The organism is Microbacterium sp. (genome assembly GCF_051953575.1).
Taxonomy (GTDB): Bacteria; Actinomycetota; Actinomycetes; order Actinomycetales; family Microbacteriaceae; genus Microbacterium.
In genome coordinates this window covers 1-44,400 of record NZ_JBQCIP010000178.1, presented here as the reverse complement: position 1 = coordinate 44,400, position 44,400 = coordinate 1, and the positions used below count along the sequence as shown (strand labels likewise).

The window sequence follows — 44,400 nt, the reverse complement described above, 5'->3', positions numbered from 1 at the left end:
CCGACGTACTGGATGCTCGTGAGCGCGTTCGACGAGAACCCGTCGGGCGGCGCGGAGCTCGTGCCCCGCCAGTTCACGCTCGACCACTTCGTCTTCGTGCTGACCGACGGCGGCTTCGCGACCTACCTGCGCAACTCGCTCGTGGTGGCGCTGGTCGTGGTCGTGTTCTCAGGCCTGCTGGGGCTGCTGGCATCCGTCGCCGTCGCCCGCTTCCGGTTCACCCTGCGCACCCAGATCGTCATGATGATCCTCGTCGTGCAGATGGTGCCGCTGGAGGCCCTCGTCATCCCGCTGTTCGTGCAGGTGCGCGATCTGCAGCTGCTGGGGACCCTGCTCGGCCTGATGATCGTCTACACGGCGCTGGCGCTGCCGTTCGGGATCTGGATGCTGCGCGGCTTCGTGGCCGCCGTGCCCGTGGAGCTCGAAGAGGCCGCCTACATCGACGGCGCCTCGTGGTGGCGCATGTTCCGGTCGGTGCTGCTGCCGCTCGTGGCGCCCGGGCTCGTCGCGACGAGCGTCTTCGCGTTCATCACGGCGTGGAACGAGTTCATCTTCGCGATGACGCTGCTCGGCGGCGCGACCGAGAACTACACGGTGTCGATCGGCCTGCGCCAGTTCTTCGGCGTGCACTCGAATGACTGGGGCTCGGTGATGGCGGCGTCGACGATCATCACGATCCCCGTCATGATCTTCTTCATCATCGTGCAGCGGCGCCTGTCGAGCGGCATCGTCGCCGGGGCTGTGAAGGGCTGACATGGATCTCGAACAACTCGTTTCCGGCGTGCTGCTGCCCGGGTTCGCCGGCCCCACCATGCCGGAATGGCTGCGCGCCGAGCTGCAGCGCGGTCTCGCCGGCGTCTGCCTGTTCGCGGGCAACGTGTCGGCGGACGATCCGGACGGGACGGCGCGCCTGGCCGCGGACATCCGCGCCGTGCGCCCCGACACGATCGTCGCCGCCGATGAGGAGGGCGGCGTCGTGACGCGGCTCGAAGGTCGCCTCGGATCGACGCTGCCGTCGCCGGCGCAGCTCGGGCTCGTGGCGCCCGAGGTCGCCGAGAGGGTCGGGGCGGTGCTCGCCGAGCGCGTGCGCCGGGCCGGCATCGACCTCGTGCTCGCGCCCAGCGCCGATGTGAACGACAACCCCGACAACCCCGTCATCGGTGCGCGCTCGTTCGGCGCCGACCCGCACGAGGTCGCGACGCGCGTCGCGGCCACCGTCCGCGGCATCCGCTCCCGCCGCGGTGTCGCGGCCTGCGTCAAGCACTGGCCGGGCCACGGCGACACGAACATCGACTCCCACCGCGGGGTGCCGACGGTCCCGGCGGCGACGGCCGCGCGTCACGCGGCGCCGTTCGAGGCCGCCATCGCGGCCGGGGTGCCCGCCGTCATGACGGCGCACATCGTGGTGCCGGAGTGGGGGACCGAGCCGGTGACCGTCAACCCCGACGCCATCGCCCGGCTGCGCGCCGCGGGCTTCGACGGCGTCGTGGTGACGGATGCGGTCGACATGGCCGCCATCGCCGCGACCTACGGCATCGGCGGCGGGGCCGCCCGGGCGCTCGCGGCGGGCGTCGACCTGGTGTGTCTCGGCAACCCCGAGCTCGGCGGCATCGACGCCGCGGCCCAGTACGCCGAGGTGGTCGGCGCGATCGTCGAGGCCGTGCACGACGGACGCCTCGCGCCCGAGCGCCTGCGCGAGGCCCACGGCCGTGTCGCGCGCCTGGCGGCCGAGACCTCGGCCTCGCGCGCGTCCTCGATCGCGGACGCGACGGTCGACGTCGCCGCCGAGGACGCCCGGGCGATCGAGCACGCGCTGGCCGCGGCATCCGATCCCTCCGCACTCGCCGGGCTCGCCCGCATCGCGCGCGTCGTCGACGCCCGCGGCGGGGCCACGCAGGCCGCGGCGACCCGGGCCGTTCCGGTGGCCGACACGCTGCGCGCGCTGGCCGAATCGGCGGATGCCGCAGGCGCGGGCCTCACCGCGGTCGTGGCCGACCGGCCCAGCGCGGTGCAGCTCGGCGTGCTCGCCGACGCGCAGGCCGCCGGCGAGTGCATCGTGGTCAACGTCGGCGCGATCCCCGGTGGGTTCGACGCCGCCGTCGTGCAGCTGGGTGCCGACTCGGTGTTCTCGGCGGGCATCGTGCGCGCGTGGGCGGCGAAGGGTGGGCGATGAGGATCCTCGCGCTGCAGTCGGGCACCAGCGCCGACGGCATCGACGCCGTGCTCGTCTCGATCGAGGCCGGGCAGGACGCGCTCGAGCTCGTCGTCGAACGGTGGGGCACCGCGCCGTGGCTGCCCGACGAGCGCGCGCTCGTCATGCGCGCCGTCGACGGCGCTGCGCTGGAGCCGGCGGACTGGTGCCGGCTCGAGACCGTCGTCGGGCAGGCGTTCGCACGCGCTGCCGTGTCGTTCACCGCGGGCGAGGCGCCGCCCGACCTGGTCTGCGCGCACGGGCAGACCGTCTTCCACGGTGTCGAGGGCGGCACGGTGTGGGGCACGCTGCAGGTCGGCGAGCCCGCCTGGATCGCCCGCGCCACCGGCTGCCCCGTGCTGTTCAACGTGCGCGTCGCCGATGTCGCGGCAGGCGGCCAGGGCGCGCCGCTCATCGCGGCCTTCGACGCCCGGTGGCTGCGCGAGGCCGCAGAGCAGGCGGCGGCGCCCATCGCGTCACTCAACCTCGGCGGCATCGCGAACCTGCAGGTCGTGCGGCCCGACGGCACGGTCGCCGGGTTCGACACCGGACCCGCGAACGCGCTGCTCGACGCCTACCTGACCCGCGAGACGCACGGTGCCGAGACCTTCGACCGCGACGGCCGCCGCGCCGCCGCGGGGACGGTCGACGCCGCGCTGCTCAAGCGCCTGCTCGCTCATCGGTACTTCGCGCTCGACGCCCCCAAGACCACGGGGCGCGAGACCTTCACGCTCGCCACCGTCGACGAGGCACTCTCGGCCGTTGGCCGAGACGACACGCCGGGATCGCCCGGGCAGCCGCGGCCGCCGGCATCCCGCACTCTCGACGACGTCTGCGCGACGCTCGCCGAACTGACCGCGGCGTCCGTGGCCGACGCGCTGCACCGCTCGGCCCCGGACGCCGCCCGCCTCATCGTCTCGGGCGGCGGCGCCCGCAACCCCGTGCTGCTCGACCGCATCGCGGCGCTCGCAGGCGTGCCCGTCGAGCCGAGCGACGCCTGGGGCATCCCGGCCGACGCCCGCGAGGCGGTCATGTTCGCCGCGCTCGCGTACCTCTCGGTGCTGCGGGTGCCGCTGGAGCTGCCGGGAACGCCCGAGGGCCGAGCCGCCGTCGCCGGGCAATGGGACCTGTCGGTCGCGCCCTTGCCTACCCCGCCCGCCGTCACCGAGGGCGCATGGCAGCGCCTCCGCGTGCGCACTCGAGAGGAGCGGCCATGAGCATCGTCGCCGTCGACCTGGGAAAGACCGGATGCCGCATCCGCGCCACGTCCGGAGCCACGACCGTCTCGGCGCAGGGAGCCGGGGTGCCGGGGCTCGCCGACAGCGACGGCGACACCCGCGCGTTCGACGCCATCGTCGCGACTCTCGGCGAGCTCGACCTGCCGACGCCGGTCGCATCGATCGGCGTCGGCGCCGCGGGAGCCGAAGCGGCGCCGGCCGCCGCGCGGGCCCTCGCCGACCGCGTCTCCGAGCGTCTGGAGGCGCCGACCGCCGTCACCACCGATGCGGTGACGGCCCACGCGGGGGCGTTCGAGGGGATGCCCGGAACGATGGTGATCGTCGGCACCGGCACGGTGCTGCTGACCCTCGACGGTGCCGGCATCCTGAGCCAGACCGACGGCTGGGGCCCCTGGCTCGGCGACGAGGGCAGCGGCCGCGCGATCGGGCAGGAAGGGCTGCGGGCCGTGCTGGCCGCCCACGACGGCCGCGGTCCTGCGACCGCGCTCACGGCCGCCGCCCTGGAGCTGCACACGCCGCTCAGCACGCTGCCCCGGTGGGTCGCCGACACCGCCGCGCCCGCGCGGCAGCTGGCACGATTCGCCCCGCGCGTGCTGCAGGCCGCCGCGGCCGGTGACGCCGTCGCACGCGACATCGTCGAGCGCGCCGTCGACGCCGTGCTGCAGGCCTGTGTCGCCGCGGGGGCATCGCGATCGGGGAGTGCGTCGGCGGACGGCGCGCTCGCGGGAGCAGGCCCCTACTGCCTGCTCGGCGGCATCGCCGGGTCTGAGGTGTTCGGGGGCGCGCTGCGCGCGCGGCTGCGAGAACGAGGGCTCGCCGTCGTCGAGCCCCGGGGCGACGCGCTCGACGGGGCGGAGTACATCGCCCGAACCCCGGCCAGTCCGTACGAGGGGAGTGTGGTGCGCCGTGGTTGACCTCGACGATCTGCGCCGTCAGCTGGCCGAGCTCACGACCGAGGCCGTCGACCCCGAGTTCGGCGAGCTCGACCTCATGACGACGCCCGAGCTCGTCGCGGCCATGATCGACAGCAACCGCCAGGTCAGCGACGCGCTGGTGGCGGCATCCGCCGATCTCGCCCGCGCCGTCGACGCCGCCGCCGAACGGATGCAGCGGGGCGGGCGACTCCTGTACGTCGGGGCGGGAACGCCCGGGCGCCTCGGCATCCTCGACGCGAGCGAGATCCCGCCGACCTTCGGAGAGCCGCCCGAGCGCGTCGTCGGCATCATCGCCGGGGGAGAGACGGCGATCCGCTCGGCGGTCGAGAACGCCGAGGACGACGGCGCCGCCGGACGCGCCGACATCGCACGCGCCGGTGTCGGGCCCGACGACTGCGTCGTGGGACTCACCGCGTCGGGGCGCACGCCTTACGTGCTGGGCGCGATCGCCGAGGCGCACGAGCGGGGAGCGGCGACCATCGGGGTCAGCTGCAATCCGCGCTCCGAACTCACCGCGGCCGCCGACGTTGGTGTCGAGGTCATCGTCGGGCCCGAGCTCGTGGCCGGTTCCACGCGGCTGAAGGCCGGCACGGCCCAGAAGATCGTGCTCAACACCATCTCGACCCTCGCGATGGTGCGCATCGGCAAGACCTACGGCAACCGCATGGTCGACGTGCGCGCCACGAACGAGAAGCTGCGTGCCCGCGGGGTGCGCATGGTGATGGGGATCGCCGATGTCGACCCCGCGATGGCGCGTCGCGCGCTCGCCGACACCGGTTGGGAGGTGAAGCCCGCGATACTGATGTGCATGAGGGGACTGACCGCGGATGCCGCGGCTCGTGCGCTCGCCGACGCCGGGGGTCGGCTGCGCGAAGCACTGGACCGCACCCGCGAGGCGGTGTGATGGACGTCCTGATCCGCGCCCGCCAGTCGCTCGACCGGCTGAGCGCCTCGGAGCGACGCGTCGCCGACACCGTGCTCGCTGATCCCGAGCTCGTCCGCACCTCGACGATCATGCGGCTCGCCGAGGTGAGCGGAGCCTCGCAGTCCACGGTCGCTCGGTTCTGCCAGAGCCTGGGATACCCCGGCTACCGCGAGTTCCGCCTCGACGTCATCGCGGCGCTCAGTCGCGACCAGGCGCAGCGCATCAGCTTCGACATCGGCGAGGGCGAGATCGGCCCCGACGACTCGATCGCCGACACGGTCGCCAAGATCGCCTTCCAGGAGATGCAGGCGATCCAGGACACCGCGCAGTCCCTCGACACCGAGGCCGTCGCGCAGGCGGTCACCGCGATCCGTGGGGCGCGGCGCATCGAGCTGTACGGCGCGGGGGCGTCCTCGCTCAGCGCGCAGGACCTGTTCCAGAAGCTCAGCCGCATCGGCCGCCCCGCGGGCGTCTCGGTCGACATCCACCTCGCGCTCGTGCAGGCCGCCCTCCTCGACGACGCCTCCGTGGCCATCGGCGTCTCGTTCCGCGGCGAGACCCGCGAGACCCTCGACTTCCTGACGACGGCCGGCCGCACCGGCGCGCTGACCATCGGCATCACCAACGCCGCCGAGTCCTCGCTCGACGACGTGTGCGACATCGTGCTGCGCACGAGCGTGCGCGAGGCCCGCTTCCGCAGCGGCGCCATGGCCAGCCGCATCGCACAGCTCGCCCTCATCGACATGCTGTTCGTGCTCGCCCTGCGCCAGGACTTCCCGCAGATGACCGAGAGCCTGCGCCGCACCTACGACGCCGTGCAGTCCCGCCGCCCCGACACCGGCGCCGTCGAGAGCGGCTGAGCGTCGGCATCCGTCGCGCTTCGTTCGTCAGCCGAGGTGCCGCCGCGGTGTCGGTTGTACTGCGTCCCCGGGGTTGCGGGCCATTCGCGCCACATTCCTAGGGAGCGCATTCGCCGAGGTGGCGCGTGTGGTCGTGTCGTGGGCGTTGAGGCGACCGTTCGCGCCCCATTTTCTTGGGGGTGGCAACCGTGAGGTGGCGCCTGTGGTTGCTTCTTGTCGGTCGAGGCGACCGTTCGCGCCACTTTCGTCGGGAGCGCATTCGCTGAGGTGGCGCGTGTGGTCGTGTCGTGGGGGGATGAGGCGACCGTTCGGGCCACGTTCGTCGGGGGTGGCAACCGTGAGGTGGCGCCTGTGGTTGCTTCTCGGTGGTCGACGCGACCGTTCGGGCCACATTCGTCGGGGGCGTGTCTGCCGAAGTGGCGCCTGTGGTCGCCTCATGGGGGTTGAGGCGACCGTCCGGGCCACTTCGGTGGCGCGCGCAGTGAAGCAGCGAACCGCCAACCGTCTTCGGGCATCCCAGAGGGGCTGCGGCGCCCGTCGAGGGCACGCGGGGCCGGGCGGGCGCCCGGGCATCCGATCCCCTCCGGAAGGGGGCACCCGCCGCAGGATTGGTCAAACCATCCTGTGCGGAGGCGTAACGTAGAAGGGTTCCCCGAATCGATTCGAAAAGGTGTTTGGCATGCGTTCCCGCAGTACCGCTGTTCTGTCCCTCATCGCCGCGTCCGGTCTCCTCCTCGCCGGGTGCGCCTCGTCCGGTGGATCGCCCGCGGCGGCGCCCGAGAAGACGAAGCCGGCCGTCACGGTCGTCGACTCGTCGCTCAGCGACCCCGCGGCGGTGGGCGAGCGCGTCGGCGCCGACGGAAAGCAGCTCGAGGTGTGGAGCGGCATCGTCCCCGACGAGGCTGCGGCCGGTGCGCTCGGCGACCCCGAGGCCGGTACGCAGTGGGTCACCGCGAACGTGGCGCAGTGGGTGAGCGACAAGGGCCTCACCGGCGCCGACATCGCGCCCGTGCTGCGTTCGACCGCCGACGACAGCTTCGAGGGCGTCGCCGTCCCGCAGCAGAACGTCGACGTCGAGATGAAGCCCGACACGTCGTACACGTATGTCTGGAGCTACGCCGTCCCCGACGCGCTCGTCGACCCGTCGACGCTCGTCATCTGCGTCGGCGCCGGCGACGAGGGCTGCAGCGTCCTGACCAAGTGACGAGTGGATGCCGGCGGCCGCGGCCGCCGGCATCCACTCGCCCTTCACGAAGCGCCGGGTACCCGAGGGGGCCCGGCGCATCGTCGTTCCTGTCCGCTCCGGATCAGGAGATCTCGCGAGCACGGGGACAGCGGTCAGGCGGCGACGCGGACCTCGTCGACGGGCACGATGTCTTTGCCCAGGGGCATGAGCGAGATCGGCACGAGCTTGAAGCTGGCGATGCCGAGCGGGATGCCGATGATCGTGACGCACATCGCCACACCCGTCACGATGTGGCCGATCGCGAGCCACCAGCCGGCGAGGATCACCCAGATGACGTTGCCGAGGAACGAGCCGACGCCCGACGAGGGCTTGTCGACGATCGTGCGGCCGAACGGCCACAGCGCGTAGACGCCGACGCGGAACGACGCGATGGCCCAGGGGATCGTGATGATCGGGATGCACAGCAGCACCCCGGCGAGCATGTAGCCGAGGAACATCCAGAAGCCCGACAGCACGAGCCAGATGATGTTGAGGAGGGTGCGCATGTTCCGATTCTTTCAACGGGATGCCGCGAGGCGCCTGTGACCGGGAGGGGAGGTGGCGGGCGGAGGTGGCTGCCGCGGAGTCTGGCCTCCGCCCCTCATCTCCCTCCCGGCATCACGGGGTGAGAGCGGATGCCGCCCGCCGGCGCTCACCGGCGCGCTGCGCGCGGCGGACGAGGCCGACGAGTCCGGCGGCCAGCGCGAAGGCGCCGATCACCAGCACCGAGTACGCGATGGCGGCGGCCGGGGTGAGACTCAGGATCCAGTCGGTCGCCGCAGCCTGGCGGTCTACGTCGGTGAGGAGCCACAGCGCGAACGACGCGATCGCCGCGAGCGCGAGACCCCACACGATGCCCGCCCAGCGGGTGCGCGGACCAGAGGGGATGGTGGATGCCGTCGCCACGGGCGCCGCGCCTGGCGCGACCGGAGCCGACGTGGCGTCCGGTGCCGGAGGGAACCCGGTGAACGCCGGCGGCAGAGCGGCGGGCGCGGGAGCCGGCGGCTCGAGGTCTGCGAGGACAGATGTCTCGTCGGCGTCGGTCGCGGCGGGCGGGGTGAGGTCGACGACGGTCGAGGCCTCGGTAACGTGCCCCGCGGCCGTCGGGGTGAGTTCGTCCGATTGCGCAGTCTCAGCGGACCGGGCCGCGTCGGCTGCCGCGGTCTCGGGCACCGGCGGGAGCGTGGTGGCCTGGGTGTCGGCGGTCTCGGGCGTGGCGTCGGCGTCGGGCGCCGCATCCGGATTCTCGAATGTGCTCATGTCGGCGCTCAATTCTCGAAGATGTAGACCTGCACCGAGCCGGTGCGCTGGTCGAGGGTGATGTGCTGGGTGGTGAGGGCCGTGCTGTCGTCCCGTTCATTCGTCACGCGCCACTTGACGGTGCCGTCGGCGTCGGGCGACACTGAACCGGCCACGACATCGCCGCCGTCGCGCCCCGGCTGTCGCTCGTAGAGGACGGCGCCGTCGCCCAGCGTGGCGTCCAGCACGAGCGCCGTGCCGGGCTGGACCATGATCTCGGTACCGCCGATGCCTTTGGACACCACCACTCCGCCGGCTTCGACGTCCTCGCTTTCGGACAGCGGGCTGACAGAGATCCACAACTGACCGAACGGCTGAGTGATGCGCTGCTCGTACGAGGCGGTGCCGACCTGGGCGCCGACACCGATCGTGAACCGGTCAGGTCCGGACGCCGCGGTCACCGACCCGCCGAGCACCAGCAGCACGATCGTGACCGCGGTGAGGAATCCGCTGCGGCGGCGGATCGCGCCGGCGACGACCATCGACAGCGCTGTCACGAGGGCGGCGGTGAAGATGCCGATGGCGCCGGCGTACGGGGCGGTGGCGGCATCCCCGAGGGCGGTCAGCACGGCGACAGCGCCGATGACGATCGCGGCTCCCACCGCCGTGAGCACGAAGACGAAGCTCGTGCGGGGCCGGGTGGTGCGGCGGATGCGGCGGCGCTCCTCGGCCTCGAGGGCGAAGGCGGCACCGTGCGCGTGCCGCTCGAGCCGGGCGCGGTCGCGGGCGGCGCGCTCGGCGTCCTGGCGGCTGCGGCGCCACGCGTCGTTCTGCACGCGCCAGGCCTCTTGGCGGGCCCGCCAATCGGCGATCGCGGCGTCGTCGCCGTACGGGGCGGGAGGGGCCGGAGGGGCGGGCGGCGCGGCATCCGCGGATCCTTCTCCTGTCGCGGACCCGACCGGAGCCCGACCGGCCGGATCCGCGATGCTCGCCGCTTCCGCGGCGAGGGGAGCGGTCGCGCCGTCTCCCGAATCGGGCGCGACCGTGGCGGGGGCGGGCTGCGCGGAAGCCGTCTGCGCATCCGCCCGCGAGGGCCGGTCGGAACGTGCCGACCGGACGATGAGGTACACCAGGCCGCCGATGACGGCGAGGGCGAAGAGGAAGCCGAGCACGCCGAGCGCCGAGACGCCCGATCCGTCGTCCCACGCCCAGGGCGCGAAGCCGGTGAGGGCCCACAGGGGCCACAGCAGCACGTTGCGCAGCCACGGGACGACCGGGACGACCCCGACGATGGCGAGGATGAACACGCCCGTCATGGCGGCGTCATAGCGTCCGTGGATCAGTTCGCGGAAGTGGATGCGGCCGTCGACATCGGGCAGCAGCGCCCACGCGATCGCGTAGACGAGGAGTGCCGGAAAGCCCAGCAATGCCACCACGACGAAGATGCCGCGCACGATGAGCGGGTCGATCCGCAGGCGGGCGGCGATCCCGCCGCACACGCCGCCGAGCCACGCGTCGCCGCGGACGATGCCGAGGCCCTGCACCCACGAGAAGAACCGGTCCGAGCCCGTCGGCAGCCCCGGCGGGGCGGTCGGGGGCGGTCCCGGATCGGCGGGGGGAGCGGAGGTCGTGTCGGTCATGGTTCCACCCTGGCGGCCGCGGCGAGACCTCCGCTATGGGGTGATCCCCTGAGTCGTCCCTGATCCTCGCCGCCCGGGGTGGGTCAGGGGCGCCGGGAATGATTGGATGCCGGTATGCCTCGAACCGCGATCCGGGATGCCGGCGGCCCTGCCGCGGCGGCGGTCGCGGCATCCGGAGCCACGGAGCGCCCACCCCTGCGGCGACCGCGGGACTGCGCCGTGTCGGGGGTGTCGGCGGGTCTTGCCCGCCACCTCGGCTGGCCCCTGTGGGTCGTGCGGGCGCTGTTCATCGTGCTGACGCCGCTGTGGCTCGCCGGCCCGCTGCTGTACGCGTGGCTGTGGGTGTTCGTGCCGTGGGAACCGCCGCGCCCCGCCGAGGACCGGCGGCCTGCCGACGCGGCCGACGACCCCGAGGCCGCGCAGGTGCGCGACGTCCCGACGCGACGGGTGCCGGTCGCGTGGATCCTGACCGGCATGGCCGTCGTCGTGGTGCTCATGACCGTGACCGCCATCGCGCTGTTCGGCGCCAACGGCGTGGTGTGGACCTCGATGCCCGCCTGGGTGGGCGGCGTGTTCCTCGCGACGGTGCTGGCGGTGTCGGCCGGGGCGTGGGCGACGCTCGTCGACCGCCAGGATCCTGCCCGCGGTCCGCGGCACGAGAACATGGTGCGCATCGTCGTGACGGTGGTCCTCGTGGTGCTCCTGCTCGCCCAGCTGTCGATGCTGCGGCAGACCGGCATCCCCGGGTTCGTGTTCGCGCTCGTGCCGATCGTCGGCGTCGCGCTCGTCTACTCGTCGATCCTCGTGGGCCGGTGGCGAGAGCTGTCGGGGGAGCGCGTGCGGCGCATCCGCGAGGAGCAGCGGGCCGAGATGGCGGCCCACCTGCACGACTCCGTGCTGCAGACCCTCGCGCTCATCCAGAACCGCGCGGGCGCCTCGAGCGAGGTCGCCCGTCTCGCCCGTGCGCAGGAGCGCGAGCTGCGCGCCTGGCTGTACGACGGCGACGCGCCCGCCGACAGCGACCTGCCCACCGATCTGCGCGACTACGCCGCCGCCCTCGAGCTCGACTATCCGGTGCGCATCGACGTCGTCTCGGCGGGGCTGCCGGCAGAGCGCGCCAGCGGCGAGGTCGCCGCCGCGTCGCGCGAGGCGATGCTCAACGCCGCCCGTCACGCGGGCGGCGACGTCTCGGTGTACATCGAGGGCAACGCGAACGCCGTCGACGTGTACGTGCGCGACCGCGGGCCCGGGTTCGATCTTGCCGACGTGCCCGACGACCGGCTCGGCGTCCGCCAGTCCATCATCGGCCGCATGCGCCGTGCCGGGGGTTCGGCGACGGTGCGCCGCGGCGCGGGCGGCGGCACCGAGGTTCACTTGAGATTCGTGGATGCCGGCGGCCCGGCATCCCCTTCGACGGAGGTCCGCCGTGGCTGACGCCCCCGTCCGCGTCGTGATCGTGGACGACCACTCCATCTTCCGGTCGGGCCTGCGCACCGACCTCGACGCCTCGATCGACGTCGTGGGCGAGGCGGCCGACGCCGCCTCGGCCGTGGAGGTGATCGAGGCCACGCGGCCCGACGTCGTACTGCTCGACGTGCATCTGCCGTCCGGTCGCGGCGCGGGTTCCGGTCCCGACGCCGCCGGAGGCGAGGCCGTCATCCGCGGGGCCGGCGCGGCGGTGCCGACCACGCGGTTCCTCGCGCTCAGCGTGTCGGACGCCGCCGAGGACGTCGTGCGCGTCATCCGTGCCGGCGCGCGCGGGTACATCACGAAGGGCTCGTCGGGCGCCGAGGTGAGCCGGGCGGTGCACGCGGTCGCCGAGGGCGACGCGGTGTTCTCGCCGCGACTGGCGGGATTCGTGCTCGACGCCTTCGGCGCCGCCGTCGGCGAGACCGCCGCGACCAGCGACGAGCTCGACCGGCTGTCGGCCCGCGAGCAGGAGGTGATGCGGCTCATCGCCCGCGGCTACGCCTATAAAGAGGTCGCCGCCGAGCTGTTCATCTCGATGAAGACCGTCGAGTCCCACGTGTCGGCGGTGCTGCGCAAGCTGCAGCTGTCGTCGCGGTACGAGCTCACCGCGTGGGCCTCGGAGCGCCGACTGCTCTGAGCGTCAGCGCACCGTGAGCTCGCCGCTCGCGACCGGCACCGACCAGCGGTTGCCGGGAGGCGGGAAGACGCACACGTAGTGGTCCGAGAACGCGCACGGCGGCAGGTAGGCCCGGTTGAGGTCGATCTCGACCCGGCTGTCGGCGTCGGGCGGCGGCACGCGGAGGAACCGGAACCGGTAGCTCCCGGCGCCGGCGGTGGCGTCGGCGAAGGCGGCGAACAGCGACCCGTCGTCGTCCCGCTCGACCGTGAGCTCGAGGGGGACGCCGTCGAGCTCGAAGAAGACCACGCCGTCGTACACGGTGTCGGACCGGTGGCCGTCGACCGCCTGCGTGGCCTCGGACTGCGGCCTCGAGGCGAACACGCCCGTCACGCGCCGCGACGGCTCGTAGGCGGCGCGGACGATCGTCGAGATGCCGCGCCGGGATGCGGCATCCGGATCCCAGACGCGAAGCGCGAGCGCGCCGTCCCGCCTCACCGCGCGCAGCAGCCGGTCTCCCAGGCGGGCCTCGTCGCCCACCCCGAGCCGGAGGGATGCGGGGGTGTCGCTGCCGACCGCGATCGTGCAGTCGGCGCGCCACCGGCCGGGGAGGTCGTCGTACTCCCGGTCGACGGCGTCGAGCCAGTGTGTCGCGGCCAGCGACGCGATCCCGTGCGGAGCCCAGACGGCGGCGTCACGGTCGGCGATCCATCGCCGGTGCGCTGCGTTCATGTGTCACATCCTCGTGCTCGATGACGCCATGTGTCGAGCAGAGACATATTGTTACACCATCGAAACACCGGCATGAATAGCATCCACCTATGGACAGTGCGGATGCGCCGGAGATCGACGCCCTGACGCGAGCGCTCGATGTGCACTCGCTGCGGATCCTGGTGGCCATCGACCAGGAGGGGTCCATCAGCGCGGCCGCCCGCGCGCTCGGGTACACGCAGCCGACCATCACGCAGCACGTGCAGCGGCTCGAGGCCCGCCTCGGCGCGACCCTGGTGGCGCGCACCGCGCGCGCGGCGACCCTCACCCCGGTCGGGGCGCTGCTGGCCCAGCACGCGCCCCGCATCGACGCCAGCCTCACGGCGGCGGCGACCGAGCTCGCCCGCGTGCTCGGGCGTCGCGCCGGCGTCGTGCGCTTCGCGGGGCCGGTCGAGACCGTGGCGCACGTCATCGCGCCCACGTTCGCGCGCCTGGCGGCCGAGATCCCCGGCATCGACCTGTCGCTGCACGAGACGGCGGATGCCGCCGAGGCGCTGGACCTCGTGCGCAGCGGCCGCGCCGACATCGCGATCACCACCGACGTCGCCGAGGCGGGTGCGCGCCGCGCCGCGCCGCGCCGCAGCGGCGCCCGGTCCACGTTCCTCTTCGCCGAGGAGGTCGTGGCGCTGACCGCCGCCGACGTGGACGCTCCCGGCGGCCGCATCGATGCCCGCACGCTCGCGCACCTCCCGTGGATCCGGGGCCGCGGCACCTGCGGCGACGTCATCGCCGAGGTCATCGGGCGCGGCGAGCAGGCCGACGACATCGCGGTCAGCCGGCCCGACGCCGCGATCGCCCTCGCCTCGCACGGCGTGGGCACCGCCTTCGTCGCCGAGTCGGATCTCGCCGGCGTGACCCTCCCGAGCGGACTGCGCGCCCTCGGCGTCTCGCCGGCGTTCACGCGGCGCATGTCGGCCACGACGCTCGTCGAGGCCGCGTCGATCCCGGCGGTCGCCGCCGCCGTCCGCACCCTTGCCACCCATCGTCCGACGCCCGTCGAGGTCGAGGCCATCCTCGACGCCCGCCGACGCAGCGACGGCCACCGCGCCCGATTCCGCACCGCAGCATCCACACCCGAGGAGAGCCCGACCATGCCGTTCCCGTCCACAGCCCGCCTGGCGAAAGCCGCGACCGTCGCCGCCGCCGGCGCGCTGCTGCTCGCCGCCTGTTCCAGCCCCGCCCCCGACAACACCACGGGGCCCGACACCGGCGCCGAGATCGACCACATCACCGTGGCGCTCCCCGGGTCGCTCTCGAGCCTGTACGTCGGCCAGGAGGCGGGCATCCTGAACTACTACATCGCCTCCATCGCACAGGAGGGCCTCGTCTCGATCGACGCCGACGGCAAGATCCAGCCGGGCCTCGCCGAGTCCTGGGAGCAGACCGACGACGTCACCTACGTCTACGAGCTGCGCGACGACGCCGAGTTCCAGGACGGGACGCCCGTCACGGCGGACGACGTCGTGTTCAGCCTCGAGCAGGCGCGCGACGAGACCAGCTCGCCCGGGCTCGCGTACTACCTCACCAATGTCGACACGATCGAGAAGACCGGCGACGCCGAGGTGACGATCACCCTCACCGAGCCCGACGCGGCGTTCGCGGCCAACATGAGCACGGGCGGCGCCGCGTTCATCACGTCGAAGGCGTTCTGGGAGGCGCACGACGGCAAGGTCGGCACCGCCTACGCCCTGCTGCTGGGCTCGGGGCCCTACCAGGTCACCGAGTTCGCGCCCGACTCGCACGTGACCTTCGAGCGCGTCGACACCTGGTGGGGCGAGCTGCCCAAGGTGAAAGAGATCACCGTCAACTTCGTGCCCGACGAGTCGACCCGTCTGCTGGCCGCCCAGTCCGGCGACGTGGACGTCGCCTTCAACGTCCCCCTCGCGCAGTCGCAGCAGTGGGAGAAGCTCGACACGATGCGCGTCGAGTACGTGAACGACCTGTCGTACGTGGGCCTGTACTTCAACACGAGCATCGCGCCCTTCGACGACCCCAAGGTGCGCGAGGCGTTCGCCCACGCCGTCGACCGCGACGCGTACGTCGAGAAGCTGCTGCGCGGCCACGGCGAGGCCGCGACCGCGATCATGACGCCCGAGTCGCTCGGCAAGGCGTACAGCGCCGATGAGGCGCGCGACCTGCTCGCCGAGATCCCGCAGTGGGACTACGACCTGGATGCCGCCAAGAAGGCGCTCGCCGCCTCGTCGGTACCCGACGGGTTCGAAGCCGAGCTGCTCACGCCCAACACCGGCCCGCAGCTGGGGACCGCCGCCCAGGCGCTCGCGCAGAACCTCGCCGAGATCGGCATCACCCTGAACGTCCGCGAGGTGCCGATCGAGGAGTGGCTGGCGAGCCTGGATGCCTCGTCCGACCACGGCGTGGGCCTGATGTGGTACTTCTCGACGCTGGGCGACCCGGCCGAGGTGCCGAGCTACCTGCTGGGCGCCGGCAATCCTGCCGCGTACGACAACCCCGCGATCACCGACCTGCTCGCGCAGGCGGGTGCCGAGTCCGACCCGGCGGCGCGCATCGACCTGCTGGTGCAGGCGGAGAAGCTGCAGGCCGAGGACGCGGTCAACGTGCCGCTGTGGTGGGGGCAGTCCGCCACCGCCTTCGCCGACGACCTCGGGATGAAGGACTACAGCTCGTTCGCGTTCATCTCGTCGTGGCCGACGCAGCTGTACCGGGCGGGACAGTGACCCAGCCTCTCCCTGTCCGAGCGCGCGCATCGCGGTACCGGTCTGTGGGCCGGCTGCTCGCGGTGCGCGTGCTCGGCGTGCTCGCCGTGCTGCTGGTGCTGTCGGCGGTGATCTTCTCGCTCATGCACCTGGCGCCCGGCGACATCGTCAAGAACCTGCTCGGCAACCGCCCCGCCTCGCCCGAGGCGGTGGCGGCCATCCGCGAGCAGTACCACCTCGACGATCCGGTGTGGCTGCAGTACCTGAAGTGGCTCGGCGCCTTCCTCGTGGGCGATCTCGGTCAGTCCATCCGCCTGCAGGTGCCCGTCGCCGACGCCATCGCCCAGCGGGTCGGGATCACGATGCTGCTGTGCGGCCTCGCGTTCGTCGTCGCGCTCGCCGTGGCCGTGCCGCTCGGCGTGCAGAGCGCCGTGCGGGCCGGCGGCTGGACCGACCGCGCCGCGAGCAGCCTCGCCGTGGTGGGGCTGAGCGCCCCGACCTTCGCGGTCGGCCTGCTGTTGCTCTACGTCTTCGCGTACTACCTGCGGCTCTTCCCGGTCTACGGGGCGGGCTCCGGCGGGCTCGACACGCTGTGGCACCTCGTCCTCCCGGCCGTGACGCTCGCGCTCGGACTCGGCGCGATCATCGTGAAGCTCACCCGCACGGCGATGCTGCGCGAGCTGGAGTCCGACTACGTGACGAGCGCCCGGGCCCGCGGCATCCCGGAATCCCAGGTGCGCCGCATCGCCCTGCGCAACGCGGCCATCCCGATCGTCACCGGTGCGAGCCTCGTGCTGACGTTCCTCGTGGGCGGAACGGTGCTGGCTGAGACGACGTACGCCCTGCCCGGTCTCGGCACGCTGCTGCAGGACTCGGTGCTGTTCAAGGACATCGCGGTCGTGCAGTCGCTGACGCTGCTGGTCGCCGTGGTGATCGCCGTCATCGCGCTGCTCGCAGACCTTGCCTACCTGATGCTCGACCCCCGCATCCGTCGCACGGAGATGACCGCATGACCGCCGCGATCGACCTGCTGAGCGCCCCGAGCCGTCGCCGTCGTCGCCGCCTGCCGGTGACCATCGCCCTCGCGCTCGGGGTGCTGGCCGCCGCCGTGCTCGCCGTCGTGTTCGGAGGCGTGCTGTACCCCGACGCGATGCGGCAGGACATCCTGTCGGGCCTGCTGCCCGCCGGCAGCCCCGGCCATCTTCTCGGCACCGACGAGCTCGGACGCGACGTCTGGGCGATGACGGTCGCGGGAGCGGCATCCGCCCTCATCGGTCCGGTGTGCGTCGCGCTCGGCTCGATGATCCTCGGCATCGTGCTCGGCACCCTCGCGGGGTACGAGCGCGGCTGGCTCGACATCGTCATCAGCCGCTGGACCGACCTGCTGCTCGCGCTGCCGGTGCTGCTGGCGGCGATCGTGGTGTCGGGCGTCTTCGGTGGCGGCTACTGGGTCACCGTCGCCCTGCTCATCCTGCTGTTCTCGCCGTCCGACATCCGGATCGTCCGCGCGGGCGTCCTGGAGCAGTCCAGCCGGCCCTACATCGAGGCGGCGCGGATGCTGTCGCTCTCGCGGTGGCGCGTCATGTTCCGGCACATCCTCCCCAACGTCTCGACCCTCGTCATCACCAACGTCATGCTCAACATCGCCTTCGCGCTCGTGGCATTCTCGTCGCTGTCGTTCCTCGGCGTCGGCGTCCCCCCGGGGACCGCCGACTGGGGCCGCCAGCTGACGGACAACCGGGCCATCATGTTCGACAACCCGGCCGCCGTGATCGTGCCGGCGCTGCTCATCATCGCCGTGGCGTCGGCCGTCAACCTCGTCGGCGACTGGATGGGCCAGCGGCTCTCGCAGGTGGGGACGGCGCTGTGAGCGGGGTGGTCATCGAAGGCCTCACGGTCATCGGGCACGACGGCGCGATGGTGCAGCCGCTCGGCGCCCTCATCGAGCCCGGCCGCACGCTCGCCGTCATCGGCGAGTCCGGGTCGGGCAAGACGCTCACCGCCAAGTCGCTCGTCGGGCTGCTGCCGCGCGGATTCCGGGCCGAAGGCTCCGTGCGCGTGGGCGATCGTGCGCTCGCGCTCGACGCCTCGCAGCCGGCATGGCGGGCGGTGCGCGGCGGCACGGTCACGCTCCTTCTCCAGGACCCGTTCACGAGCCTCTCGCCCGTGCACCGCTGCGGCGACCAGATCGGCTGGACCCTGGATGCCGCGGCAGGGCGCCGTCTGTCGCGCACCGAGCGAGATCGGGCCGTCGCCGAGCGGCTCGCCGAGGTGAAGCTGCCGGAGCGGGTCGCACGCGCGTTCCCGCACGAGCTGTCGGGCGGCATGCGGCAGCGCGTCGCCATCGCGGCCGCGCTCGCCGCCGACCCGCAGCTGATCATCGCCGACGAGCCGACGACGGCCCTCGACGCCTCGAACCAGGCCGAGATCCTCGACCTGCTGCGCTCGGTGCAGGAGGCGCGCCGGCTGTGCGTCATCCTCATCTCTCACGACCTCGGGCTCGTGCGCGGTCGCACCGACGACGTGCTCGTCATGCGCCACGGCGAGGTCGTGGAGCGCGGCGCCACCGCGACCGTCCTGGCCGACCCGCAGCATCCGTACACCCGCGCGCTCATCGAGGCGGACCCGACGCTCGCGGTCGACGCCCCGCCTGCCGCGGATCCTGCGGCGCCGGTGCCTGATCGCGAGCCGCTGCTGAGCGCGCGAGCAGTCACGAAGCACTTCGGCGAGCGGCTCGTCCTCGACGGGGTCGACCTCGACATCGTGCCCGGGCGCATCACCGGCGTCGTGGGGGAGTCGGGGTCGGGCAAGTCGACCCTGGCGCGGTGCATCGCGGGACTGGAGACCGAGGACGCCGGCGAGATCCGCTTCGACGGTGCCGCGCTCGCCCCGGGCCGTGCCTCGCGCACGCCGGCGCAGATGCAGATCGTGTTCCAGGACCCGTACTCGTCGCTGAACCCGATGATGACGGTCGGGGCGATCCTGCGCGAGGCGCTCGGTGTCGCGCGCCGCTCGGCCGGCGAGGTTCCCGAGCTGCTGGCGACCGTGGGCCTGCCCGCGGAGTTCGCGCGCAAGCGCCCGGCCGAGCTGTCGGGCGGTCAGCGCCAGCGCGTGGCGATCGCCCGTGCGCTCGCGCCCCGGCCGCGGGTGCTCATCTGCGACGAGTCTGTGTCGGCGCTCGACGTGTCGGTGCAGGCGCAGATCCTCGCGCTGCTCACGAAGCTCCGCGACGAGCTGGGGCTGGCGATGCTGTTCATCTCGCACGACCTCGCCGTCGTGCGCATGCTCGCCGACACGGTGACGGTGCTCTGGAACGGCCGCGTGGTCGAGTCCGGCACGTGCGAGCAGGTGCTCACCGCGCCCCGCCACGAGTACACGGCCCTGCTGGTGGCCGCCGCGCATCGCGAGAACACCGCGACCGCCCGACACGATATGGAAGAGGACTGACATGCCCGCAGCGCTCCGCGTCGACGACGCCGCACCGCTCGACATCGCCGACGAGCTCGAGGCCGGCGGCGTCGCCGCGCCCCGACTGGAGGGGTGGCGCGTGCCGCGCGACGGATACCGCCCGGTCGCGCACGTCACCCGCGATGCCACCGGCGCCGCGCTGACGGCCGTGCTCACCAGCGCGCGTCCGGCGACCGCCGCGACGAAGATCGTCGACGTGTGGTGGCGCGACGAGTCGGCCGCCGAAGACCTCGTCGCCCACGTCATCGAGCAGGCGCGCAGCCGCGGGGACCTCGCCGTCAAGTGGCAGACGGGCGGCGGCGCCGGGCTGCCGGCGTTCGCGACGGCTCTCGGATTCGCCCCGATGCGCCGGCCGTGGGCGGCCGTGGGCACCGAGCACATCGACGGATACGTGCTGTGGCTCGCCCCGAGCATCCACGCCGAGCCCGGCTACTATGCGCAGACGACGCTGTTCACGTGCGGCGCGGTGGCCGCGCTCATCGCGGCGGAGGGCTCGTCCGCGCCCGGGTTCGACGGCGGCGCCGGCGACCGCGATGTCGAGCTCGGGCTCTGGCGGAGCGCGAGCAACTACCCGGCGTGCGAGCCGGTGGGCCTCGCCGTCGCGCTCCACGACCATCTCGCCGATGCGCCGGTCGAGGTCGCCCTCGACCTCGACGGCCCCGCGCTCGTCGAGGGCTACACCGGGTTCGACCGGTCGTTCCGCGAGGAGCTGCAGCAGGACTCGCTGCGGCAGGCGGGCGAGCGAGGCATCCCGGTGCGTCGCGACCGTGTGGAGGTCGCCGAGATCGCGCGACGCGTGGCCGGAGGCGAGCGCGCGCTGCTGCTCATCGACGAGGCGCCCATGCACGGCGAGGCCGGGCCGCACTGGATCGTCGCCCACGCGGTCGTCGGCGACGCCGTGATCGTCGAGGATCCGTGGATCAACGTGGACGCCGGTGAGACCTGGGTCGACACCCACGAGCTACCGGTCCTGCCCGACGCGCTCGACCGTCTCGTGCGCTGGGGCGACGACGGCTACCGCGGCGTGATCTTCACCCGGGTCGGCTGAGGGATGAGGGATGCCGCGGCCGGCGGCATCCCTTCACGCGGTTTCGACGACTCGGGCCCGGCCGGTGTCGGCGGGGCGACCTAAACTGGGTGGGTTATGACCGATGCCCATGCGGCCGCGCCGGGCGCGGCATCCCTTCGTCCTGTCGTGCTCGACGGATTCGGTGCGCCGAGCGACGCACCGCGCCCCGACGAGGACCTGCTGCAGGGGCTCAACGCGCAGCAGCGCGAAGCCGTCACGTACCGCGGCCAGGCGCTGCTCATCGTCGCGGGTGCCGGCTCGGGCAAGACCAGCGTGCTGACGCGCCGCATCGCGTCGCTGCTGCGGGGGCGTGAGGCGTGGCCGAGCCAGATCCTCGCGATCACCTTCACCAACAAGGCCGCGGGCGAGATGCGTGAGCGCGTCGAGCAGCTCGTGGGCGACACCGCGCGCGGCATGTGGATCTCGACCTTCCACTCGGCGTGCGTGCGCATCCTGCGTCGCGAGGCGGAGCAGTTCGGCTTCACGAAGTCGTTCACCAGCTACGACTCGGGCGACGCGCGCGCGCACATCAAGCGGCTGGTCAAAGAGCATGAGGCCGACGCGTTCGGCCTCACCCCCGCAGCGACGCAGTCCAAGATCTCGAAGCTCAAGAACGAGCTGGCGGATGCCGAGTCCTATGCCCGGTCGGCCAACATGAGCGACCCTGCAGAGCGCGTGTTCGTCGAGGTCTTCGGCGCGTACCAGCGCGAGCTGCAGAAGGCCAACGCGTTCGACTTCGACGACCTGATCGCGCAGACGGTGTTCCTCTTCCGCGCGTTCCCGCAGGTCGCCGACGTATACCGTCGCCGGTTCCGGCATGTGCTGGTCGACGAGTACCAGGACACCAACCACGCCCAGTACGCGCTGATCCACGAGCTGACGCGTCCGCCCGGGTCGGATGCCGCCCCGCTGGCGGGCTCCGGCGGCATGATGATCTTCGAGCCCGAGCCGGCCGCCGAAGAGGGCGCGTCGCTCACCGTCGTCGGCGACTCCGACCAGTCGATCTACGCGTTCCGCGGCGCCGACATCCGCAACATCAGCGAGTTCGAGAAGGACTTCCCGGGCGCGAAGGTCGTGCTCCTCGAGCAGAACTACCGCTCGACCCAGAACATCCTCTCGGCCGCGAACGCCGTCATCGGCCACAACTTCGACCGCAAAGACAAGAAGCTGTGGACCGACGTCGGCGACGGCGAGAAGATCATCGGCTTCACCGGTTACTCGCAGCACGACGAGGCGCAGTTCGTCGCCGACGAGATCGAGGCGCTGCGTCGCGCCGGCATCGACTACTCGCAGATGGCGGTGTTCTACCGCACGAACTCGCAGTCCCGTGCGCTCGAGGAGATCTTCATCCGCGCCGCCCTGCCGTACAAGATCATGGGCGGCACCAAGTTCTACGAGCGCGCCGAGATCAAGGACGCCCTCGCCTACCTGGTCGCCGTCGCGAATCCGGCCGACGAGATGGCGATGCGCCGCATCATCAACAAGCCTCGCCGCGGCATCGGCGACGTCACGGTCGAAGCCATTTCGCGGTACGCCGCCGACCAGCAGATCACGTTCCGTGACGCGCTCGCCAACTCGTCGGCGCTCGGCGTCGGCCCGAAGATCCAGGCCGCGATCGCGCATCTGGACGCGGTGCTCGCCGAGGCCTCGGAGCTGATGCTGCCCTCGTCGGGCGAGCTCGCGCCGCCCACCGCGGTCGCTGAAGGCCTCACCCTGCTGCTGAACAAGAGCGGGTACTACGACGCGCTGCGCGCCAGCAAGGACGCCCAGGACGAGGCGCGCATCGAGAACCTCGACGAGATGGTCGCGGTCGCCCGCGAATTCGCGCGCAACAACCCCGAGGGCACGATCCTCGACTTCCTCACCGAGGTCGCGCTCGTCTCCGACGCCGACGACCTCGAAGACGCGTCGGGCTCGGTGTCGCTCATGACGCTGCACACCGCCAAGGGCCTCGAATACGACGCCGTGTTCCTCACGGGTGTCGAAGAGGACCTCATCCCGCACCGCATCTCGGCGGGGGAGCCGGGAGGCCCGCAAGAGGAGCGCCGCCTGTTCTACGTCGGCATCACCCGCGCCCGCAAGCGCCTGTACCTGTCGCTCGCGATGACCCGCGCGCAGTTCGGCGAGGTCACGGTCGCGATGCCCAGCCGCTTCCTGCAAGAGATCCCCGCCGAGCTGCTGCACTGGCGCCAGTCTCCCGGCGACGTCAACTCGCGAGGCGGCACGCAGTCGCGCGCGCTCAACGCGCGACGGGGCTCGGGTTCGGGCTCCGGCTTCGGCGGACAGAGCAAGCGCTACGGCGACGACCTCGTGCCGCTCGCGCGCCGCGAGCCGTCGGGCAACCTCGAGCGCTTCGCGAACAAGATCCCCGCCAAGGTGCGAGACAACGGCGACCTCGTGCTGGCGCCCGGCGACCGCATCCGTCACGACGACTTCGGCGAAGGACGAGTGGATGCCGTCACCGGCGAGGGCGCGAAACGCGTCGCGCACGTGCGCTTCGACGCCGCCGGCCCGAAGAAGCTCCTCATCAAGATCGCCCCGATCGAGAAGCTCTGACAGCGGCCGCGTCTCACGCGGCGGTGGTGAACAGGTGACGCTGCCGCCGGAACGTCTCGTAGCTGGAGAAGCCGCTCAGCGTCGCGGCCGCGAGCAGTGACGGCGCGCGTCGTGTACTGATGAGGTCGGCGACACTCTCCAGGCGTCGCCGGGCGAGCACGTCGCCCACGCTGTCATGCCCTTGGTGCGCGCGATCGAGGTGCCGTCGCGACACACCCAGGAGAGCCGCCAGCATGCGGGCATCGAGGCGCGGATCCGCGAACTTCTCATCGATGAGGACCGCGCAGCGCGTGCGCAGTTCTGCGGATCGATCCCTCACGTACAGATATGTCCGGTTCGCCCGCATGTGGGACACCCGCGAGGTCACGAAAATGTCTCAACTTGTGTGTTTGCTGAGAGCACGCGGCCGCTTAGCCTGACGCGGAGCCATGAAAGTCGTGGCATCGCAGGGCCGCGAAGCAGCGGCCGGAATGGTGGCGTTTGTGCGAAGAGGGATCGTTGCCGCGGTGGCGGCAGCCGTCGTGATCGGACTGGCCGGCGGGCAGCCGGCCGGGGCGGTCGAGCCAGGAACCGGGTCGATCTCGGGGGTGGTGACGACGGATGGCGGTGCAGCGGTGGCGGGCCTGTCCGTCATGGCGTACACCTACAACAGCATGTGGGGCGGGTGGTCCTGGGCGAAGTCCGCATCGACGGGCCCCGACGGGTCGTACACCTTCGCGGGGCTCGCTGACGGGGAATATCGGCTCCAGTTCCAGTCTCTCGGGCTCGAGTCCGGGCCGAACATCGTCGCCGAGTTCTGGGAGGACGCGACCGACCTCGCATCGGCCACCACGATCACGGTGTCGGGAGGCGCACCCATCGGCGGCATCGACCCCGTACTGAGTGTCGGCTCGACGATCTCCGGAGCGGTGACCGACGAGCTCGGGGCGCCGGTTCCGGGCGTTTCTGTGACTGCGACACCGGTCGGCAGTTGGGCGTCGGCAGGCTATGCGCGCAGTGACGCCAACGGCGTCTACCGGTTGGTCGGCCTTGCCGAAGGTTCCTACACCATCGAATTCCGACCGACTCCCGACAGCGGTCCTGTGGCAGGAGAGTGGTACGACGATGCCGCGTCGCGGACTGCCGCGACGCCGGTCACGGTGACAGGGGGCGGCGCGGCATCCGGGATCGACGCGGTACTGGCACCCGCCGGATCGATCGCGGGGGTGGTGACCGACACTGCTGGAACGCCCGCCCCGTACACGTACGTGGGCGTCTACCGCGCGACGGCGGGGGGCTTTCCCGAGTGGGTGACGTCCATGTCGACGGACGGCACCGGCGCGTATCGCGTCGATGGTTTGGCTGTCGGTGAGTACAAAGTGCAGTTCTCGACGATGGGCGACCTCCTCGGTGAGTGGTACGACGATGCCTCGGATGCCGGGTCGGCGACAGTGGTCCCGGTCACGGGCGGATCGACCACCACGGTCAACGGCGAACTCGCAATCGGGGCGGTTCTCACCGGCATCGTGACCGATGATGCGGGGGCCCCGGTCAGCGACGTCACTGTGATGGCCAGACCGGTCGGTGGCTCCGGCGGCGGATACGGCGCGATGACAGGCGCCGACGGCACCTACCGGCTCCCAGGGCTTCCGTCCGGGGACTACCGAGTGGAGTTCGACACCTCGGCGACCGCGGCGAGCGTCGTCGGGGAGTGGTGGAATGACGTGAAGACCGAGGCAGATGCGTCCGTGGTCAGCGTGACGGAGGGGGCGGTCGTAGACGGCATCAGCGCGCAGCTCGCTGACGGCGCCGAACTCTCTGGCGTTGTAAGCGATGGTCTGGGTGCGCCCATGACTGACGTTCAGGTCGTTCTTCGCGACGCAGCCGGGCATTGGGTGCGCTACACGCACACTGGTCCCGACGGCTCCTACGTGATCCGCGGTGTCGACGCGGGTTCGTACCGATTGAGCTACTCCGCTCAGGTCGGGCAGGGGAGCACCACGCTGCAGGAGTGGTGGAACAACGCCCCGGACTTCTCCTCCTCCGACGAAGTGTCCGTCGCCCCGGCGACGGACATCGCCGGGCTGGATGTGGTCCTCTCGGTCGACGACGGCTCAGTTCTGGACACCAACTCCGCGTCGCTCTCGGGCACTGTGACGGACGCGGCGGGCAACCCGCTTCCGGGTGCCTCAGTGTCGGTGGAAGGCATCGACATCGGCGACGGCTTCCAGGCCGGGCCGGATGGCTCGTGGTCGATGACCTCTCTGCCTGCGGGACCGTACCGGGTCTCGTTCTCCGCGGTGATCGACGGCACGCTCGTGACCGAATGGTGGGAGAACGCCGCCGACCGCGACTCCGCGACGGTCATCGACCTCGCGAGCGCCGAGCAGCGCAGCGGCATCGATGCGGTGCTCGGCGTGGCGCTTCCACCGCTCGAGTCCTCGGCCCCGAAGATCACCGGGCCGCTGCGCGTCGGCAAGGTCGCGAAAGCTCACCCGCGTGAGTGGACCGACGGCGCTGCCTTCACGTATCAGTGGTTCGCCGACGGGGCGCCGATCGTCGGCGCGACGGCCACGTCGCTGCCCATCACTCCGGACCTCGTCGGCGTGCGGTTGACCGTCGCGGTCACCGGGTCGCTGTCCGGCCACCAGAGCGTGACGCAGACCTCGGCACCCACCGCGGTGGTCTCGCGCGGCTGATCGCGAATCGGGTCGGCCCTCCCCACGGGGGGTCGACCCGACGTGCCTGAATGGATGCAGCGCGGAAGCGGGCCGCGCGCCGCCGGCATGCGGGTGACTCGCTAGGAGCAGTTGAGCTTGTCGATGCCGGCCGCCACCGAGGCGGCGCCGGTGTTCGGACCGAGCGTGGCGACCGTCGCCCAGCCGTCGTACGCACGGACCGTGCCGGTGCCGCGGGAATTGGCGAGCGAACGCACGGTGCCGAGCGCGGCGACCGAGTTGCCGGTGGTGCAGGCGGAGAAGGTGAGCCGGCTGCCGGTGTACGACGTTCCGGAGTAGGCGCAGAATGCCCCGCTCGGGCAGCCTCCGACCGAGAAGGCCGTGATGCCGCGGGAGTCCGCGGCGGCATCAGGCGCGAGGGTCAGGACGACGGCACCGCCGTCCCACGACACCTCGTTCGGCGCCGTCTGGGTGCCGCCGAACTCGGCGATGACGGCATCCACCTGATCCTGCGTCGGATCGGTCGATGCGGTGGCGGGCGAGGCACTGAGTGCGACGGCGCCGGCCAGGACGGGCAGCGCGAAAAGGGGCATGAACTTTCGGGAGATCACGATCTACCTTCCCACGCGAAGTACGACAGCACCGATGGGGAAGGGATGTCGGTGCGGTCATGGCCGACCCACACGTTCTCGGTCGCGAGGACGTGACCTCGGGGGCTGACCAGGATGCGGTCGACGAAGTCGCTGGCACCGGACGGGGTCTCGAAGACATAGGCCTCGCGGCCGAGGCGGTCGGTCGTGGTCCCGGCGAGCTCGAGATCGAGCCCCGCGAGGACCTCCAGCAAAGCCGCCTCCTCACTCGGCCGCAGCACGCGCTCCATCAGCAGCGCTTGGGCCTGCGAGATCCAGTCGCTGGTCGTCGAATCCTCCGAGAGACCCGCGTCGAGCATCAGCTGACGCAGCTCGTCGGGGTCGTCGGGGACGGGGTCGGGGAACAGGAACGTGTGCTCCCCGGCCGCCTCATCGATGCGCCACAGCTCGGTGCCCGGCGGGGTCGCATGCGGATCGTCGACCGGCTTGCCCTGCGAGTCATAGGGCGTGCCCGCCACGACGACCTGCGACCAGGCGCCGTCGGGGTAGCGGGTGAACGTCACGTCTTCGGGCGCGACATACGGCGGCGGGACCTTCTCGCCCTCGGCGCCGACGGTCGTGACCAGTCCCCACGTCTGCACGTCGATCTGCTGAGGCTGCCCGGGCGGTGCGGGATCGGGTTCGCCGGATGCACGCAGCTGCCGTGCCAGATCTGTCAGCAGCTCGGCGGCGTCGTCGACTCCGCCCTGCGTGCCCTCGATCTGGAGCATGGGCGGCGTCGCCGCGTACGTCGGCTGCGGCGTCGCAAGCATCGACACCGTGATCGCGATGACGGCCACGACCGCCGCCGCAGCGGTGGTGAGGATCGACCACCCCGGCAGTCCCAGGCGGCCGAACCGGCGGCGTCGACGCGCAGCGCGCAGGTCGTCGCGCATCTGGGCGATGACGAGGTTCTCCATCGCGTCGCCTCGGGGCATCGGGCGCTGATCGCTCATGATTCCCCCTCCGCGACGTGTGGGGCGTGGTGGGCGAGCGACTTGCGCAGCCGTTCCTTCGCGCGGGTGAGGCGCTTGCGCACCGTGGACTCCGTCGCGCCGATGACACGGGCGGCGTCGCGGGGCGGCATCCCTTCGATCAGGCACAGCACGATGACCTGTGCGTCCGCGGCGCTCGCCGCGCGCAGCGCGGCTTCGACATCGTGCGACAGCGACGCACGATCGACATAGCGGGCGACCTCGTCGGCGTGGTCGGGCACGTCCTCGGCGGCGGGGATGCCGGCGATCAGGCGCTCATAGCGCCGCTGGCCGCGCAGCTGGTTCTTCGCCGCGAGGGCGACCGTCTTCATCAGCCAGGGGAGGAGCGACCCCTCGACGCCCTGCACAGAGTCTCGCTTGCGCCATAACGCCAGCTGCGCGACACCCACCGCGTCCTCGGCGTCGGCGGCGTTGCGCGTCATCGAGAGCGCCAGCGCGTACATCTTCTTCTCATGCCTGCGCAGGAGGGTGCGCATGGCGCCTTCGTCGCCCTCGCGGGCGCGCTGAAGGAGCGTCTCGTCCGAGACGCTCGGCTCAGGGGCCGCGGCGAGGGGAGCGTCGCCGTCCAGCGGGGCGGGCACCAGGGCATCATAAGCACGCGTTCTGCGCGAGCCGAACGGCGCGAGGACATCGCCGTCCGGTTTCGCTCAGGAGGAATGCTCACATCAGAGATATGTCCGGCAACCCGGAATTTGGGACACTATCTGGCGATTTCTTCGCCGCAAGACGGCAGGGAGACGCCTATGGAGCGGCTGTGAGCAGCCGGCGCACGCGTTCAGTCGTCGGCATCCACGAGCAGATGGTGGTGTGCGAGCCGCCGCAGGGCGAGCATGACCGGTTCGTAGAGCGCGGTGCCCAGTACGGCGTACGTCACCGCCTCGTCGAGCGGCATGCTGTGCATCGGCGCGAGCTCTTCGACGGCGACCTGGCGCATCGCGTCACCGTAGCGCCGGAGGACGGCGGGTGAGGCATCCAATCCCGCCGCCTCGAGGGCGCGGAGCGCCTCGTCGAGCTGGGCGACCGCGGTGAAGCCTGGGTCGTAGGTGAGGCCCAGTTCGGCGATGGCGGCCCGCGCCAGCGGGTAGTCCTCTTGCTCCGACGCCACGTACGGCGGCAGCGCGCCGACCGCACGGCCGAGGATCTCGACGGGGTCGCCGGTCGGCGTGTCGATCAGCGAGAGGATGTCGCGCACGCGGGCGAGCGGCAGGCCGCGCACGTCGGTGAGCGCCGCGATGACGCGCAGGCGCGCCAGGTGCCCGTCGCCGTACTCGGCACGCGTGGCCGAGAGCGCCTCACCGCGGGGCAGCATGCCCTCGCGGATGTAGAACTTGACGGTCGCGACGGGGACGCCGCTGCGCTCTGACAACTCCGAGATCTTCACTTCGCGCCTCCTCGCCCTTGAGTTGGATACTATAGCTATCCAACATTGGAGAGCGAAGCTATCCAACGAACGCACCGCCGGGAGGCAACGATGGACCCGATCCTCACGATCGTCGCCGGAGCGACGATCCTCACCGTCATCGGCATCATGTCGGGCGGTACGTTCCTGCTGCGGATCGCCTCGCGGGGCCTGCCGTTCAACGGACTGCAGAAGACCTTCTTCCGCGCCGGGCACGCCCACGCCGGCGTGCTCGTGCTGCTGGGACTGGTCACCCTGCTGCTCATGTCGGCCGTCGGTGTGCCGGCGCCGTGGCAATGGGCCGCGGTCGGCGTGCTCGCCAGCGCGCTCCTCATCCCCGGCGGCTTCTTCCTCTCGGTGCTCGGGCGCGACCCGCAGCGCCCGGGCCGGGCGATCGCGCTGCTGTGGGCCGGAGCGGTCGTGCTGGCGGCATCCCTCGTCGCCGTCGGCGTCGCGGTCATCGTGGCGGGCGTGACCGCGCTGGGGTGAGCGCACCTCGACGCGGCGGCGAGAAGTAGGCTCGACAGATGGCATTGTTCTCGCGCCGCCCGAAGAAGCCCGCCGAGTCGTCCTCCGAGCCGTCGTCCGACGCTCCGGTCGAGGAGCCTTCGGTCGGGGAGCCTTCGGTCACGGAGCCCGCTGCGGACGAGGCGACGGATGCCGCCGCCTCCGTCTCGATCTCGGTCTCGTCGTACTCGGGCCTGGGGGCGGCGCCCGCAGCATCTCGGCCCGTCTCGGCGGATGAGCCCCCGGCCGAGGCGCCCAGCCAGCTGCCGCGCATCGGGGTCCGCGAGTGGATGCGCACCGCGCCGGCGCAGACCGAGACCGTCCCCGGGCTCCGCGACAACGTGCTGCTGCGCGACGCGCTCGGGCGGGTCGGCGACGCGCCGGCGTCGCAGGCGCTGCTCGACGTCGCGCGCCAGCTGATGCAGGGCCACGTGTTCTTGCGCGTGAAGGGCGACGCGCGCACCCTGCTCGCCGAGGGCAAGCCGCTGCCGCTCGGTGTCGCCAATCTCGGCGACCGCGTCTTCGCGCTCGCCTACTCCAGCGGGGCGGCGCTGCAGGCGAGCCTCAGAGCCGACGGCGACGCCGACACCTCCGCGATGGGCCAGCCCGTCCTGACCGTGCTGCAGCACGTGTTCGCGAGCAACTACGACGGCATCGTGCTCGACCCGGCGTCGACGCCCTCGCGCGCCGTGCTGCCGACCGAGCTCCTCAAGCGCGCCGTCGAGCAGGCCGACCCCGAGCTCACCGTCAAGACACTGCTGGCTGGCGAGCGCACGCCCGAGGTGTCGGTGCAGGTGGCCGAGGCGCTCACGCGCGTGCCGCTGTGGGTGGCCGCCGGGCTGGCCGAAGGCGGCGCCCCCGGCCTCGCCGAGGGCCGCACTCCCGATGGAGAGCGATTCCTCGAGGTGTATTCGCATCCGCTCGAGGTGGCGGTCATGGGTCGGGGCGACAACGCGGTGCCCATCACGGCGGCGCAGCTCGCGAAGGCGCTGCGCTCGGACGACGGCATCAACGGGTTCGTCATCGATCCGGCCGGCCCCTGGATCCGCCTCACGCGCGACGAGCTCGCGCCCGTGCTGGCGCTCGCCGAGTAGCGGATTCCGGCGACTCGCCAGAAACCGCGGCTTGAGGGGCCCGTTTCTGGCGACTCGCAGGCACCCACGGGCGCGGGTCCGGCTGACGATCCGCCAAGATCCGCTGCCGACCGGCACAGAATCTGGCGACTCGCCGAAATCGGATGGGGCGGGCACCGCCGGGGCAGGTGACGCATGTCGGCGCGGGCCGCTAGCGTCGGAGGATGGCGTCTGAGCGCATCACCCTCACCGTTCCCGGTCCGGACGGCGACCGCGAGGTCGGCCTGTCGAGCCCGAACCGCGTGATCTGGCCAGAGCTCGGCATCACCAAGCACGAGCTGGCCGACTACCTCATCGCGGTGCAGGGCCCGTTCATCGCCGCCAACGGCGACCGCCCGGTGTCGCTCGAGCGCTTTCCGGAGGGTGTCGACGGAGAGCGCTTCTATTCGAAGAACCCGCCCAAGGGTGCGCCCGCGTTCGTCGAGGCGCAGACGGTCACCTACAACAGCGGTCGGCGGCATCCGCAGCTCATCCTCACCGAGATCGCGGCCGCGGTCTGGGCCGTGCAGATGAACACGATCGTCTTTCACCCGTGGGCCTCGCTGGCGGCGAACACCGACAACCCCGTGGAGCTGCGGATCGACCTCGACCCGCAGCCGGGGACGGACTTCGCGGATGCTGCGGCCGTCGCGCCCGCGATGCGCGACGTGCTGGCCGAGGCGGGGCTGACCGCGTTCCTCAAGACGAGCGGCAACCGGGGGATCCACGTGTTCTGCCCGATCGAGCCGGAGTGGGAGTTCCTCGAGGTGCGGCACGCGGTCATCGCTGCTGGGCGCGAGCTCGAACGACGCATGCCCGACAAGGTCACGATGAACTGGTGGAAGGAGGAGCGCGGCGAGCGCATCTTCATCGACTTCAACCAGGCCAACCGCGACCGCACGATGGCCGGCGCCTACAGCCCGCGTGCGCTGCCCACCGCGACCGTGTCGACGCCGCTCACCTGGGAGGAGCTCGCGTCCGGCGTCGATCCCGCCGCCTTCACCGTGCGCACCGTGCCTGCGCGCCTCGGCGAGGTCGGCGATCCGTGGGAGGGCCTGCTCGACAAGCCCGGACGCATCGACACGCTGCTGGAGTGGTGGCAGCGCGACCTCGACGCCGGCCTCGGTGAGCTCAACTTCCCGCCGGACTTCCCCAAGATGCCGGGCGAGCCGCCGCGGGTGCAGCCCAGCCGCATCAACCCCGAGAACTGGCCCAAGGCCGAGGGCTGATCGGACGCTTCCGTCTCGCTCGTCCGGCCGCCACCGCCCAGCCCGCGCTCAGCACGCCGACGGTGCGGTGGCGGGAGTGCTCGGGCAGGGGACGGTCGCGGACGGGATCGAGCGGCGTGCGGGCGTCGCCCGGAACAGGCGCGCGAGAGAGAACCGCCCGCGTGTACGGGGGATCTCTGCCACGCGTCGTTCGCGCTGCGCGAGGATCAGTGCGTTCTCGCGGGCGACCGTTGCGGCGCGCTCGTCGGCGATGACCTGGGCGGTGTAGAAGGACATGATCTCTCCTGTGTCGGAAGATGCCTCCGCCCGGAGCGCCGCTTCGAACCGCGGAACCGTTCTGGGACGGGTATCAGACGCTAACCAGGGGTTCCGACATTCCATGCCCGGCGCGGCCCACGGCGTCGCCGCACCTCCCCGCGCGGGCCGAGCCGGCCGCGTCAGACCAGCACGTCGGCGAGGTCGTACGCGGCGACGACCTCCAGCTGCTCGTACGTGCAGGAGGCCGGATCGCGGTCGGGGCGCCAGCGCTCGAACTGCACGGTGTGGCGGAACCGCCAGCCTTCGAGCTGGTCGTAGCGCACTTCGAGGACGCGCTCCGGGCGCAGCTTCACGAACGACGAGTTGGCGCGCCCCGCCTGGAACCGCGACTTCTCGCCCTCGCCCCTGACGGCCTCGCCCTCGGCGTCGCGCACGACGAGGGGCGCGAGCTCGTCGATGAGCTCGAGGCGGCGCTCGTTGCTCCATGCCGCGACGCCGCCCACGGGGTACAGCGTGCCGTCTTCGCCGTAGAGGCCGACGAGGAGCGAGCCGACCCCCTGGCCGGACTTGTGGATCCGGTAGCCGAGCGCGACGACGTCGGCGGTGCGCGCGTGCTTGATCTTGAACATCGTGCGCTTGCCCGGTGCGTACGGCTGGTCGAGCGGCTTGGCGACGACGCCGTCGAGCCCGGCGCCCTCGAACTCCGCCAGCCAGCGCCGCCCGAGGTCGGCGTCGTCGGTCGCCCGGGTGACATGCACCGGGTCGGGGACATCCCGCAGCAGTTCGACGAGCGCGGCGCGGCGGGTCGCGAACGGCTCGCGCTGCAGGTCGCGGTCGCCGATCGCCAGCACGTCGAAGGCGATGAACATCGCCGGCGTCTGCTCGGCCAGCATGTTCACGCGCGATGCCGCGGGGTGGATGCGCTGCGACAGCGACTCCCAGTCGAGCCGGCGGCGCCCGTCGCGCTCGACCGGCACCACGATCTCGCCGTCCAGCAGACACGGCTCGGGCAGCAGGCGCGCGAACGCCTCGACCAGCTCGGGGAAGTACCGGGTCAGCGGCTTCGCGCCGCGGGATCCGATGACCACCTCTGTGCCGTCCCACGACACCAGGGCGCGGAAGCCGTCCCACTTGGGCTCGTAGCTGAGCCCGCCCGGCACCTTCGCCGCATCGGGCACGTCGGGCACGGACTTCGCGAGCATCGGCGCGGGGATGTCGTACGGCATGCGCACCATCCTGCCGCGCGTCGCCGACATCCGCACCGTCTCGCTGCGGAGAAGCGGATGCCGCGGCCCTTGGTCCGCGGCATCCCTCACAGGCTCGCGGAGTAGAGCGCGGCGGCCTCTGCGCGGTTCGTGGCGCCGATCTTCGCCAGGATCGCCGAGACGTGCACGGAGGCCGTCTTCGGACTGATGAAGAGGCGCTGTCCGATCTGCGGGTTCGTGAGCCCCTCGGCGATCAGCTCGAGCACCTGCAACTCGCGCGGCGTGAGCACGGCCACCGTGCCCGAGCCCGTCGCGGGTGATGCGCCGCCTGCTTGTGCGGCGAGCTCCGTCGCCCAGCGGCCCACCCGCGCGGCCCCGTGCCCTGGCGCCTCCGCTGCGACGCGCGCGAGCAGCTGGAGCGCCTCTTCCCGCTCGCCGGCGGCGATCAGCGCCGTCGCGAGCCGGCACCGCGCCTGGTGGTAGTGCCACACCGGCATGAGATCGTGCTCGATCGTCGCCGTGACCGCGCGCCAGCGCGCCACCCGCTCCGCCGCCGGAGCGTCTTCGGCGTCGGCGAGGGCCGCCGCGGCGAACGCGGCATAGGCCTGTGCCGCGTCGTGTTCGGGCGCGGCGGCGATCGCGGCGCGGATCCGCGCGTGCACGGCGGCATCCGCGTCCACTCCGAGGGCGAGCAGTGCCGCGGTCGCCATGCCGTAGCGGCGCACGGCGGGGGAGCGGTCCTCGTCCTCGGCGGCGGCGACGACCTCGGGCAGCAGCTCGCGCGCCGCCGCCCGATCCAGGGGCCCCCGAGCGCCGAGCATGGCCTCCGCCCGTTCGATCGTCCACCAGCGCGCCTTGCCCGGGTGCTCGCGCACCGTCTCGTCGATGGTGGCGCGTTCCGCGGCGAGCATCTCGGCGCGCTCGTCCGCCCGGTCGTCCCAGTCATAGTGCGAGGCGAGCAGGCGATAGACGGATGCCTTGCCATGGGTTCCGAGCAGCCGCCGCGCGCGCTGCGACGCGGCCAGAGCCTCGGCGGGCCGGCCCGCCGCGAAGAGCGCGAACGAGAGGGGATGCGCGATGGAGGCGCCGGAGCCGCGTTCGATCCCCGCGCGCGCGACGTCATCGTAGTGCTGGGTGCCCACGACACTCGCCTCGTGGAAGCGGCCGATACGCAGGAGCATGTCGGTCAGCGCGCCTCCTGCGTAGGCGCGCAGCGGCGGCTCGACCGGCAGCGTGACCGCGCGCTGCAGGGGAGCGATCGCGCCGGGCTCGTCGTCTTCGTCGCCGGCGATCCGCCACGCTTCGACGGTGAGGGCGACCGCGAGCGCCTCGGCGTCACCTGCCTCCTCCGCCAGGGCGATGGCGCGCGCCGCGTGCGCGGCCGCCGTCTCGCCGTGCGAGCCGTGCGCGAGATTGGTCAGCGCGCGTGAGAGCAGGATGCGGGCAGGCGCCTCGTCGATGCCTTCCAGCAGCGCGACCGCCTGTTCGATGTCTTCGGTGCGGCCGCGGTTCTCGAGGTTGAACGACTCCACGTACCGCTGCCGCAGCAGCGCGGCGCGCACGACCGCGTCGTCGGGGCAGACGGCGAGGCCTTCGTTCGCCGAGCGCAGGGCGCGCTCCGTGTCGCCCAGATCGTGCCACGCCTGCGCGGCGTCGAGGTGCAGGGCCGGGAGGGTGGCGCCGGCGCGCGCTGCGGCATCCGGCACCTGGTCCCACAGCTCGGTCAGCCGTTCGGCCAGCTTCGCCCTCGTGGCCGGTGAGAACCGGGTGCGGGAGTGCCGGAGCGCCTCGACGGTCGCGTCGAACGCGGCCGGCAGGTCGCGGGCCGCGAGCCAGTGCTCGGCGACCGCGGACGAATCGTCCGGGGAGTCGCCGCCCTGCGCGCGCAGGTGCTCGGCGTACCGGCGGTGCACCCGTACGCGCTCGCTCGGCAGCATCTCGCCCTCGACGGCCTCGCGCGTGAGCGCGTGCCGGAACGTGTAGCCGGCGCCGTCCGCGAGGATCACGCGGGTGTCGATCGCCTCGCGGACGGCGGCGTCGAGCGCCGTCTCGTCCAAGGCTGTCACCGCCGCCAGGAGGTCGTGCTCGACGTGCATGCCGCCGGCGGCCATCGTGCGCACCACCTGCTGCGCGTCGTCGCCCAGCCGCGCGTACCGCGCGAGCACGAGGTCGCGCAGCGTGTCGGGCAGCGCGCAGTCGCCGACGTCGACGAGCTCCTCGACGAGGAACGGGATGCCGCCGCTGCGCTCGCTGAGCGACTCGACCATGCGCGGGTCGAGGCCCGCCGCGAGCTGGGCGACCTGCTCCGCGACCTCGTCGCCGGTCAGCGGTCGCACCTCGACGCGGACGACCGACCGCGTGCGGTCGAGCTCCGCGAGCACCGGGCGCAGCGGGTGGAAGCGGTCGATGTCGTCGGAGCGGTATGTCGCGACGATCGTGAGCCGTCGACCCCGGAGGGTGCTGGCCAGGGTCTTCACGAGGGCCATGGTGGCGGCATCCGCCCACTGCAGGTCTTCGAGCACGACGACCAGGTGCCGCCGCTGCGAGAGCTGCTCGAGGAGCACCTCGATCGCCTCGGCGAACTCGCCCGCCGGTTCGTCCGTGTCGGCGGGCTCGGCCGAGATGCCGGGGACGAGGGCCGCGAGGCTGGCGATCACGGCGGCCGAGCCGGCCGCCTCGCGCAGCGCATCGGTGCCCACCGCGGCGTGCAGATCGCGCAGCACCCGCCGGATGGGGCCGAACGGGGCGCCGATCGGGCCGAGGTCGACGCACTGCCCGAAAGCGACCACCGGGGCGGTGCTCGCCGGACCGGGGTCGCCGAGAGGGTCGCGCGCGACGAGGGAGAGGAACTCCTGCACCAGCCGCGTCTTGCCGACACCCGCCTCGCCGCGCACGATGGCCGTGCGCGGCACGCCGCCGGCACCGTCGTCGAACGCCTCCAGCAGCGCCGCGAGCTCGGAGTGCCGCCCGACCATGCGCGGGCTCGAGGGGAGTGCGGGCATGGTCATATCGTGGCACCTTCCCGGCCCGCCCGGTCGGCCCCAGCCGTCTCGGCGCCGCCGCGTCGGTGCCGCGTCATCGCGCGGCGACGACGGCGGAGCGGCGGGCGTGGCGGGTGTGGCGGGCCCGACGGTCGAGACCGTGCGCGGCGGTCGAGGCGTCGGCCTCGCCGTCCTGCGCGTCGCGCAGGGCGCGAAGCTCACGGATCTCGGCCTCGCGGCGGAGTTCCGCGGTGCGGTGGGTGTGGAGCGTCGAAGCGAAGAAGGTCGTGTCGTTCATGATGCGTCTCCTGTCGGGTGACCCGCCTTCCGGCCGGTCCGTCTTACAGGAACGACTTTCGTCTCTAAGGGGGGTGCTCCCCATCGGGCGGATGCCCTATATCCGCCTCAGGAACGCCTCAGATCTGGATGCCGGAGCCTCAGGCGGCCGTGATACGGTGATGAAACCGACCAGCCGGTATGTCGCAAGGAGGCGCCATGACCATCGACCGCTTCGACGGCACCGCAACGCTCGTCACCGGCGCGAGCCGCGGCATCGGATTCGCGATCGCCCAGCGCATCGTCGACGAGGGCGGATCCGTCGTCATCACCGGCCGCAAGCAGGAAGCGCTCGACGCAGCGGTCGCCGAACTGGGCCCCGCTGCGAGCGGCGTCGCCGGCCGCTCCGACGACGCCGAACATCGCGCCGCGGTCTTCGCGCACATCGCGGAGCGCCACGGGCGTCTCGACCACCTCGTCAACAACACCGGCATCAACCCGGTCTACGGCCCGATCGTCGACATCGAGGCGGAGGCCGCCCGCAAGATCCTCGAGGTGAACGTCGTCGCGACGCTCGACTGGACGCGCTCCGCGGTCGCCGCGGGGCTGTCGCGCTCCGTCGTCAACATCGCCTCGGTCGCCGGTCTCGGCGCGAGCCCCGGCATCGCGTTCTACGGCATCTCGAAGGCCGCCCTCATCAACCTGACCGCCCAGCTGGCGTACGAGCTCGCCCCCGCCATCCGGGTCAACGCCGTGGCGCCTGCCGTGGTGAAGACCGCGTTCGCCCGCGCGCTGTACGAAGGCCACGAGGACGAGGTGTCCGCCACCTACCCGCTGCGCCGCCTCGGAGAGCCGGACGACGTCGCCGGGCCCGTCGCGTTCCTCCTGTCGCAGGACGCCGCGTGGATCACGGGCCAGACGCTCGCGATCGACGGCGGTGCCGGCATCCGGCCCCTCGCCTGACGTCGCGACAGGATGAAGGCATGAAGGATTCCCACGTCGCAGACGACGTCGCCCGCGCCGCCGTCGACCTCTTCGCCCGGCAGGGCTACGCCAACACCAGCGTGCAGCAGATCGTCGATGCGGCCGGCGTCACCAAAGGCGCGATGTACCACTACTTCGAGTCCAAGGACGACCTGCTCTTCGGCATCTACGAGCGCCTGCTGACGCTGCAGAAGGCGCACCTCGACGAGATCATCGCCCGCGGCGGCGCGACCGAGGACGTGCTGCGCGCCGCCTGCGTCGACGTGCTCGAGACCTCGATCGACCACATGCAGGAGGGCGCGGTGTTCTTCCGCAGCCTCAACATGCTGTCGGCGCCACGCGCGCAGGAGGTCACCCGCCGTCGCCGCGCGTACCACGACGAGTTCGCCGAGCTGATCTCGCGCGGGCAGGCAGAGGGACGCTTCCGGACGGACATCCCCCTCGCGATGCTCGTCGCCCACTTCTTCAGCGACGTGCACTACCTGTCGCACTGGTACTCGCCCGAAGGCCCCGAAGACAAGACGCTCGTGGCCGAGCAGCTCACCGATCTGTTCCTGACCAGCCTGAGGAGAGTGGATGCCGCACCCTGACATCCGGGGTGACGGACGCGATCGCGCGCCGGCAGTGCGGCGCCTGGCCCGCTGAGCGGATGCCGGCGGCATCCGCTCAGCGCTCGCGCAGCTGTGCGCGACCGAGGCTCGCCAGGTGCACCTCATCGGGTCCGTCGGCGATGCGCAGCGACCGGATTCCGGCATACAGCTCGGCCAGTGGCGTGTCGGACGAGACGCCGGCGCCGCCGTAGAGCTGGATGGCCCGATCGATGATCTGCTGCACCGCCCGCGGGACGGCGATCTTGATCGCCTGGATCTCGGTCATCGCGCGGCGGTTGCCGACGGTGTCCATGAGCCAGGCGGTCTTCAGCACGAGAAGACGCAGAGACTCCAACTGGATGCGGGCCTCGGCGATCCACTCCAGGACGACGCCCTGCTCGCCGAGCGTGCGGCCGAAGGCGTGCCGCTCCGAGGCGCGCGAGGTCATGAGCGCGAGCGCGCGCTCGCCCATGCCGAGCGCCCGCATGCAGTGGTGGATGCGACCGGGGCCCAGACGCGCCTGGGCGATCGCGAATCCTTCGCCTTCGCCGGCGATCAGATTGCCCGCCGGCACGCGCACGTCGTCGAACGCGATCTCGGCATGTCCGCCGTGGTCGCGGTCGTCGTAGCCGAACACGGTGAGCGGGCGGACGATCCTCACGCCCGGGGTGTCCCTCGGCACCAGGATCATCGACTGCTGACGATGACGGGCCGCGTCGGGGTCGGTCTTGCCCATCACGATGAAGATCGCCGCATCCGGATTCATCGCGCCGGTCGACCACCACTTGCGACCCGTGACCACGTAGTCGCGGCCGTCGCGCCGGATGCGCGTGCCGATGTTCGTGGCGTCCGACGAGGCCACGTCGGGTTCGGTCATGCAGAACGCCGAGCGGATGCGGGCCTCCAGCAGCGGCGCGAGCCACTGCTCCTGCTGCGCCGGGGTGCCGAACTCGTTCAGCACCTCCATGTTGCCGGTGTCGGGTGCGGCGCAGTTGAACGCGACCGGCGCGAGGCGAGGGCTCCACCCGGTGACCTCTGCCACCGGTGCGTACTGCAGGTTGCTGAGGCCGGCGCCGCGCTCGCCGGGGAGGAACAGGTTCCACAGGCCACGGGCGCGAGCCTCGCGCTGCAGGTCGCGCACGATCGGGCGCACGCCCCACTCGTCCGGCGTCGCAGCCAGCTGCGCATCGAGCTCGGGCTCGGCGGGCAGCACGAGCTCGTCGACGAAGGCGCGTGCACGATCCGTGTACTGCGCGGCCGTGGTGTCGGGGGCGAAGTCCATCAGTGCACCTCCGTGCCGGCGTCGAGGGTGCGTCTGCCGAGTCCGGCGAGCGGCTCGACGAGCGCGCCCATGCGCTCGAACCCCTCGCCGACGGTGGCGCCGGCCTGATAGCGGTAGTGGATGCCCTCGAGGATCACCGCGAGCTTGTATGCGGCGAACGCGCGGTACCAGCGCAGGTCGGGTACCGCGATGCCGGCATGGTGGGCGTACGCGTCGACGAGCTCGTCGAAGCTCGCGTAGCCGGCATCCTCATCGACGGCGCTCGGCACGGCGCCCGTACCGCCTGGGAGCTCGGCGATGTTCCAGTACAGCGCGAGGATCCCGAGGTCGACGAGCGGGTCGCCGAGGGTCGCCATCTCCCAGTCGAGGATCGCCGAGATGCGCGGGCCGTCCGGGCTGTCCACGACGAGCGCGTTGTCGAGGCGGTAATCGCCGTGCACGATCCCGCTTCGCGTGGAGCGGGGGATGCCGGCCGCCAGGCTCTCCTGCAGCGCCCCCAGCTGCGGTGTCTCGCGCGAGCGCGATGCGTCCAGCTGCCGGCGCCACGTGGCGAGCTGTCGCTCGAGGTAGCCGTCGGGGCGGCCGAAGTCTCCGAGGCCCACCGTCACCGGATCGACCGCGTGGAGGTCGGCGAGGCGCCGCGCGAGCTCGAGGCTCAGCCGGCGCAGGGCGGCCGGCGCGTACGGGTCGTTCTGCGCGCGACTGGCGAGCACGAGCCCTGGCGACCGCTCCATCACGAAGAACACCGTGCCGGTGATGCCCGCATCGGCGGTGTCGTCCACCACGTCGATCGCGCGGGGCACCGGAACGGGTGTCGTGGCGAGCGCGGAGATCACCCGGTGCTCGCGCCGCATGTCGTGCGCGCTCGACAGCACGTGGCCGAGCGGAGGCCGGCGCACGACGAGCGGGACCGCCGCCCCGTCGACGGCGTAGGTGAGGTTGCTGCGCCCGCCCGCGATCACTGTGGCGCTGAGGTCGCCGCGGGCGAGATCGGGGTGCGCCTCGGCCAGCCAGCCGGTCAGGGCGGCGGCATCCAGTCCCGGAACTGCGGTCATCGTCGACCCTCTCCACGTCCCGTCGTCGGGCCGTGACGCGAGCATACCGGATGGTCGGTTTGATCATGATGCGGGCAGCGACCCTTCCTGACGCCACGTGCGGACGCGCTGCGGCGCTGTTGTCAACCGTCGCCGGCGCACGCGGCGGCCTCACTAGCCTGGCGCCATGGCAGTCACGGAGCTCTGGCTCGCCCGGCACGGCGAGAGCATCGGCAACGTCGCGGCATCACGGGCGGAGGCGGAGGGCCTCGACGTGATCCCGCTGGACGTGCGCGATGCCGACGTGCCGCTGTCGAGCACCGGCAGGGAGCAGGCTCTCGCTCTCGGCGAATGGCTCGACGAGCATCGCGAGGAGCTCGACGCGTATTGGGTCTCGCCCTACGCAAGAGCGCGCGAGACGCTTGCGATCGCGCTCGGCGCCGACGGTCCGGGCACGGCGGAGGTCGTCGTGGACGAGCGGATCCGCGATCGCGAGCTGGGTGTGCTCGACCTCCTGACGCGCCGGGGAGTGGAGCGCCGGCACCCGGACGAGATGGCCCGTCGGCGTCACCTCGGCAAGTTCTACCATCGGCCGCCCGGAGGCGAGTCCTGGGCGGACGTCGCGCTGCGGTTGCGATCGTTCCTGCGCGATGCGCTGAACGGGCCAGAAGAGCGGGCACTGCTCGTCGCCCACGACGCCGTCGTGATGCTGGTCCTCTACGTGCTGCTGCCGATGGGCGAGGAGGAGCTGCTGGACTTCGCGACGGACCACACCGTGCTGAACGCCTCGGTGACGCATCTCATCCGTGTCGACGACGGCTGGCAGCTGGCGGCGTTCTCGGATGTCGCGCACCTGCGGCGCGAGGGCGCGGACGTCACCGCACACCCGGGGAGCCCCGATGTCGAACCGCGTTGAGCCGGTCACCCCCGGACTGCTGCGCGCCTGGGGGCTGCCCAGCGCCGGCGAGTCGAAGAAGACGCGCGGCGACGTCATCGTCGTCGGGGGGTCGCGCAGCTCGCCGGGTGCCGTCCTTCTCGCCGGTGAAGCGGCGCTGCGCGTCGGCGCCGGCCGGGTCGGGCTGGCGGTGCCGCGGTCGATCGACGCCCAGGTGGGCGTCGCGCTGCCCGAGGCAGGCGTCTTCGCGCTGCCGGAGAACGCCGACGATCCCCTCGACGAACGCCTCGCGGAGCGGGTGTCGAAGGCGGACGCGATCCTGGTCGGCCCCGGCTTCGACGATCCCGAAGAGACCCGCGCCACGCTTCTCGCCGTCGCCGCGAGCAGCCCGCGTCGCGTCGTGCTCGACGCCTACGCGCTCGGAGTGCTGCCCGAGATCGACCGGGCGGCGCTGCCGGATGCCCTCGTGCTCAGCCCCAACAAGGACGAGGCCGGAATCCTCCTCGGCCGCGAGACGGTTGGCGATGACGACCCCGACATCCCTGAGATCGCCCAGCGCTTCGCCGCCGTGGTGAACTGCTACGGACTCGTCGCTGCACCAGGCGGCGACGCCTGGCTCGTGCGCGAAGGGGGCGGCGGCCTGGGCACGTCGGGAAGCGGCGACGTGCTGGCGGGCGCCATCGCCGGCTTCGTCGCCCGCGGCACCCCGATCGAGCGGGCGGCGGTATGGGGCGCGTGGGCGCACGCGCGGTCCGGAGCGCGGTTGACCGAGCGGCTCGGACTCGGCTTCCTCGCCCGCGATCTCGCGCGAGAGCTCACCCCGACCATCCGCGACACGTTGCGGGGCGTGGCTGAGGAGGGGACAGGCGGCCGGTGACGGCGGACCGCCGCTGCCTATCCTGCGGCGTCAGGTGTCGAGCTGCTCGCGCAGCAGGCGCGCCAGCTCGGCGGTGGGGGTCGAGCGCGGGAACACCGCGATGACGACGTCGTCGCCGCTCGGGGCCGCGTCGTCACCGGGCAGCACGCCGAAGCGCCGGCGCGCGTCGTCGAGCGCCGCGCGCAGAACCGAGACCGGCACCTTCTTGGGGCTGCGGATGAGGCGGCGCAGCACATGGTTGTGCACGGCGGTCACGAGTGCCGCGAATCCGACGGCGTCGAGCGGGTCGAGTCCGGGGAGCGACGCGCGAAGGTACTCGTCGAACAGCCGCTCGTAGCGGAACACGGTGACGATCTCGCGGTCGCGCAGCGCCGGCACCTGGCGCACCACCTGATAGCGGCGGCGCGCGAGCTCGGGGTCGGCCGCGAAGTGCGCGTAGACGAGGATGGATGCCTCGCACACGGCCGCCCACGGATCGCGATGCTGCTGCGACAGGAAGTCGCGCAGCATGTCGAGCAGCTCTTCGTGGTCGGTGAAGACCACGTCGTCCTTGCCCCCGAACTGGCGGAAGAACGTCGAGCGCGAGACGCCGGCGGCCTGCGCGATCTGCTCGACGGAGGTCTGATCGAAACCCTGCTCGGCGAACAGCTCCAGCGCCGCGGCCACCACGGCGGCACGCGAAGCGGCCTGGGCGGCGGAGAGGCCCTGGGCGGAGGCGGTGTCGGTCATCTTGAGGAGAGCCTAGTCCGAGGAGTGCGGGCGCCGGTGGAGCGTGTCTATGCGCACGCCACCTCAGCGCGGGCGCGGTGTCAAGCGGGTCGACGCGGCGCGCGCGGATGACTTGAGTGAGGCAATGACGCCGATCTGGAAGCGCAACCCCGACCGTGTGAGCGGCACCCCCTTCGAACCCGGGCGCCGCCGCGACGTGCTGGTCGTCGGGGCCGGGCTCACGGGGCTCGCCACCGCCCTCATGCTGCGCCGCGACGGCAAGGACGTCGCCGTCATCGAGGCGGGCGAGGTGGGCGAGCTCGCCTCCGGCGCGAACACCGGCAAGCTGACCGTGCTGCAGGGGTCCGTCCTGTCGAGTCTGCGCCGCCACCACCCGGCGCGCCTGGTGCGGGCCTACGTCGAGGCGAACCGCGACGGCGCGCGCTGGCTGACGGGGATCGCGGACGAGCTCGGGGTGCCGTACTCGCGTCGCACCGCCTACTCCTACGCGCAGACCCCCGAGGGTGTCGAGTGCGTCGAAGCGGAGCTGCGCGCCGCGGAAGAGGCCGGCCTTCCTGTGCGGCGGGCGGCGGCCGACGAGCTCGCGCGGGTGCCGTTCCCCGTCTTCGACGCGGTCGCCCTCGACGACCAGGTGGCGATCGACCCGCAGCGGCTGCTGGTCGCGCTGGCGCGGGAGTTCCTCCGCATCGGCGGCGTGCTGCACACCGGGGTGCGGGTAACGCGGGTGCACGCGGTGCCCAAGGCGGCGATCGAGACGACCGCGGGCTACGCCAGCGCGACGCAGGTGGTGGTCGCCACGGCGACGCCCATCATCGACCGCGGGCTGTACTTCGCCAAGGTGCGCGGACTGCGCTCGTCGTGCGTCGCCTTCCAGACCGAGGGTCAGGTGCCGTCGGGCCTGTTCATCTCGGTCGACGGGCGCACCAAGTCCGTGCGGTCGGTGACCGCGGCGGACGGCCCGGCGGACTCGGCCGGTCTCATCGTGGGCGGGGACGGGTTCGCTGTCGGGCGGGTGACGTCGGTCCGCGCCGAGATCGACGATCTGGTGGCGTGGGCGCGGGAGCACTTCCCGGATGCCGCGCCCGTCGCCTCGTGGTCGGCCCAGGACTACCAGTCGCACGACCTCGTCCCGTTCGTCGGAGCGATGCCCCGCGGGCTCGGCCGCATCCGCTTCGCCACCGGGTACGCCAAATGGGGCCTGTCGAACGCGCCCGCGGCGGCGCAGCGGATCACCGCCGAGATCGGCAAGGTCCCGCACCGCGAGCGACCCGACTGGATGAACGTGATCTCGACGCGCTTCACCGTGCCGGCCGACCTCGCCCGCGGCGGCGTCGAGAATCTCCGCGTCGGCTGGGAGGCGGCATCCGGATGGATCGGCGCACAGACGATCCCCACGCCGATCCGCCGCCCGGCCGACGGCGAAGGCGTGGTGGCCAACCGCGGCGGGCATCCGGTCGGCATCTCGACGGTGGACGGCCGCACGCGAGCGGTGAGCGCGGTCTGCCCGCATCTTGGCGGCGTGCTGCGCTGGAACGATGCCGACCTGTCGTGGGACTGCCCGCTGCACGCCTCGCGGTTCACCGCCGACGGACAGCGCATCGAGGGGCCGGCGCTGTGCGACCTGGCACGTCTGCCGCGCATGCCCGGCGAAGAGGTGGAAGACGCCGACGCCCACCCCGTGAGCAGCGGCGGCGCGTCGCTCCCGTCAGAACCGGACAGCAAGCGGTAGTAGGCTGGGGGATTGGTCGATATCTCGACGTCGAGACGCTTTTGAGCGTCGTCCCCACCCCATTCGCCACCTGCGAAGGAAACAACTGTGGATCTGTACGAGTACCAGGCACGAGACCTTTTCGAGAAGTACGAGGTGCCGGTGCTCGCCGGCA

40 protein-coding genes are annotated in these 44,400 nt (G+C 72.2%); 24 read left to right on the top strand and 16 right to left on the bottom strand.

Annotated features, from left to right (window positions below; translation table 11 throughout):
• From ACTHNQ_RS11080 to ACTHNQ_RS11050, 7 genes are all read left to right on the top strand, one after another.
• On the top strand, nt 1–753 hold a 753-nt coding region (locus ACTHNQ_RS11080; protein ID WP_440333422.1), incomplete at its 5' end, for a carbohydrate ABC transporter permease.
• 1 nt (nt 754) lies between these two features.
• Nucleotides 755–2,173, top strand: coding sequence for a glycoside hydrolase family 3 N-terminal domain-containing protein (locus ACTHNQ_RS11075; RefSeq protein ID WP_440333421.1), 1,419 nt, complete (start codon nt 755–757; stop codon nt 2,171–2,173).
• Nucleotides 2,170–3,408 carry an anhydro-N-acetylmuramic acid kinase gene (locus ACTHNQ_RS11070; RefSeq protein WP_440333420.1) on the top strand — a complete coding sequence of 413 codons (1,239 nt, stop codon included), beginning with the start codon at nt 2,170–2,172 and terminating at the stop codon, nt 3,406–3,408. The genes ACTHNQ_RS11075 and ACTHNQ_RS11070 overlap by 4 nt, the downstream gene beginning before the upstream one ends.
• Nucleotides 3,405–4,343, top strand: coding sequence for an N-acetylglucosamine kinase (locus ACTHNQ_RS11065; protein ID WP_440333419.1), 939 nt, complete (start codon nt 3,405–3,407; stop codon nt 4,341–4,343). Before ACTHNQ_RS11070 ends, ACTHNQ_RS11065 begins: the two co-directional genes overlap by 4 nt.
• Complete coding sequence (gene murQ, locus ACTHNQ_RS11060) at nt 4,336–5,268, top strand: N-acetylmuramic acid 6-phosphate etherase (RefSeq protein WP_440333418.1); 933 nt, start codon at nt 4,336–4,338, stop codon at nt 5,266–5,268. The genes ACTHNQ_RS11065 and murQ overlap by 8 nt, the downstream gene beginning before the upstream one ends.
• Nucleotides 5,268–6,149, top strand: a complete 882-nt coding sequence (locus ACTHNQ_RS11055) for a MurR/RpiR family transcriptional regulator (protein WP_440333417.1) — start codon at nt 5,268–5,270, stop codon at nt 6,147–6,149. Before murQ ends, ACTHNQ_RS11055 begins: the two co-directional genes overlap by 1 nt.
• Before the next feature lie 679 nt (nt 6,150–6,828).
• Nucleotides 6,829–7,353 (top strand): hypothetical protein, encoded by a 525-nt coding sequence (locus ACTHNQ_RS11050; RefSeq protein ID WP_018171690.1) that lies wholly within the window; start codon nt 6,829–6,831, stop codon nt 7,351–7,353.
• Nucleotides 7,354–7,487: 134 nt separating this feature from the next.
• Here the strand turns inward: ACTHNQ_RS11050 and ACTHNQ_RS11045 are convergent, their stop codons facing one another.
• The 3 genes from ACTHNQ_RS11045 to ACTHNQ_RS11035 all read right to left on the bottom strand — a co-directional run bounded on the left by ACTHNQ_RS11045 (nt 7,488) and on the right by ACTHNQ_RS11035 (nt 10,253).
• Nucleotides 7,488–7,880, bottom strand: coding sequence for a YccF domain-containing protein (locus ACTHNQ_RS11045; protein ID WP_440333416.1), 393 nt, complete (start codon nt 7,878–7,880; stop codon nt 7,488–7,490).
• 112 nt (nt 7,881–7,992) lie between these two features.
• A complete protein-coding gene (locus tag ACTHNQ_RS11040; protein WP_440333415.1) occupies nt 7,993–8,634 on the bottom strand; it encodes a hypothetical protein in 642 nt (213 codons plus the stop codon).
• Between the two features lie 8 nt (nt 8,635–8,642).
• Nucleotides 8,643–10,253 (bottom strand): PspC domain-containing protein, encoded by a 1,611-nt coding sequence (locus ACTHNQ_RS11035; RefSeq protein ID WP_440333414.1) that lies wholly within the window; start codon nt 10,251–10,253, stop codon nt 8,643–8,645.
• A 114-nt stretch (nt 10,254–10,367) separates the two neighbouring features.
• Between ACTHNQ_RS11035 and ACTHNQ_RS11030 the strand changes: the two genes are divergently transcribed.
• Both ACTHNQ_RS11030 and ACTHNQ_RS11025 read left to right on the top strand, forming a co-directional pair.
• The gene (locus ACTHNQ_RS11030; protein WP_440333413.1) at nt 10,368–11,687 is read left to right on the top strand and encodes an ATP-binding protein; all 1,320 of its coding nucleotides are present in this window, start codon (nt 10,368–10,370) and stop codon (nt 11,685–11,687) included.
• Nucleotides 11,680–12,360 carry a LuxR C-terminal-related transcriptional regulator gene (locus tag ACTHNQ_RS11025; RefSeq protein ID WP_440333412.1) on the top strand — a complete coding sequence of 227 codons (681 nt, stop codon included), beginning with the start codon at nt 11,680–11,682 and terminating at the stop codon, nt 12,358–12,360. The genes ACTHNQ_RS11030 and ACTHNQ_RS11025 overlap by 8 nt, the downstream gene beginning before the upstream one ends.
• 3 nt (nt 12,361–12,363) lie before the next feature.
• Here the strand turns inward: ACTHNQ_RS11025 and ACTHNQ_RS11020 are convergent, their stop codons facing one another.
• Nucleotides 12,364–13,071 (bottom strand): DUF1684 domain-containing protein, encoded by a 708-nt coding sequence (locus ACTHNQ_RS11020; RefSeq protein ID WP_440333411.1) that lies wholly within the window; start codon nt 13,069–13,071, stop codon nt 12,364–12,366.
• An 89-nt stretch (nt 13,072–13,160) separates the two neighbouring features.
• Between ACTHNQ_RS11020 and ACTHNQ_RS11015 the strand changes: the two genes are divergently transcribed.
• The 6 genes from ACTHNQ_RS11015 to ACTHNQ_RS10990 all read left to right on the top strand — a co-directional run bounded on the left by ACTHNQ_RS11015 (nt 13,161) and on the right by ACTHNQ_RS10990 (nt 22,878).
• A complete protein-coding gene (locus tag ACTHNQ_RS11015) occupies nt 13,161–15,806 on the top strand; it encodes an ABC transporter substrate-binding protein (protein WP_440333410.1) in 2,646 nt (881 codons plus the stop codon).
• A gap of 44 nt (nt 15,807–15,850) precedes the next feature.
• A complete protein-coding gene (locus ACTHNQ_RS11010; protein ID WP_018171696.1) occupies nt 15,851–16,798 on the top strand; it encodes an ABC transporter permease in 948 nt (315 codons plus the stop codon).
• A complete protein-coding gene (locus tag ACTHNQ_RS11005; protein WP_440333409.1) occupies nt 16,795–17,655 on the top strand; it encodes an ABC transporter permease in 861 nt (286 codons plus the stop codon). The genes ACTHNQ_RS11010 and ACTHNQ_RS11005 overlap by 4 nt, the downstream gene beginning before the upstream one ends.
• The gene (locus ACTHNQ_RS11000; protein WP_440333408.1) at nt 17,652–19,232 is read left to right on the top strand and encodes a dipeptide ABC transporter ATP-binding protein; all 1,581 of its coding nucleotides are present in this window, start codon (nt 17,652–17,654) and stop codon (nt 19,230–19,232) included. The genes ACTHNQ_RS11005 and ACTHNQ_RS11000 overlap by 4 nt, the downstream gene beginning before the upstream one ends.
• 1 nt (nt 19,233) lies before the next feature.
• Nucleotides 19,234–20,301: a peptidase C39 family protein gene (locus ACTHNQ_RS10995; RefSeq protein WP_440333407.1), complete on the top strand. Its 1,068-nt coding sequence runs from the start codon at nt 19,234–19,236 to the stop codon at nt 20,299–20,301.
• Nucleotides 20,302–20,397: 96 nt separating this feature from the next.
• Nucleotides 20,398–22,878, top strand: a complete 2,481-nt coding sequence (locus ACTHNQ_RS10990) for an ATP-dependent helicase (RefSeq protein ID WP_440333406.1) — start codon at nt 20,398–20,400, stop codon at nt 22,876–22,878.
• A 13-nt stretch (nt 22,879–22,891) separates the two neighbouring features.
• Here ACTHNQ_RS10990 and ACTHNQ_RS10985 read toward each other — a convergent pair whose 3' ends face one another.
• Nucleotides 22,892–23,197, bottom strand: coding sequence for a hypothetical protein (locus ACTHNQ_RS10985; RefSeq protein ID WP_440333405.1), 306 nt, complete (start codon nt 23,195–23,197; stop codon nt 22,892–22,894).
• A gap of 187 nt (nt 23,198–23,384) precedes the next feature.
• Here ACTHNQ_RS10985 and ACTHNQ_RS10980 point away from each other — a divergent pair, with 187 nt between their 5' ends.
• Complete coding sequence (locus ACTHNQ_RS10980) at nt 23,385–25,556, top strand: carboxypeptidase regulatory-like domain-containing protein (RefSeq protein WP_440333404.1); 2,172 nt, start codon at nt 23,385–23,387, stop codon at nt 25,554–25,556.
• Nucleotides 25,557–25,657: 101 nt separating this feature from the next.
• Here the strand turns inward: ACTHNQ_RS10980 and ACTHNQ_RS10975 are convergent, their stop codons facing one another.
• The 4 genes from ACTHNQ_RS10975 to ACTHNQ_RS10960 form a co-directional block, all read right to left on the bottom strand.
• Nucleotides 25,658–26,128 (bottom strand): peptidase inhibitor family I36 protein, encoded by a 471-nt coding sequence (locus tag ACTHNQ_RS10975; protein ID WP_440333403.1) that lies wholly within the window; start codon nt 26,126–26,128, stop codon nt 25,658–25,660.
• Nucleotides 26,129–26,142: 14 nt separating this feature from the next.
• On the bottom strand, nt 26,143–27,120 hold the full coding sequence (locus ACTHNQ_RS10970) for a hypothetical protein (RefSeq protein ID WP_440333402.1): 978 nt from the start codon (nt 27,118–27,120) through the stop codon (nt 26,143–26,145).
• Nucleotides 27,117–27,740 (bottom strand): RNA polymerase sigma factor, encoded by a 624-nt coding sequence (locus tag ACTHNQ_RS10965; protein WP_440333401.1) that lies wholly within the window; start codon nt 27,738–27,740, stop codon nt 27,117–27,119. Before ACTHNQ_RS10965 ends, ACTHNQ_RS10970 begins: the two co-directional genes overlap by 4 nt.
• 194 nt (nt 27,741–27,934) lie before the next feature.
• The gene (locus ACTHNQ_RS10960) at nt 27,935–28,540 is read right to left on the bottom strand and encodes a MerR family transcriptional regulator (RefSeq protein ID WP_440333400.1); all 606 of its coding nucleotides are present in this window, start codon (nt 28,538–28,540) and stop codon (nt 27,935–27,937) included.
• Between the two features lie 90 nt (nt 28,541–28,630).
• Here ACTHNQ_RS10960 and ACTHNQ_RS10955 point away from each other — a divergent pair, with 90 nt between their 5' ends.
• The 3 genes from ACTHNQ_RS10955 to ligD all read left to right on the top strand — a co-directional run bounded on the left by ACTHNQ_RS10955 (nt 28,631) and on the right by ligD (nt 31,406).
• Nucleotides 28,631–29,047, top strand: a complete 417-nt coding sequence (locus ACTHNQ_RS10955) for a hypothetical protein (protein ID WP_440333399.1) — start codon at nt 28,631–28,633, stop codon at nt 29,045–29,047.
• 38 nt (nt 29,048–29,085) lie between these two features.
• Nucleotides 29,086–30,159: an SseB family protein gene (locus ACTHNQ_RS10950; protein ID WP_440333398.1), complete on the top strand. Its 1,074-nt coding sequence runs from the start codon at nt 29,086–29,088 to the stop codon at nt 30,157–30,159.
• A 203-nt stretch (nt 30,160–30,362) separates the two neighbouring features.
• Nucleotides 30,363–31,406 (top strand): non-homologous end-joining DNA ligase, encoded by a 1,044-nt coding sequence (gene ligD, locus ACTHNQ_RS10945; protein ID WP_440333397.1) that lies wholly within the window; start codon nt 30,363–30,365, stop codon nt 31,404–31,406.
• Nucleotides 31,407–31,454: 48 nt separating this feature from the next.
• On the opposite strand, the gene ACTHNQ_RS10940 is transcribed toward ligD, so the two are convergent.
• The 4 genes from ACTHNQ_RS10940 to ACTHNQ_RS10925 form a co-directional block, all read right to left on the bottom strand.
• Nucleotides 31,455–31,682, bottom strand: a complete 228-nt coding sequence (locus ACTHNQ_RS10940) for a hypothetical protein (protein WP_018171708.1) — start codon at nt 31,680–31,682, stop codon at nt 31,455–31,457.
• 161 nt (nt 31,683–31,843) lie between these two features.
• Nucleotides 31,844–32,890 (bottom strand): ATP-dependent DNA ligase, encoded by a 1,047-nt coding sequence (locus ACTHNQ_RS10935; protein WP_440333396.1) that lies wholly within the window; start codon nt 32,888–32,890, stop codon nt 31,844–31,846.
• A gap of 86 nt (nt 32,891–32,976) precedes the next feature.
• Nucleotides 32,977–35,871, bottom strand: a complete 2,895-nt coding sequence (locus ACTHNQ_RS10930) for a helix-turn-helix transcriptional regulator (RefSeq protein WP_440333395.1) — start codon at nt 35,869–35,871, stop codon at nt 32,977–32,979.
• 73 nt (nt 35,872–35,944) lie between these two features.
• A complete protein-coding gene (locus ACTHNQ_RS10925; RefSeq protein ID WP_440333394.1) occupies nt 35,945–36,148 on the bottom strand; it encodes a hypothetical protein in 204 nt (67 codons plus the stop codon).
• A 197-nt stretch (nt 36,149–36,345) separates the two neighbouring features.
• On the opposite strand from ACTHNQ_RS10925, the gene ACTHNQ_RS10920 reads away from it, so the two are divergent.
• Entirely contained in the window at nt 36,346–37,089 is a 744-nt protein-coding gene (locus tag ACTHNQ_RS10920; protein ID WP_440333393.1) for an SDR family oxidoreductase, read from the top strand.
• Between the two features lie 20 nt (nt 37,090–37,109).
• On the top strand, nt 37,110–37,700 hold the full coding sequence (locus tag ACTHNQ_RS10915; RefSeq protein WP_440333392.1) for a TetR/AcrR family transcriptional regulator: 591 nt from the start codon (nt 37,110–37,112) through the stop codon (nt 37,698–37,700).
• A gap of 76 nt (nt 37,701–37,776) precedes the next feature.
• On the opposite strand, the gene ACTHNQ_RS10910 is transcribed toward ACTHNQ_RS10915, so the two are convergent.
• Nucleotides 37,777–38,982, bottom strand: coding sequence for an acyl-CoA dehydrogenase family protein (locus ACTHNQ_RS10910; protein ID WP_440333391.1), 1,206 nt, complete (start codon nt 38,980–38,982; stop codon nt 37,777–37,779).
• Nucleotides 38,982–40,037, bottom strand: a complete 1,056-nt coding sequence (locus ACTHNQ_RS10905; protein WP_440333390.1) for a phosphotransferase family protein — start codon at nt 40,035–40,037, stop codon at nt 38,982–38,984. Before ACTHNQ_RS10905 ends, ACTHNQ_RS10910 begins: the two co-directional genes overlap by 1 nt.
• A gap of 166 nt (nt 40,038–40,203) precedes the next feature.
• On the opposite strand from ACTHNQ_RS10905, the gene ACTHNQ_RS10900 reads away from it, so the two are divergent.
• Nucleotides 40,204–40,932 carry a histidine phosphatase family protein gene (locus tag ACTHNQ_RS10900; protein ID WP_440333389.1) on the top strand — a complete coding sequence of 243 codons (729 nt, stop codon included), beginning with the start codon at nt 40,204–40,206 and terminating at the stop codon, nt 40,930–40,932.
• A complete protein-coding gene (locus tag ACTHNQ_RS10895; RefSeq protein WP_440333388.1) occupies nt 40,916–41,788 on the top strand; it encodes an NAD(P)H-hydrate dehydratase in 873 nt (290 codons plus the stop codon). The genes ACTHNQ_RS10900 and ACTHNQ_RS10895 overlap by 17 nt, the downstream gene beginning before the upstream one ends.
• A 30-nt stretch (nt 41,789–41,818) precedes the next feature.
• On the opposite strand, the gene ACTHNQ_RS10890 is transcribed toward ACTHNQ_RS10895, so the two are convergent.
• Nucleotides 41,819–42,517, bottom strand: coding sequence for a TetR family transcriptional regulator (locus ACTHNQ_RS10890; RefSeq protein ID WP_440333387.1), 699 nt, complete (start codon nt 42,515–42,517; stop codon nt 41,819–41,821).
• Between the two features lie 124 nt (nt 42,518–42,641).
• On the opposite strand from ACTHNQ_RS10890, the gene ACTHNQ_RS10885 reads away from it, so the two are divergent.
• Nucleotides 42,642–44,246 (top strand): FAD-dependent oxidoreductase, encoded by a 1,605-nt coding sequence (locus ACTHNQ_RS10885; RefSeq protein ID WP_440333386.1) that lies wholly within the window; start codon nt 42,642–42,644, stop codon nt 44,244–44,246.
• Nucleotides 44,247–44,400 lie beyond the last annotated feature (154 nt).

What these genes read in the sequence shown, in the direction of transcription:
- ACTHNQ_RS11075 (WP_440333421.1), top strand. Translation starts at nt 755, where the DNA reads ATGGATCTCGAACAACTCGTTTCCGGCGTGCTGCTGCCCGGGTTCGCC.
- ACTHNQ_RS11070 (WP_440333420.1), top strand. Translation starts at nt 2,170, where the DNA reads ATGAGGATCCTCGCGCTGCAGTCGGGCACCAGCGCCGACGGCATCGAC.
- ACTHNQ_RS11065 (WP_440333419.1), top strand. Translation starts at nt 3,405, where the DNA reads ATGAGCATCGTCGCCGTCGACCTGGGAAAGACCGGATGCCGCATCCGC.
- ACTHNQ_RS11055 (WP_440333417.1), top strand. Translation starts at nt 5,268, where the DNA reads ATGGACGTCCTGATCCGCGCCCGCCAGTCGCTCGACCGGCTGAGCGCC.
- ACTHNQ_RS11050 (WP_018171690.1), top strand. Translation starts at nt 6,829, where the DNA reads ATGCGTTCCCGCAGTACCGCTGTTCTGTCCCTCATCGCCGCGTCCGGT.
- ACTHNQ_RS11045 (WP_440333416.1), bottom strand. Translation starts at nt 7,880, where the DNA reads ATGCGCACCCTCCTCAACATCATCTGGCTCGTGCTGTCGGGCTTCTGG.
- ACTHNQ_RS11040 (WP_440333415.1), bottom strand. Translation starts at nt 8,634, where the DNA reads ATGAGCACATTCGAGAATCCGGATGCGGCGCCCGACGCCGACGCCACG.
- ACTHNQ_RS11035 (WP_440333414.1), bottom strand. Translation starts at nt 10,253, where the DNA reads ATGACCGACACGACCTCCGCTCCCCCCGCCGATCCGGGACCGCCCCCG.
- ACTHNQ_RS11030 (WP_440333413.1), top strand. Translation starts at nt 10,368, where the DNA reads ATGCCTCGAACCGCGATCCGGGATGCCGGCGGCCCTGCCGCGGCGGCG.
- ACTHNQ_RS11020 (WP_440333411.1), bottom strand. Translation starts at nt 13,071, where the DNA reads ATGAACGCAGCGCACCGGCGATGGATCGCCGACCGTGACGCCGCCGTC.
- ACTHNQ_RS11015 (WP_440333410.1), top strand. Translation starts at nt 13,161, where the DNA reads ATGGACAGTGCGGATGCGCCGGAGATCGACGCCCTGACGCGAGCGCTC.
- ACTHNQ_RS11005 (WP_440333409.1), top strand. Translation starts at nt 16,795, where the DNA reads ATGACCGCCGCGATCGACCTGCTGAGCGCCCCGAGCCGTCGCCGTCGT.
- ACTHNQ_RS10995 (WP_440333407.1), top strand. Translation starts at nt 19,234, where the DNA reads ATGCCCGCAGCGCTCCGCGTCGACGACGCCGCACCGCTCGACATCGCC.
- ACTHNQ_RS10990 (WP_440333406.1), top strand. Translation starts at nt 20,398, where the DNA reads ATGACCGATGCCCATGCGGCCGCGCCGGGCGCGGCATCCCTTCGTCCT.
- ACTHNQ_RS10975 (WP_440333403.1), bottom strand. Translation starts at nt 26,128, where the DNA reads ATGCCCCTTTTCGCGCTGCCCGTCCTGGCCGGCGCCGTCGCACTCAGT.
- ACTHNQ_RS10970 (WP_440333402.1), bottom strand. Translation starts at nt 27,120, where the DNA reads ATGAGCGATCAGCGCCCGATGCCCCGAGGCGACGCGATGGAGAACCTC.
- ACTHNQ_RS10955 (WP_440333399.1), top strand. Translation starts at nt 28,631, where the DNA reads ATGGACCCGATCCTCACGATCGTCGCCGGAGCGACGATCCTCACCGTC.
- ACTHNQ_RS10950 (WP_440333398.1), top strand. Translation starts at nt 29,086, where the DNA reads ATGGCATTGTTCTCGCGCCGCCCGAAGAAGCCCGCCGAGTCGTCCTCC.
- ligD (WP_440333397.1), top strand. Translation starts at nt 30,363, where the DNA reads ATGGCGTCTGAGCGCATCACCCTCACCGTTCCCGGTCCGGACGGCGAC.
- ACTHNQ_RS10940 (WP_018171708.1), bottom strand. Translation starts at nt 31,682, where the DNA reads ATGTCCTTCTACACCGCCCAGGTCATCGCCGACGAGCGCGCCGCAACG.
- ACTHNQ_RS10935 (WP_440333396.1), bottom strand. Translation starts at nt 32,890, where the DNA reads ATGCCGTACGACATCCCCGCGCCGATGCTCGCGAAGTCCGTGCCCGAC.
- ACTHNQ_RS10930 (WP_440333395.1), bottom strand. Translation starts at nt 35,871, where the DNA reads ATGCCCGCACTCCCCTCGAGCCCGCGCATGGTCGGGCGGCACTCCGAG.
- ACTHNQ_RS10925 (WP_440333394.1), bottom strand. Translation starts at nt 36,148, where the DNA reads ATGAACGACACGACCTTCTTCGCTTCGACGCTCCACACCCACCGCACC.
- ACTHNQ_RS10920 (WP_440333393.1), top strand. Translation starts at nt 36,346, where the DNA reads ATGACCATCGACCGCTTCGACGGCACCGCAACGCTCGTCACCGGCGCG.
- ACTHNQ_RS10915 (WP_440333392.1), top strand. Translation starts at nt 37,110, where the DNA reads ATGAAGGATTCCCACGTCGCAGACGACGTCGCCCGCGCCGCCGTCGAC.
- ACTHNQ_RS10910 (WP_440333391.1), bottom strand. Translation starts at nt 38,982, where the DNA reads ATGGACTTCGCCCCCGACACCACGGCCGCGCAGTACACGGATCGTGCA.
- ACTHNQ_RS10905 (WP_440333390.1), bottom strand. Translation starts at nt 40,037, where the DNA reads ATGACCGCAGTTCCGGGACTGGATGCCGCCGCCCTGACCGGCTGGCTG.
- ACTHNQ_RS10900 (WP_440333389.1), top strand. Translation starts at nt 40,204, where the DNA reads ATGGCAGTCACGGAGCTCTGGCTCGCCCGGCACGGCGAGAGCATCGGC.
- ACTHNQ_RS10895 (WP_440333388.1), top strand. Translation starts at nt 40,916, where the DNA reads ATGTCGAACCGCGTTGAGCCGGTCACCCCCGGACTGCTGCGCGCCTGG.
- ACTHNQ_RS10890 (WP_440333387.1), bottom strand. Translation starts at nt 42,517, where the DNA reads ATGACCGACACCGCCTCCGCCCAGGGCCTCTCCGCCGCCCAGGCCGCT.
- ACTHNQ_RS10885 (WP_440333386.1), top strand. Translation starts at nt 42,642, where the DNA reads ATGACGCCGATCTGGAAGCGCAACCCCGACCGTGTGAGCGGCACCCCC.